This is a genomic window from Nocardia sp. NPDC050710 (assembly GCF_040654375.1).
Lineage (GTDB): Bacteria > Actinomycetota > Actinomycetes > Mycobacteriales > Mycobacteriaceae > Nocardia.
On sequence record NZ_JBFAHV010000004.1, the window covers coordinates 210086 to 267443 of the forward strand.

54 protein-coding genes are annotated in these 57358 nt (G+C 68.1%); 32 read left to right on the forward strand and 22 right to left on the reverse strand.

The window, feature by feature from the left end:
• The coding region (locus AB0H61_RS10930; protein ID WP_357301804.1) for a DEAD/DEAH box helicase at nt 1-698 on the reverse strand (698 nt) is incomplete at its 3' end.
• A 120-nt stretch (nt 699-818) separates the two neighbouring features.
• Between AB0H61_RS10930 and AB0H61_RS10935 the strand changes: the two genes are divergently transcribed.
• Nucleotides 819-1301 (forward strand): hypothetical protein, encoded by a 483-nt coding sequence (locus AB0H61_RS10935; RefSeq protein ID WP_357301806.1) that lies wholly within the window; start codon nt 819-821, stop codon nt 1299-1301.
• 58 nt (nt 1302-1359) lie between these two features.
• Here AB0H61_RS10935 and AB0H61_RS10940 read toward each other — a convergent pair whose 3' ends face one another.
• Both AB0H61_RS10940 and AB0H61_RS10945 read right to left on the reverse strand, forming a co-directional pair.
• Nucleotides 1360-2583, reverse strand: coding sequence for an RtcB family protein (locus AB0H61_RS10940; RefSeq protein WP_357301808.1), 1224 nt, complete (start codon nt 2581-2583; stop codon nt 1360-1362).
• A 91-nt stretch (nt 2584-2674) separates the two neighbouring features.
• Nucleotides 2675-3184 carry a DUF1772 domain-containing protein gene (locus AB0H61_RS10945; protein ID WP_357301810.1) on the reverse strand — a complete coding sequence of 170 codons (510 nt, stop codon included), beginning with the start codon at nt 3182-3184 and terminating at the stop codon, nt 2675-2677.
• Between the two features lie 85 nt (nt 3185-3269).
• Between AB0H61_RS10945 and AB0H61_RS10950 the strand changes: the two genes are divergently transcribed.
• A complete protein-coding gene (locus tag AB0H61_RS10950; protein WP_357301812.1) occupies nt 3270-3863 on the forward strand; it encodes a TetR/AcrR family transcriptional regulator in 594 nt (197 codons plus the stop codon).
• Here AB0H61_RS10950 and AB0H61_RS10955 read toward each other — a convergent pair whose 3' ends face one another.
• The 5 genes from AB0H61_RS10955 to AB0H61_RS10975 form a co-directional block, all read right to left on the reverse strand.
• A complete protein-coding gene (locus AB0H61_RS10955; protein WP_357301814.1) occupies nt 3864-5042 on the reverse strand; it encodes an amidohydrolase family protein in 1179 nt (392 codons plus the stop codon).
• A gap of 1 nt (nt 5043) precedes the next feature.
• Nucleotides 5044-6402 carry a glutamine synthetase family protein gene (locus tag AB0H61_RS10960; RefSeq protein ID WP_357301817.1) on the reverse strand — a complete coding sequence of 453 codons (1359 nt, stop codon included), beginning with the start codon at nt 6400-6402 and terminating at the stop codon, nt 5044-5046.
• Between the two features lie 11 nt (nt 6403-6413).
• Entirely contained in the window at nt 6414-7601 is a 1188-nt protein-coding gene (locus AB0H61_RS10965) for a glutamate ABC transporter substrate-binding protein (protein ID WP_357301820.1), read from the reverse strand.
• Complete coding sequence (gene cqsA / locus AB0H61_RS10970) at nt 7598-8803, reverse strand: alpha-hydroxyketone-type quorum-sensing autoinducer synthase (protein WP_357301823.1); 1206 nt, start codon at nt 8801-8803, stop codon at nt 7598-7600. The genes AB0H61_RS10965 and cqsA overlap by 4 nt, the downstream gene beginning before the upstream one ends.
• Before the next feature lie 154 nt (nt 8804-8957).
• The gene (locus tag AB0H61_RS10975; protein WP_357301826.1) at nt 8958-9863 is read right to left on the reverse strand and encodes a ribokinase; all 906 of its coding nucleotides are present in this window, start codon (nt 9861-9863) and stop codon (nt 8958-8960) included.
• A 118-nt stretch (nt 9864-9981) separates the two neighbouring features.
• Here AB0H61_RS10975 and AB0H61_RS10980 point away from each other — a divergent pair, with 118 nt between their 5' ends.
• The 17 genes from AB0H61_RS10980 (at nt 9982) to AB0H61_RS11060 (ending at nt 31001) form a co-directional block, all read left to right on the forward strand.
• Complete coding sequence (locus tag AB0H61_RS10980) at nt 9982-11247, forward strand: glutamate-5-semialdehyde dehydrogenase (protein ID WP_357301828.1); 1266 nt, start codon at nt 9982-9984, stop codon at nt 11245-11247.
• Nucleotides 11248-11323: 76 nt separating this feature from the next.
• The gene (locus AB0H61_RS10985; protein WP_357301831.1) at nt 11324-12208 is read left to right on the forward strand and encodes a MoxR family ATPase; all 885 of its coding nucleotides are present in this window, start codon (nt 11324-11326) and stop codon (nt 12206-12208) included.
• 3 nt (nt 12209-12211) lie between these two features.
• On the forward strand, nt 12212-13636 hold the full coding sequence (locus AB0H61_RS10990; RefSeq protein WP_357301834.1) for a VWA domain-containing protein: 1425 nt from the start codon (nt 12212-12214) through the stop codon (nt 13634-13636).
• Nucleotides 13637-13645: 9 nt separating this feature from the next.
• The gene (locus tag AB0H61_RS10995; RefSeq protein ID WP_357301837.1) at nt 13646-13987 is read left to right on the forward strand and encodes an MmcQ/YjbR family DNA-binding protein; all 342 of its coding nucleotides are present in this window, start codon (nt 13646-13648) and stop codon (nt 13985-13987) included.
• 182 nt (nt 13988-14169) lie between these two features.
• Nucleotides 14170-16026 carry an HSP90 family protein gene (locus AB0H61_RS11000; RefSeq protein ID WP_357301840.1) on the forward strand — a complete coding sequence of 619 codons (1857 nt, stop codon included), beginning with the start codon at nt 14170-14172 and terminating at the stop codon, nt 16024-16026.
• A 181-nt stretch (nt 16027-16207) separates the two neighbouring features.
• A complete protein-coding gene (locus AB0H61_RS11005) occupies nt 16208-18175 on the forward strand; it encodes a hypothetical protein (RefSeq protein ID WP_357301842.1) in 1968 nt (655 codons plus the stop codon).
• 206 nt (nt 18176-18381) lie between these two features.
• Nucleotides 18382-19092 carry an RsiV family protein gene (locus AB0H61_RS11010; RefSeq protein ID WP_357301845.1) on the forward strand — a complete coding sequence of 237 codons (711 nt, stop codon included), beginning with the start codon at nt 18382-18384 and terminating at the stop codon, nt 19090-19092.
• An 85-nt stretch (nt 19093-19177) separates the two neighbouring features.
• Nucleotides 19178-19822: a nicotinate-nucleotide adenylyltransferase gene (nadD, locus tag AB0H61_RS11015; RefSeq protein ID WP_357301848.1), complete on the forward strand. Its 645-nt coding sequence runs from the start codon at nt 19178-19180 to the stop codon at nt 19820-19822.
• Nucleotides 19819-20226: a ribosome silencing factor gene (gene rsfS, locus AB0H61_RS11020; protein ID WP_357301851.1), complete on the forward strand. Its 408-nt coding sequence runs from the start codon at nt 19819-19821 to the stop codon at nt 20224-20226. The genes nadD and rsfS overlap by 4 nt, the downstream gene beginning before the upstream one ends.
• Nucleotides 20223-20882, forward strand: coding sequence for a histidine phosphatase family protein (locus tag AB0H61_RS11025; RefSeq protein ID WP_357301854.1), 660 nt, complete (start codon nt 20223-20225; stop codon nt 20880-20882). Before rsfS ends, AB0H61_RS11025 begins: the two co-directional genes overlap by 4 nt.
• Nucleotides 20872-22257 carry a diglucosylglycerate octanoyltransferase gene (gene octT / locus AB0H61_RS11030; RefSeq protein WP_357301857.1) on the forward strand — a complete coding sequence of 462 codons (1386 nt, stop codon included), beginning with the start codon at nt 20872-20874 and terminating at the stop codon, nt 22255-22257. Before AB0H61_RS11025 ends, octT begins: the two co-directional genes overlap by 11 nt.
• A gap of 3 nt (nt 22258-22260) precedes the next feature.
• Nucleotides 22261-23103 carry a DegV family protein gene (locus AB0H61_RS11035; protein ID WP_357301860.1) on the forward strand — a complete coding sequence of 281 codons (843 nt, stop codon included), beginning with the start codon at nt 22261-22263 and terminating at the stop codon, nt 23101-23103.
• Nucleotides 23104-23193: 90 nt separating this feature from the next.
• Complete coding sequence (gene lexA / locus AB0H61_RS11040) at nt 23194-23850, forward strand: transcriptional repressor LexA (protein WP_357301862.1); 657 nt, start codon at nt 23194-23196, stop codon at nt 23848-23850.
• 974 nt (nt 23851-24824) lie between these two features.
• Entirely contained in the window at nt 24825-25520 is a 696-nt protein-coding gene (locus tag AB0H61_RS11045; RefSeq protein WP_357301865.1) for a ComEA family DNA-binding protein, read from the forward strand.
• A complete protein-coding gene (locus AB0H61_RS11050) occupies nt 25517-28375 on the forward strand; it encodes a ComEC/Rec2 family competence protein (protein ID WP_357301867.1) in 2859 nt (952 codons plus the stop codon). The genes AB0H61_RS11045 and AB0H61_RS11050 overlap by 4 nt, the downstream gene beginning before the upstream one ends.
• A gap of 10 nt (nt 28376-28385) precedes the next feature.
• Nucleotides 28386-29357, forward strand: coding sequence for a DNA polymerase III subunit delta (gene holA, locus AB0H61_RS11055; RefSeq protein ID WP_357301869.1), 972 nt, complete (start codon nt 28386-28388; stop codon nt 29355-29357).
• Nucleotides 29358-29420: 63 nt separating this feature from the next.
• On the forward strand, nt 29421-31001 hold the full coding sequence (locus AB0H61_RS11060; RefSeq protein ID WP_357301872.1) for an LCP family protein: 1581 nt from the start codon (nt 29421-29423) through the stop codon (nt 30999-31001).
• A 202-nt stretch (nt 31002-31203) separates the two neighbouring features.
• On the opposite strand, the gene AB0H61_RS11065 is transcribed toward AB0H61_RS11060, so the two are convergent.
• Complete coding sequence (locus AB0H61_RS11065) at nt 31204-31491, reverse strand: hypothetical protein (protein WP_357301874.1); 288 nt, start codon at nt 31489-31491, stop codon at nt 31204-31206.
• Nucleotides 31492-31636: 145 nt separating this feature from the next.
• Between AB0H61_RS11065 and AB0H61_RS11070 the strand changes: the two genes are divergently transcribed.
• Both AB0H61_RS11070 and AB0H61_RS11075 read left to right on the forward strand, forming a co-directional pair.
• Nucleotides 31637-31975 carry a DUF6247 family protein gene (locus tag AB0H61_RS11070; RefSeq protein WP_357301877.1) on the forward strand — a complete coding sequence of 113 codons (339 nt, stop codon included), beginning with the start codon at nt 31637-31639 and terminating at the stop codon, nt 31973-31975.
• Between the two features lie 5 nt (nt 31976-31980).
• The gene (locus AB0H61_RS11075) at nt 31981-32235 is read left to right on the forward strand and encodes a hypothetical protein (protein ID WP_357301879.1); all 255 of its coding nucleotides are present in this window, start codon (nt 31981-31983) and stop codon (nt 32233-32235) included.
• 153 nt (nt 32236-32388) lie between these two features.
• Here the strand turns inward: AB0H61_RS11075 and AB0H61_RS11080 are convergent, their stop codons facing one another.
• The 4 genes from AB0H61_RS11080 to rpsT form a co-directional block, all read right to left on the reverse strand.
• Complete coding sequence (locus tag AB0H61_RS11080) at nt 32389-32661, reverse strand: DUF2798 domain-containing protein (RefSeq protein WP_357301882.1); 273 nt, start codon at nt 32659-32661, stop codon at nt 32389-32391.
• 172 nt (nt 32662-32833) lie between these two features.
• Nucleotides 32834-33049: a hypothetical protein gene (locus tag AB0H61_RS11085; protein WP_357301885.1), complete on the reverse strand. Its 216-nt coding sequence runs from the start codon at nt 33047-33049 to the stop codon at nt 32834-32836.
• Nucleotides 33050-33143: 94 nt separating this feature from the next.
• Nucleotides 33144-33389, reverse strand: coding sequence for a hypothetical protein (locus tag AB0H61_RS11090; protein ID WP_357301888.1), 246 nt, complete (start codon nt 33387-33389; stop codon nt 33144-33146).
• A 166-nt stretch (nt 33390-33555) separates the two neighbouring features.
• Nucleotides 33556-33816, reverse strand: coding sequence for a 30S ribosomal protein S20 (gene rpsT / locus AB0H61_RS11095; RefSeq protein WP_357301890.1), 261 nt, complete (start codon nt 33814-33816; stop codon nt 33556-33558).
• Nucleotides 33817-34283: 467 nt separating this feature from the next.
• On the opposite strand from rpsT, the gene AB0H61_RS11100 reads away from it, so the two are divergent.
• The 4 genes from AB0H61_RS11100 (at nt 34284) to AB0H61_RS11115 (ending at nt 38604) form a co-directional block, all read left to right on the forward strand.
• A complete protein-coding gene (locus AB0H61_RS11100; RefSeq protein WP_357302302.1) occupies nt 34284-35849 on the forward strand; it encodes a circularly permuted type 2 ATP-grasp protein in 1566 nt (521 codons plus the stop codon).
• On the forward strand, nt 35849-36823 hold the full coding sequence (locus AB0H61_RS11105) for an alpha-E domain-containing protein (RefSeq protein ID WP_357301893.1): 975 nt from the start codon (nt 35849-35851) through the stop codon (nt 36821-36823). Before AB0H61_RS11100 ends, AB0H61_RS11105 begins: the two co-directional genes overlap by 1 nt.
• Complete coding sequence (locus AB0H61_RS11110) at nt 36820-37662, forward strand: transglutaminase family protein (RefSeq protein ID WP_357301896.1); 843 nt, start codon at nt 36820-36822, stop codon at nt 37660-37662. Before AB0H61_RS11105 ends, AB0H61_RS11110 begins: the two co-directional genes overlap by 4 nt.
• A 153-nt stretch (nt 37663-37815) precedes the next feature.
• Nucleotides 37816-38604, forward strand: coding sequence for an aquaporin (locus tag AB0H61_RS11115; protein WP_357301899.1), 789 nt, complete (start codon nt 37816-37818; stop codon nt 38602-38604).
• A 45-nt stretch (nt 38605-38649) separates the two neighbouring features.
• On the opposite strand, the gene AB0H61_RS11120 is transcribed toward AB0H61_RS11115, so the two are convergent.
• Entirely contained in the window at nt 38650-39060 is a 411-nt protein-coding gene (locus AB0H61_RS11120) for a DUF5360 family protein (protein ID WP_357301902.1), read from the reverse strand.
• 28 nt (nt 39061-39088) lie between these two features.
• Entirely contained in the window at nt 39089-39640 is a 552-nt protein-coding gene (locus AB0H61_RS11125; protein WP_357301904.1) for a type II toxin-antitoxin system PemK/MazF family toxin, read from the reverse strand.
• 211 nt (nt 39641-39851) lie between these two features.
• Between AB0H61_RS11125 and lepA the strand changes: the two genes are divergently transcribed.
• Nucleotides 39852-41714, forward strand: a complete 1863-nt coding sequence (gene lepA, locus AB0H61_RS11130) for a translation elongation factor 4 (protein WP_357301907.1) — start codon at nt 39852-39854, stop codon at nt 41712-41714.
• 108 nt (nt 41715-41822) lie between these two features.
• Nucleotides 41823-42407, forward strand: a complete 585-nt coding sequence (locus AB0H61_RS11135; protein WP_357301910.1) for a Uma2 family endonuclease — start codon at nt 41823-41825, stop codon at nt 42405-42407.
• A gap of 2 nt (nt 42408-42409) precedes the next feature.
• On the opposite strand, the gene AB0H61_RS11140 is transcribed toward AB0H61_RS11135, so the two are convergent.
• The 3 genes from AB0H61_RS11140 to AB0H61_RS11150 are packed head-to-tail and all read right to left on the reverse strand — an operon-like array spanning nt 42410 to nt 44807.
• Nucleotides 42410-43750, reverse strand: a complete 1341-nt coding sequence (locus AB0H61_RS11140) for a HAMP domain-containing sensor histidine kinase (RefSeq protein ID WP_357301913.1) — start codon at nt 43748-43750, stop codon at nt 42410-42412.
• Complete coding sequence (locus AB0H61_RS11145; protein WP_357301915.1) at nt 43747-44439, reverse strand: response regulator transcription factor; 693 nt, start codon at nt 44437-44439, stop codon at nt 43747-43749. The genes AB0H61_RS11140 and AB0H61_RS11145 overlap by 4 nt, the downstream gene beginning before the upstream one ends.
• Before the next feature lie 26 nt (nt 44440-44465).
• Nucleotides 44466-44807, reverse strand: a complete 342-nt coding sequence (locus AB0H61_RS11150; protein WP_357301918.1) for a hypothetical protein — start codon at nt 44805-44807, stop codon at nt 44466-44468.
• Nucleotides 44808-45165: 358 nt separating this feature from the next.
• On the opposite strand from AB0H61_RS11150, the gene AB0H61_RS11155 reads away from it, so the two are divergent.
• A complete protein-coding gene (locus tag AB0H61_RS11155) occupies nt 45166-47373 on the forward strand; it encodes a hypothetical protein (RefSeq protein ID WP_357301920.1) in 2208 nt (735 codons plus the stop codon).
• Nucleotides 47374-47449: 76 nt separating this feature from the next.
• Nucleotides 47450-49252, forward strand: a complete 1803-nt coding sequence (locus AB0H61_RS11160; protein WP_357301923.1) for a dynamin family protein — start codon at nt 47450-47452, stop codon at nt 49250-49252.
• Between the two features lie 23 nt (nt 49253-49275).
• On the opposite strand, the gene AB0H61_RS11165 is transcribed toward AB0H61_RS11160, so the two are convergent.
• The gene (locus AB0H61_RS11165) at nt 49276-51252 is read right to left on the reverse strand and encodes a glycoside hydrolase family 15 protein (protein ID WP_357301926.1); all 1977 of its coding nucleotides are present in this window, start codon (nt 51250-51252) and stop codon (nt 49276-49278) included.
• Between the two features lie 136 nt (nt 51253-51388).
• Between AB0H61_RS11165 and AB0H61_RS11170 the strand changes: the two genes are divergently transcribed.
• Entirely contained in the window at nt 51389-51649 is a 261-nt protein-coding gene (locus AB0H61_RS11170; protein ID WP_357301929.1) for a hypothetical protein, read from the forward strand.
• Between the two features lie 89 nt (nt 51650-51738).
• Here AB0H61_RS11170 and nrdF read toward each other — a convergent pair whose 3' ends face one another.
• The 3 genes from nrdF to bla all read right to left on the reverse strand — a co-directional run bounded on the left by nrdF (nt 51739) and on the right by bla (nt 55383).
• Nucleotides 51739-52704, reverse strand: a complete 966-nt coding sequence (gene nrdF, locus AB0H61_RS11175) for a class 1b ribonucleoside-diphosphate reductase subunit beta (RefSeq protein ID WP_357301932.1) — start codon at nt 52702-52704, stop codon at nt 51739-51741.
• A gap of 384 nt (nt 52705-53088) precedes the next feature.
• Nucleotides 53089-54168, reverse strand: coding sequence for a M48 family metallopeptidase (locus AB0H61_RS11180; protein ID WP_357301935.1), 1080 nt, complete (start codon nt 54166-54168; stop codon nt 53089-53091).
• 252 nt (nt 54169-54420) lie between these two features.
• Nucleotides 54421-55383, reverse strand: coding sequence for a class A beta-lactamase (bla, locus tag AB0H61_RS11185; RefSeq protein WP_357301938.1), 963 nt, complete (start codon nt 55381-55383; stop codon nt 54421-54423).
• A 166-nt stretch (nt 55384-55549) separates the two neighbouring features.
• On the opposite strand from bla, the gene AB0H61_RS11190 reads away from it, so the two are divergent.
• Entirely contained in the window at nt 55550-56425 is an 876-nt protein-coding gene (locus AB0H61_RS11190; RefSeq protein ID WP_357301941.1) for a LysR family transcriptional regulator, read from the forward strand.
• Nucleotides 56422-57321, forward strand: coding sequence for a serine hydrolase (locus AB0H61_RS11195; RefSeq protein WP_357301943.1), 900 nt, complete (start codon nt 56422-56424; stop codon nt 57319-57321). The genes AB0H61_RS11190 and AB0H61_RS11195 overlap by 4 nt, the downstream gene beginning before the upstream one ends.
• The last annotated feature ends 37 nt before the right edge of the window (nt 57322-57358 follow it).

Genomic DNA, 57358 nt, shown 5'->3' on the forward strand with positions numbered 1-57358 from the left:
GAGGCGGTAGCCTGCGTGACCACGGAGGGCCCCGCGTACGCCGCATCGAACTCTGTGCCGATCTGGGTGGCGACGTCGGTGACCACCCGGTCGTTGGCGGTCGCGGTGGTCGCCAGCACCGGGATGTCGGAGCCGAGGTCGGCGATCAAGGTGCGGATGCGACGGTAGTCGGGGCGGAAATCGTGGCCCCAGTCCGAGACGCAGTGCGCCTCGTCGATCACGACAAGTCCGGCGTCGGCGGCCAGTTTCGGCAGCACCTGGTCGCGGAAGTCGGGGTTGTTCAGCCGCTCCGGGCTGACCAGCAGCACGTCGACATCGCCCGCCGCGACCCGATCGTGGATCTCGTTCCACTCCGTGACATTGCCCGAATTGATGGTTGCCGCAACGACTCCGGCGCGTTCGGCGGCCGCCACCTGGTTGCGCATCAGCGCCAGCAGCGGCGAGACGATCACCGTCGGGCCTCGGCCGGCGCGGCGCAGCAGCTTGGCCGCGATGAAGTACACCGCCGACTTGCCCCACCCGGTGCGCTGCACCACCAGGGCCCGGCGGCGCCACACCACCAGCGCCTCGATCGCGGTCCACTGGTCCTCGTGCAGCCGCGCCGCGGGGCCCGCCAGTTCCCGCAGCAGTTCTTCCGCCCGTTCTCGCAGGTCGGGCGCGGCGGTATCGATCACCGGGGTCTCACTCGCCGAAGTCATGTGGTCCATCGTGCCCCACCCCACCGACAGCGGACATAAGGCCCGCGAACTCCCCGCGGGCGGGACACAATGGATATCCGGGGGATCCCGGGTACGGGTGGGACCGCAGGAGGGCGAATCATGTCGAATCAGTATCAGCCGCCCCCGAATTGGTCGCCGCCCGGTGCTCAGTTCCGCAGTAGCAGCGGATTCGGCCGAACCATGCTGGGTGCGTTGATCGGACTGGTTGTCACACCCATCGGCATCGGACTGGCCGCCCACGGCGCGGCCACTACCAGTCGCTGGGTGATCCTCGGCGACACCGCCGACCGCCTCGGCTCCACCCTGCAGATCCTCGGCGGCGCGCTGCTGCTCCTGCTGGTGGCGGTACTGGCCGCCTACTCCCCGTCGGGGACCGTGCTGGCCGGTCTGGTCTGGGGCGTCTTTCCCGGCTTCGTCTACTTCTTGTTCCCCGACGACACCTTCCGGCTCATCCAGGACCTTCCTCTGCTCGCACAGGAAACCCGGCTCGCCGTGCACGCCTGGGTGATCAACGGCAGCATCTTCGTGGTCGGGGTACTGCTGGTGGGTGCGGGCATCGCCGCGACGTTCCGGCGACGCTGAGCGCCCCTTTCCCGGCCGACGCGTGGCGCGCGGGAAGTTCCCGCGCGCCACCCGGGGATCAGCCCTTCACGCAGAGCACCTGGCGCAGGGTCGCGACGATATCGACCAGGTCGCGCTGGGCGTCGATGACCGCGTCGATATCCTTGTAGGCGGCCGGGATCTCATCGACCACGCCCGCGTCCTTACGCGACTCGACGCCCTCGGTCTGGGCGATCAGGTCGGCCACGGTGAACTGCCGCTTGGCGGCGTTGCGGCTCATGCGGCGGCCCGCGCCGTGTGACGCGGACTGGTACGAGGCCGGATTTCCCTTGCCGCGCACCACATACGAGCGGGTGCCCATCGAGCCGGGGATCAGTGCCAGATCGCCCGCGCCCGCGCGGACCGCGCCCTTGCGGGTAACCAGCATCGGTACTCCGTCGATCAACTCCTCCGCCACGTAGTTGTGGTGACAGGAGATGGGCTCGTCGAAATACACCGTCCGGTCGGCGAATTCGTCGCGGACCGCGTCGCAGACCAATTCCAGCATTACCGCGCGGTTGCGCGCCGCGTATTCCTGCGCCCAGGTCAGGTCGCGCCGGTAGGCATCCATTTCCGGTGTGCCGGAGACGAATACGGCCAGATCGCGGTCGGGCAGATCCCGGTTGTGCGGTAGCGCGCGTGCCACCGTCATATGCCGCTCGGCGAGTTCCTTGCCGATATTGCGGCTCCCGGAATGCAGCAGGATCCACACCGTATCGTGCTCGTCCAAGCACACCTCGATGAAATGGTTGCCGCCGCCGAGCGAGCCCAGCTGCTTCTTGGCCTTGCTCTCCAGCGACTGCACGCCGGGGTTCAGCATGCCGAACCCGCTCCAGAAGTGCTGCCAGCTGCTGCTACGGCGCGCGAGCTCGCCGTGCGAGGCCGCGAACCGAGCGCCCAACTTCGCCACATCGACGGGATCACGGTGCGACCGGAAGCCGACCGGGACCGCCGCCTCGATCCGGCTGCGCAGCGAATGCAGGTTGTCGGGCAAATCCGCGGCGGTGAGGTCGGTCTTGACGCTCTCCATACCGCACCCGATATCGACGCCGACGGCCGCGGGCGAGACCGCGTCGCGCATCGCGATGACCGAGCCGACCGTCGCCCCCTTGCCGAGGTGCACGTCCGGCATCACGCGGACGCCGTGCACCCACTTCAGTTGCGCGATATTCCGCAGTTGCCGCAGTGCGGACTGCTCGATCTCGTGCTCGTGGGCCCACATCAGCGTCTGCGCCCTGGTGCCGGGCAACTCGACGGGAAACATCGTCTCGATCCTTTCAATGGATAGCGTAGTCCCACGGTAGAGAGCCGATGCCGACCGCCGCATCCGAATATTGCCCGCGCGACGCGAGCGCTTATCGGGCCGGTACGGCCCCGGACTCCTCGGCCCGGCGAGACATTCCCGGCTCACCGGGAACCGATCCGACGACGGCGATCATCAAGAGGAACGCCACCAGCGCGCACCCGGTACGGGTGAAGTGGAACAGCTCCCAGTTCCGCAGGATGTCGGCGTAGTCGCTGGGCGGACCGCTGACGGCCCACTGCTTGATCTGCTGATTGATCGGCACATTGCCCAGGCGGGTGACGAGGAATGAGGTGAAGGTCAACGCGGACGCGCCACCCGCTATCCACCGTGCGCGCCCCTGCGACCGCACGGCGAGGTAGAGGGCGCTGAGCACCGCCAGGCCCATCAGGCTCTGCATCACCACGCCGTTCACCCGCATCAGCGCCGTGTGGAAGGTGAACCGAACATCGAGTGGCACTTCGCGAAACGCGTACAGCACGTTGACCGCGCCGTATCCGAAGGCCCCGGCAAGCAGGCCGGGAAACAGCAATGCCGCTGCCCGGCCGGAATTCGACAGCATGAGGATCTCCTTTTCCATCGCAACTTCGAGTTGCGATAGCATCGAGCATGCTCGGATCCGCTCGATATCGCAACAAGGAGTTGCAATGAGTTCCGCCGCACCGCCCGGACGCGGGCCGAAGGTTCGTGCCGCCGTTCTCGCCGCCACGGTCGACGAACTGAGCGAGCACGGGTATGCGGCGCTCACCGTCGAGAAGGTGGCGCGTCGCGCGGGTGTGCACAAGACCACCGTCTATCGCCGCTGGCCCGATCGCGATGTCCTTATCGCCGACGCGCTTGCCGAGAGCGTGGCCGCCGACCTTCCCATCCCCGATACGGGCGCGATCGACAGTGATCTGAGCAGCCTGGCGCGCAGCCTGGTCGTGTGGGTGAAAAGTCCGGGGGGAAGGGCGATTCTCGCGGTAATGCTGTCCGACGCCGTCGGACTTGCTCGGCCCCCCGATCAGATCCGCCACGTGTTCCGGGATCGCATCCGCGGGGCGCTTCCGGTGGTCGAGCGCGCGATCGGTCGCGGTGAGCTCCCCACGGGCACCAATGCCGCCGAACTTCTGAAAACGATGGTCGCGCCGATCTATCTGCGCGCGCTCATCACGGGCGAACCGTTGACCGAGTCCACCGCCGATTCCGCGGCCCGATTGGCGCTCACCGCGGCGCATGCCGGTCTATTCGAGTCCGAATAGTCAAGGTGTGCCAGTTATTTCGGTGGAATGTGAATGTGGGTAGATCTGTGCCGCGTTATCGGAGGCGATGGCCCGCACCAGGGCTTCGGCATCGGCGGTGGTGATCGCGTCGTCGGCGATCCACTCGTCGAGAAGGCGTCCGAGGCCACGGCGCCACAGCAGCGCGCCGAGATAGTGCAGTTCGGGAAGTCCGTAGCCGTCCGAGGAGTAGCACAGGGCGCGGAAGGGCGCGAGTTCGAGCGCTTCCGCCAGCACCGCCCCCGCCCGCAGGCCCACGTGCGGGATCGCGAGCCCGAGGTCCATGCGCACGTGTTCGAAGATATGCGCCAGATAGCTCGCGTTGCGGTGGAAGGGCCAGCAGTGCAACAGCACCACCGTCGCACCGGTATCGGCGGTGGCCCTCAGGAAGTCGGTCAGCAGTAGGGGATCGGCGCGGTGCAGCCGGAGGTCGGGATCGCCGAAGCCGACGTGGAACTGGAGTGGCAGGCCGAGTTCCGCGCCTATGCGTGCACCGAGACCGACGAGCCAACCGAGCAGGCGCGGATCGGTCAGCCGGGTCTCGGACGGAGGTTCGGCGGGCGGGGCATAGAGGAGCGGGAAGTCCAGTCCGCAGCGGTAGGCGATGATCGTCTTCAACCCGACGGCGTGCCTGGCGCGTTCGCGCAGCGCGTTCTCGATATCGGCGAAAATCGTTGCGGAGTAGCCGTTCTCCGCGATGACGTGCTCGGCCACCTGCTCGAGCCGCACCACCTCGTCGACAGTGCCGCCCGCGAGTGCGCCGAACTCGGTGAGGCGCGCACTGCGTTGCGAACCGGCCGTCAGCGCCGGATCGGTGGCCATATGCGCGGTCCGGGACCGCATTCGTTCGGCGGGATGTCCGGGCTCGGGCCCGAATCCGGTATCCACCAACCACCGGGTGACGCCGGTGCCGCGCAGTAACCGCGACGACACCTCGTGCCAGCCGAGTTCGGCACGGCGGCGAAGGTATTCGTCGGCTCCGGCGTGCGGGGGCAGGTCGAGTACCGGCGCGCAGAAGCGCCGCACGGCCGTGCCCAGTGTCGAATCGAAGGTGCCGCGCGGACCCTCGCCGAGTAACTGCTCGAACCGCGCCCGATCCAGATCGGCGGTCACCACGCCGTGGCAGTGCTGATCGGTGAGCGCGACCCCATCGGTGAGCACGCTAGAACCGCCACCGGGTCACTTCGACCAACTCCTCCGGACTCGCCTCCCGATAGTGCTCGGCCTCCGCGCGCCGCACCGTGAGCAGTGCGTCATGCAATTCCGGCCCCATCGCCCTGGCGAGCACCGCGGACTCGGCGAGCCGATCCGCCGCCTCCGCCGGGCCCATGGGCAGCCGGGAGATACCCGCCTCCGCGCCGAATGTCGCCGGGTCGCCGGTGATCTCGGGCGGCAGCCGCAGTTCCTCGGCGACTCCGGCGAGTCCGGCGGCGAGCACCGACCCGGCGATCAGATACGGATTGCCGGTCGCGTCGAAGCATTTGACCTCGGCATTGGCCGCCCATTCTTCGGTGCCCCGCACGCCGGTGACGAAACGCAGTGCGGCTTCGCGGGTTTCACGACCCCAGCACTGCCAGATGCCCGCCCACCGGGACGGTTGCAACCGGAGGAAGCTGGCCGGATTGCCAGCCCCCACCGCGACGAGCGCGGGCAGTTCGCGCAATATTCCGGCGAGGAAGGCCGCGCCGGTGTCGTGTATGCCGTAGGGCCCCGATCCGCCCGCGAACAGCGAACCCTGGTCGTTGTGTATCGAAAGATGCAGGTGCGCACCGGAACCCGCGCCGTCGGGGGTGATGCACGGTGCGAACATCGCCCGCCACCCGTAATCCGCGCTCACCTGCCGGATGGTGTGCCGCAACAACACCGCGTCATCGGCCGCGGCGACCGGATCGTTCGGCGCGATCGACAGTTCGAGTTGGGCCAGTGCGTATTCCGGGTGGAACTGGTCGACCGAGAGCCCCTGTTGTTGCAGCACCGCGACCAATTCCCGTGCGTAGTCGCCGACCTGGCCGAGCCGGATGATGCCGTAGCCGGGTCCGTCCAACGCCGGGGTGAATCCGGGCGCGTCGGCCGCCCCGAGCGCCCACTCGGTCTCGAACGCCATCGACAACCGCAGCCCCGCCTCGCGCGCCGCCTCGGCTTGACGGGCCGCGTAACCCCGCTGGCAGGCGACGAACCGGGTCCCGTCCTGGGTGTATTTATCGGCGGGCGCCCACGCCCACCCGGGCTGGCAGGCCAGCTCGGTGAGCGCGCCGAGATCCGGGATGAGCCGCAGATCGCCGTCGGGGCCGCCGAGATAGCGACCCACCGACATCAGGTCGTCGAATGTGAAGGTCTCGAAACACGGTGACACCCCGACCCCGAATCGGGCGGCGTGTGCGAGCCGCCCGATCGGCACCGTTTTCACGCGGGTGATGCCCGCATTGTCCACGAAGGACAGCGCGACCATCTCGACATCGAGCCGCCCGATCGGCGCCGCCGAGTCACCGTCGGCGGGAATACGCTCCGGCATGGTGGGCATGACCATCAACCCTACGGCTCGACGAAATCGGCGGCCAGCGCGCACAACATCCATGAGCCGCCGCGTCGCACCATGGTGCCGGTGTAGTCGATGTCCTTGAAGAACTCCGCGTACTCGGCGGGCACATTGGTGAATGTCTCGTGTGCGAGGAAGGTCGCGGAGTCCGGACCGGTCTGCGAGATGCCGATGAGGGTATTCGTGAATCCGGCGTCCTTGGCTCGGGGTCCGAGCCGCTGGTCGTACTGCGGGGTGTACCGCATGATGACCGCGCCGACGGCCTGCGCGGCCCCCGGGCAGACCAGCGCGTCGAAGGTCGACCACCGCTTGGCATTGGCCGATTCCATGAGCCGTTCTACCGCCTGGACCAGCGTGGGGTCGGCCGTGCCCGACTCCGGGTCCGGCGCGTCGAAAACCGGTGGCGCGGGTGAGGGCCGGTACCCGGACGGCGCGATATGCGCGGTCATCGCCCGTTCCCATGCACCGTCGGCGATCATCGCCCGGATAGCCTCGGTGATCCGGGCACGCAGCACGCTATCGCCTGTCCGTACGCCGACTCCGTACCGTTCCCGGGTGAACGGGCGGCCGACCACACGCAGCCGATCCGGGTGCCGTGCGGCAAAGCCGGCGAGGATCACGTCATCGGTGCTGACCGCGTCCACGGTGCCGTCCAGCAGTTCCGTCACGCAGGCCGAATAGCTCTCCCTGGTTGTCAGATTCACGCCGGTCGCGAAGTCCTCGCCGATCTTGTCCGCGGCGGTCGAGCCCGCGGCGGTGCAGATCGTCCGGCCGTCCAGTGCCTGCGGCCGATCGATGCCGGTGTCCTCGTTGCGCACCAGCAGGTCTTGGCCCGCGACGAGATACGGGCCCGCGAAGGACACCTGCTGTGGGTGCGCGGTGATCGAATACGACGCGACCACGAAATCGACAGCGCCCTCGGCCAAGAGGGTCTCGCGACGGCTCGGCGGCGCCTCCTTCCAGATGATCCGGCTGGAGTCGGCGCCGAGGTGCTCGGCGATATAGATCGCGGTATCGACATCGAAGCCGCGGGGCACACCGTCCTCGCCCATGACCGACAGTCCGGGTTGGTCGTAGTCGATGCCGATGACGAATGTCGGTGTCGGATCGCCGGTAGCGGGCGTGCACGCCGTGATCGGCGCCAGTGCCGCCGCCAGTGCGATGCCCAGCAGTGGGCGCCTCACCGGTTCGAATCGACCGTCGGTATCGGGGCGGAGTCGGCGCGCGGGGCTCCGGGCATCGGCGGCAGCACACCGAAGGTATCGCGAACCTCTGTGCAGGCCTGAATGATTCGATCGACCTGTGAATCGGTGAGTGCCGCGTGCATGGCGAAGCGGATGAGCGTGCGATTGCGCGGGGTGACGGGTGGGCAGAGGATCGTGCCGAAGATGCCGCGCGCCTCGAGGAAGTCGCGGATCGCGATGGCGCGCAGTTCCGATCCTCCCGGCAGCGCCATGATGTGCCCGGCGGCGGCGCAGGACTCGAATCCCAAGGCGCTCAACGCACCGCGCACCCGTGCGGAGATCTGACGGAGCCGGTCGCGCCGCGAGTCCTCGGCGCGGACGACCGCCAGGGTGGCGGCCAGTCCGGCGATTTCGTGCGGCAGCGGGCTCGCGGAGAAGACCGCCGGATAGGCCTCCATCTTGAAGTAGTCGACGAAGTCGACCCCGTTCACTGCGACGAATCCGGCCCGGCCCACGAAGGCCTTGGACAGGCTGGCGGTGCGGAACGGGATCCGTTCGGCCAAGCCGAGGGCGACCACCATACCCGCGCCGTGCGGGCCCTCGGTGCCGATCGCGCGGGATTCGTCGACGACCAGCAGGCTGCCGGTTTGTTCTGCGACATCACACATTTGGGCCAGCGGAGAGCGACTTCCGGTGGTGCTGTATATCGAATCGACCGCGATGATGCCGGGACCGTAGGTGCGGATCTCCTCGCGGAGGTGGCCGGGAAAATTGTGCCGGAACGGATGTATCGGTGCGCCTGCCATTTTGGCGCCGTGCCACAGCGACATATGCGCGATGCTGTCGATATACACCGGCGTGCGTGGATCGGCGATGGTCTGTAGTAGTCCGGTATTGGCTTCCCACCCGGATTGACAGAGTACGCCCGCGGGGGCCCGCACATATTCAGCTAATGCCTGTTCCATCGCGATCTGTGGTTCGTCCGACGATGCGCCCGCGTCGGCCAGGAGTGCGATGCACAGCGCCTCCGTGATCCGGGCATCGCCCGCGATGGCTAGATAGTCGTCGTGGTTCAGCAGTACGTCATCGGGTCCTGGGCGACGACCGTGGAGAATGTGCCGTCCGCCCCACTCCTCGACCATTCGGCCGTACTGGAAGCGATCGACGCGAAACTGTACCCGCTCCGCGACAGTGGGAATCACGCTGAACTCCCTTCACTGGAAATAGCTACTCGAGAGCACACATCGGATGTGATTGAACCACCGTGCGTCCCGGTACGCGGCCGCTTCGGCCGAAGAAAACGCCGTAATGTGTGAAATGGACGAGCGATCCGAGGAAATTCCGCCGGGGGTCCGACTATCGGATGTCCGAGCCGAGGCGCGGCGCCCAGTCGGCGAGCATGGCGTCGATCGCCGCCGCCGTCGGTATCGAGGCGCTGGCGCCCAGTCTGGTGGTGGCCAGGGCGCCGGCGGCGCAGGCCCAAGTCAGCGCCGCTTCGGGGCCGCGTTGCCAGGCGGCGGCGAGGGCGCCGGTGAAACTGTCGCCCGCGCCGGTGGTGTCGACCACCCGGACCCGCGGACTGGGACAGGAGAGCCCACGGCCGTCCGGTCCCCGGTAGTCGGCGCCCGCCGCGCCGCGGGTGGTGATCACATGCGGCACGCGTGTCAGTGCCGCGCCCAATTCATCCGCTTCGCCCGAATTGACCACGGCCACATCGACATCCGCCCACAGCTCGGCGGGCAGATCGGCCACGGGGGAGGGATTGAGCAGCACGGTGGTCCGGTGCGACCTGGCATGCGCGGCCGCGGCGGCCACGGTATCGATCGGAATCTCCAACTGGCACACCAGGATATCGGCGGCCGCGATGACCGCGAGATCCGCCGCGGTGAGCTCGGTCAACCCGGCGTTCGCGCCGCCGGCCACGATGATGCTGTTCTCGCCGCCGGTATCGACCACGATGGTGGCGATGCCACTGGGGCCTGCGATCACGCGCAGCCGATCGACGCGGACCCCGGAATCGGTCAGCACCCGGCGCAGTTCGGGGGCGAATACGTCGTCGCCGACAGCGCCGACAAAGGTGACATCGGCCCCCGCCCGGCGTGCCGCGATCGCCTGATTGGCGCCTTTGCCGCCCGGCACCATGGCGAATCCGGTGCCGAGCACGGTCTCGCCCGGCTGCGGCCTGCGCTCGGTCGTGGTGACCAGGTCCATATTGATGCTGCCCAGCACGGCAATCGCGGGCACGTCGCGGTCGGCGGTCATGCTCGCCGACGCTAGTCGCCCGCGGGTTCGCGCCGAAGCCGCACACGCCACCATCGCGGGGGCGCGAGAAGGTGCAGCGGTGGAACCGGTGGCAGGCGGCATCAGTAGGCTGTTAGCCATGACGGCAGGAACGACGACTGAGCTCGATACCCGCGAGGTGGTGCACGACGCCGCGCGAAAGGCTCGCGTCGCGTCCAGGGCGCTCGCCCAGCTGACCACCGCGCAGAAGAACGACGCGCTGCACGCCGCCGCGGACGCGCTGCTGGCCGCGGCCGACACCGTACTCGCGGCCAACGCCGAGGACATCGCCGTCGCGCAGGCGGCGGGCACCGAGGAGTCGCTGCTGGATCGGCTGCGGCTGACCAAGGCGCGCATCGACGGCATCGCCTCCGGGCTGCGCCAGGTGGCCGGTCTGCCGGATCCCGTCGGCGTGGTGGTGCGCGGGTCCACGCTGCCGAACGGTCTGGAGATCCGGCAGGTCCGGGTGCCGCTCGGGGTGGTCGGCATGGTGTACGAGGCCCGGCCGAACGTCACCGTCGACGCCTTCGGCCTGGCGCTGAAGTCGGGTAATGCCGCACTGCTTCGCGGTTCCTCCTCGGCCGCGCACTCCAATGCCGCGCTGGTCGCGGTGCTGCGGGAAGCGCTTGTCGCACAGGGCATCCCGGCCGACGCGGTACAGCTGCTGCCGAGCGCGGACCGCTCCAGCGTGACCCACCTGATCCAGGCTCGCGGCCTGGTCGACGTGGTGATCCCACGCGGCGGCGCCGGGCTGATCAACGCCGTGGTGCGCGATGCGCAGGTGCCCACCATCGAGACCGGGACCGGCAACTGCCACGTTTACGTGCACGCCGCCGCCGATCTGGAGATGGCCGAGCAGATCCTCATCAATGCCAAGACCCGCAGGCCCAGCGTCTGCAATGCCGCCGAAACGGTGCTGATCGACGACGCTATCGCCACCGTCGCGGTGCCCCGGCTGATCGAGGCGCTGGAGCGGCACGGCGTCACCGTGCACGGTGATCTGCCCGGGCTGGTACCCGCCAACGACCAGGACTGGGGCGAGGAGTACCTCACCCTCGATATCGCCCTCAAGGTCGTCGCCGACCTGGACGCCGCCGTCGAGCACATCAATACCTGGGGTACCGGACATACCGAGGCCATCGTCACCGGCGAGCTGGCCGCGGCGCGCGAGTTCACCAGCCGGGTCGACGCCGCGGCCGTCATGGTGAACGCCTCCACCGCCTTCACCGACGGTGAGCAGTTCGGCTTCGGCGCCGAGATCGGCATCTCCACCCAGAAGCTGCACGCCCGCGGCCCGATGGCGCTGCCGGAACTGACCTCGACCAAATGGATCGTGTGGGGCGACGGGCAGATTCGCCCGGTGTGAGCGGAGAGACCCGGCGCCTGCCGGGTGATGGACCGGGAATTCGTCTTCCCAACTTGTTCGAACGGAAGGACACCACGTGGCTGCGCAGGACACCGCGACCCAGGAGCCGATCTTCACCTCGGTCGACGATGTGATCGAGCGGCTGGCCACCACCGGCTACCTCGCCGACAAGGGCACCGCCACGTCGGTGTTCCTCGCCGACCGGCTGGGCAAACCACTGCTCATCGAGGGTCCGGCGGGCGTCGGTAAGACCGAGCTGGCCCGCGCGGTGGCACAGACCGCGGGCGCGGAACTGGTGCGGCTGCAGTGCTACGAGGGTGTGGACGAGGCGCGTGCGCTCTACGAGTGGAACCACGCCAAGCAGATCCTGCGCATCCAGGCCTCCAGCGAAAACGACTGGGAAGAGACCAAGTCCGACGTTTTCACCGAGGAGTTCCTGCTCTCCCGGCCGCTGCTGACCGCCATCCGCCGCGCCGATCCCACCGTGCTGCTGATCGATGAGACCGATAAGGCCGATGTCGAGATCGAGGGCCTACTGCTGGAGGTGCTCAGCGATTTCGCGGTCACCGTCCCGGAACTCGGCACCATCACCGCCAGTCGCAAGCCGTTCGTGGTGCTTACCTCCAATGCCACCAGGGAATTGTCCGAGGCGCTCAAGCGCCGGTGCCTGTACCTGCACCTCGACTTCCCCGACGAGGAATTGGAACGGCGCATCCTGGCGAGTCGGGTGCCGGAGCTGTCCGCGGCGGTCGCGGCCCAGCTGGTGCGCATCGTGCACGTGCTGCGCGGCATGCAACTGAAGAAGCTGCCTTCGGTCGCGGAGTCCATCGACTGGGGACGCACCCTGCTCGCGCTCGGCATGAAGGATCTGGACGACAGTACCGTTCGCGCCACACTCGGGGTGGTGCTCAAACATCAGAGCGATCACCAGCGCGCGCTGGCCGAGTTGAAGCTGGCCTGAGCCATGATTGCGGGATCGGGCCCGGAGGTCGCCGCACAGGACGCGCCGCACGGGCTGCCCGGCCACCTCGTCGGATTCGTGGAGGCGCTGCGGGCGCGCGGCATCCCGGTGGGCCCCTCGGAGACCGTTGATGCGGGCCGGGTGGTCACCGTGCTCGATCTGATGGATCGAGAGGTGCTGCGCGAGGGTCTGGCCTGCGCGCTGCTGCGGCGGACCACCCACCGCGCGACCTTCGACGGGCTGTTCGATCTGTGGTTCCCGGTCGCGATCGGTGCGCGCGGTGGCGCGTTCGACGAGGTCGAGATGCCGCGCACACCGAGCGGTGAGGTCGACATCCAGGCGTTGCGTGAACTGCTCGCCGAACTCCTGGCCCAGGACGGCGCCGAGCAGCAGCTCGAGCAGTTGGCCGCCCAGCTGGTCGAACAACTCGGGCAGTACGAGTCCGCGCGCGGACCCTCCTTTTCGGCGTATCAGGCGCTCAAGGAGGTGCAGCCGCATACGCTGCTCGCCAAGATCCTGGCCGGGCTCTCCGTCGGGCCGGATACCAGCGAATTCGATACCGAGATCGCGCGCCGCGCCGCGCGCGGGCGCATCGATGGCTTCCGCGCCACGGTCGAGGCGGAGACCCGCAGGCGGGTGGCCGAACGAATCGGTCGCGAGCGCGTCGCCGGGTACGGGGTGGCGCGGCAGGCCGAGGACGTGGACTTCCTGCGCGCCTCCGAACGGGAACTCGCCGATCTGCGCCGCAGCAGCCAGCGCCTGGCCCGCATCCTGGCCTCGCGACTCGCGGTCCGGCGCAGGCACTCCCGGCGCGGTGAGATCGATTTGCGCAAAACGCTGCGCAAGTCCATGTCGACCGGCGGGGTGCCGATCGACCTGGTGAACCGCAAGCCGCGCCCCGGCCGCCCGGAATTGGTACTGCTGTGCGATATTTCCGGGTCCGTCGCCGGTTTCAGCAATTTCACACTGCTGCTGGTGAGTGCTTTGCGCGAACAGTTCTCGCGGGTCCGGATTTTCGCCTTCGTGGACCGGACCGACGAGGTGACGCGATTCTTCGATCCGCACACCCAGCTGGATAAGGCGATGACCCGGATCTTCACCGAATCGGAGGTCATCGGCTATGACGGACACTCCGACTACGGCAGCGCGCTGTCCAGCTTCGCCCGGGATTTTCCCGACGCCGTCACCAGCCGCAGTTCGCTGCTGATCCTGGGCGATGCCCGCACCAACTACCGTGATCCGGACCTGCCGACATTGCGAGAACTGGTCGGTGTCGCCAAGCACGCGCACTGGCTCAACCCGGAGCCGCAGTCCCAGTGGGGCTCGGGCGATTCCGCCGCCGATCGGTATCGGCAGGTGATCGAGATGCACGAATGCCGGTCGGCCAGACAGCTGACCGAGGTGGTGTCCCGGCTGCTGCCGGTGTGAGGAGCGACCATGGACGATGCGGAGCTGCTGCGGTACTGCCTGGCGAAACCCGGTGCCTGGCAAGACGAACCGTGGGAGGGCGATATCGTCGCCAAGGTCGGCGACAAGATCTTCGCCTTCCTCGGCGACGGCTCCGTAGGCCTGAAATGCGGGGTGAACCGCGCCGAGGCCGACGAACTCGTACTCGTCTACCCGGATGACGTGGCGGCCTCGGCTTATATCGGCCGCTACGGCTGGAACACCGTGCGACTCGGCGGCAAGGTACCCGCCGACGAACTGTGCGAACTGGTGGACCTGTCCTACGACGCCATTGTCGCCAAGTTGCCGAAGTCCAAGCGTCCCGAGGCCTGACCCGCCGGGGGTGACCCAGTCGCGCGGGGTGGCTGCGCGCCGCGACAGCCACCGGCGGGGGCGTACGGGTTCGGATAGCCGGGCCGATGCCCGGGGGAATCGGGCGACCCTGGGAACTTTCGGGCGGCACCGAAAGCGTTCGTTAAGCGAATCGTTGGGCGGGCTCACCAGGATCGACATTCATGGTGCAGAGAACGCCGGAGGGCACGGGGCCCGGTGACGGCGGTACGGTGGCGGAGAGTTATTCGTTTCAGGTGGACCTGCGGGGGATCGTCGATCTGCTGTCGCACCACCTCTACTCCAGTCCGCGGGTGTATATCCGCGAGTTGTTGCAGAACGCGGTCGATGCGGTCACCGCGCGTCAGCAGCGGGAACCGGACGCGCCGAGCGGGATTCGGATCGTGCTGGACGGGTTCGGGCTGCGGATCTCCGATCCGGGCATCGGGTTGACCGAGGCGGACGTCCACCAGTTCCTGGCCACCATCGGCCGGTCGTCGAAGCGTGACGATATCGAGGGGGCGCGCCGCGAATTCCTCGGGCAGTTCGGGATCGGGCTGCTGGCCTGTTTCACCGTGGCCGAGACCATCCGGGTGGTCACCCGCTCGGCCGCCGATCCGGACGCGGCGCCGGTCGAATGGGTGGCCGCCGCCGACGGTACCTACGCGCTGCGCACGCTCGATCCGGCCGCGCACCCCGGACCGGGAACGACGGTGCACCTCGCGCCCCGCCCCGGTGCGGCGTCGTGGTTCGCCGCGGACCGGGTGCACGAACTGGTCCGCGATGTCGGATCCCTGCTGCCGTACGAGGTGACGATCCAGTCGGACGGCCGGGTGGTACGAGCCACCGACGGGGTGCCGGTGTGGCGCCGCGAGTTCGGATCGGCCGCACAACGCCGGGCCGCACTCTTCGAATTCGGTGCCGAGACATTGGGTTTCGCGGCGATCGACGTGATCGATCTGGACACCGAACCGGCCGGTGTCGGCGGTGTCGCGTATGTGCTCGCGCAGCCGGGGAATCCGGCGGAGGGCGGTGCGCACCGGGTGTATCTCAAAGGCATGCTGCTGGGCGACGCGGTGCGCGGACTGCTGCCGGAGTGGGCGTTCTTCGTCCGCTGCGTGGTCGATACCGACAGTCTGCGCCCGACCGCCTCGCGGGAGGGCCTCTACGAGGACGAGCGCCTGGCCATCGTCCGCGACGCACTCGGCGACCGGATCCGCGACTGGCTCACCGAGATCGCTGCCGAACAGCCCGAGCGGCTGGCCGCATTCCTTTCGGTGCACGCGCTCGGCGTCAAGGCGATGGCCAGGCATTCGCCGGAACTGCTGCGGATCATGCTGCCGCATCTGCTCTTCGAGACAACCGACGGTCGCGTCCCGCTCACCGAATTCGCGCGCAACCACCCCGAGATCCGGGTGACCGCGACGGTGGAGGAGTTCCGCCAGGTGGCGGCCACCGCCGCGGCGCAGGGCATCGGCGTCGTCAACGGCGGCTACACCTACGACGCCGAATTGGTCGCGCAGTTGCCCCTGCTCTTGCCCGAGGTGACGGTGCGCGAACTGGATTCCGATGCCCTCACGGCCGCGCTGGATCCGGTCGACCCGGCCGACGAGCTGGCATTGGCCCCGGTACTGGCCACCGCCCGCGCCACGCTGGACCCGCTGTCCTGCGACGTGATTCTGCGTGCCTTCCATCCGGTGTCGGTGCCCGCGCTCTACTTGGACAGTCGCGGCGCACGCAACGAGCGCACCCGCGCCCAGACCGCCCAGGACGCGGACGAACTCTGGACCGAGATCCTGGGCGCGCTCGAGGCCGCCACGCCCCGGGCACAGCTGGTGCTCAACTATCACAGCCCGGTGGTGCGCAGGCTCGGGCGGATCACCGACCGGGCCTTCCTGAAGACCGCGGTCGAATCGCTGTACGGGCAGGCGCTGTTGCTGACCCACCGCCCATTGCGTCCCGCGGATACCGCGCTGCTCAATCGGGCCTTCGGTGAATTCCTCAGCTGGGCAACGCGACATGCCGCCGGGGATGAGGGGTGAGCGCGCGGGCGGCGCGGCCGAGCTGTGTGAGCCGGTCCGGGACGGGCGCTCGACTATGGGCGCCGCGTCATCCGGTCGGTGCGGTACCGGCCGACGCGAGTGGGGCAGGGACGCGAACGGTGCGTCGGGGGCAGATGACCGCGGGGTGCGGGAATCCCCGTGGGACGCAGGAGGGGTGAGGGTGGAGACTACGGAAATCCAGGCGGCGCTGGCGCAGAGTCGCTCGCTGCCGCACGGCCGCGCGCGCACGCAGCGCTTGGAGACATTGGCCGCGGCCGCGAGGGCGGGGCAGGATCGCGCGCTGGAAGGCGGTGTGCTGCTGGAACTGGCCAAGTCGTATGCCAATGCGGGCGAACGGGATCTGGCGCCGGTCGCCTACGGCAGGCTGCTACAGCTCTATGACGAGTTCCCGGCCGAACTCGGGCCGATGACGCATTCGGTGCACTGGTACCTGAAATGGATGACCTGGGGGCTGATCGAAAACCCCGCGGTCCCTTTGCCCACCATCCACCGCTGGCTCGACGAGCTCGAAAACCGCTATCGGCAGCGCGGATACAGCGCCCGTCCGGTTCTCGGGCTGCGCGCGGACCTGGCGCGGGAACTCGGTGCGGACGCGAACGCGGCGCGCCTGGTGGCGGCCGCGTTGGCCGCGCCGCGCGACAGTATGTCCGACTGCGACGCCTGTGAACGTGACGGCTGGGGTACCACGGCCGCGGCCGCTGGTGACGACGAGGCCGCGCTCGACTACTGGCAACCGGTGCTCGACGGTGAGCGCAGCTGCGCCGAGGAGCCGCATCGGGTGCTGTCGAAGGCACTGCTGCCACTGGTGCGCAGCGGTCGCACCGCCGCCGCGCGCAGCGCCCATCTCACCGGATACCCGCTGGTTCGTCATACCGAGGATCTGCGTGACGCGGTGGCGCGGCACCTCGAATTCTGCGCGTTGACCGGGAACGAGGCACGTGGCCTCGAGCTGCTGACCGAACACCTCGGCTGGCTCACCGATCCGGGCGCCGATGCGGCCCTGCGGCTCTCGTTCGCGGTCGGGGTCAGCGTGCTCCTCGATCGGTTGAGCGTTCTCGGCCTCGGCGCGCTGCCGCTCGGCACGGGCACGGTCGGTTCGGTGCGAGCGGATCTCGGCGCGGAAATAGAGGCGCTCGTCGCTCGCTACGACGCCCGCAACGGCAGCACGGTGATGAGCGCCCGGGTCGCCGCACGACTGGCGCAGCGGCCGCTGCTCGACCAGCTGCCGCTCGGAGTGCGCGGTAGTCTGCCCGAACCCGCGCGGATCCCGAGTCCGGCCGGTCCATCGGCGCGGACCGAGACGCAGCCCGATCCGGAGGCCGTCGACGACCGCGCGAGTGAGGCGCTGCGGCTCGCGGACCTGGCCGCCGCCCACCTGCTGGACGACCCGGGGCAGGCCGAAGAGCATCTGCGCCGGGCACTCGCGATCGGCGCGCGGGTCCTGCCCGCCGAACATCTGGCCCGGCTGAGCTCACAGCTGGTCATGGTGATCTCGGGGCAGCCCGGACGCGAGCTCGCACTCGCGGAGGTCGCGCTGGACGCCGCCGCCCGCTGGGATCCGATCTCCGAAGCGGACGCGGTGCACCTGACCTTCGTCGCGGCCCGGGCCTACCACCGGGCCGGGCGGCACGGCGAGGCGGCGGCGCTGTTCGAGCAGCCCATCGAGGCGGGGGTCTTGCCCTACCCCGATAACGAAATGGCCGTGCTGCGTGGGCAATACGGGAAATCCCTGAAGCTGCTCGGCAGGCACCGAGAGGCGGCTGTGCAGTTCGTCGAGGGTGCGCGCCTGGCGGACGGCGCACCGGGCAGTACGGAATTGCAGGCCGATCTCGCCTGGTCGGCGGCATCGGCGCTGGACGCATGCGGTGCGGATGATCAAGCGCGCGTGTCCTATCTGCGGGCGGCGCAGCTCTGGGGCGACCTCGGCCGGATCGGTCCGCGGGCACGTTGCCTGCGGTCCGCGGCCTGGCTGCAGTATTGGGGCGAATCGCCGAATGCCGACGCGGGGATCGCCGCGCTGGGTGAACTGATCGCGGAATTGGAACAGCTGGACGAATCCCCCGAGGCGGCCAACGAATTGGCGCATACCCGTAGACAACTCGCCGATATGCAGGAGCGCGACGACTAGCGGCTCAGTCGGAACAGAACCGAATGCCCCGTCCGAAAGACGGGGCATTCGTGTGTGTTCCGGCTGTTGCGCCGCACCACCCTCGGCTCGATAACAAGGTATTCGGCCTGCACCGTTGACATTTCGTTGGATTGCCGTTGGTCGTACCCCACACCGTGAACGTGACACCGGGATCGCCCCGGTGTCGCCGACCCTGGAGTCCGAAGATGAAGAAATTTGCCGCCGCGCTCGCCGTCGCCGGTGTGATGACCGTGGCCATGACGGCCTGCGCCGCGACGGTCGAGTCCGGCGCGGCCGCCGCCCCCGCCCCGCAGATCCCCGCCCCGGGCGGCTACACGGCGACCACGGTGCGGCTCGAAGGCCGCAACTTCACCATCGATATCCCACAGGTGACGGGCGGCGCGGCCGGTGCACGCGCCGACTTCAACGATGGGATGCGTGCCCTCGCTGCGGTGTGGAGCGCGCAGGTGCAGGTGGATGATCAGACCAAACTGGCCCCGGGGCCCGGTCAGGTCACCTACTTCGGCACCCGGGTGCTGAGCGGACTGCTGGTGGTCAGCGCCGACGGCGGCGGCGCGCACCCGTACAACCTCTATGCCACCCACGTGACCAACGCCGACACCGGACGCGAGATCACCCTGCGCGACCTGTTCGCGGACCTGCCGCGGGGGCTGAGCATCCTGGCCGACGCCGCGGCGGTCCAGGTGCCCGGGACCAACGCGGGCGATTACTACTCCAAGAGCGGTATCGAGGCGAACGAGTACAACTACCAGAACTGGCTGGCCACCCCGGGCGGAATGGAGATCCACTTCGGCGAGCTGGCCGCGCACGCGGCAGGCGATATCGTCATCACCGTCCCGTGGTCCACGCTGGCAGCGGTGCTGCGGCCCGGTATGCGGGAGGTCGTCGGCAGCTGACCGCGTCGCGTGGTAGAAGCGCGATGGACTTCGTGACGCCCGCCGGGCGTCGGGGCGGTGCGGTCGCGAGCTAGGCTCGACACTCATGCAAGAGACAGGGCGGTCCGGCCGCAAGCTGGGTGTGATGGGTGGCACATTCGATCCCATTCACCACGGTCACCTGGTCGCCGCCAGCGAGGTCGCCAACCGCTTCGAGCTGGACGAAGTGATTTTCGTCCCGACCGGGCAGCCGTGGCAGAAGGCCGACAAACAGGTCAGCCCGGCCGAGGATCGCTATCTGATGACGGTCATCGCGACCGCCTCCAACCCGCGTTTCTCGGTCAGCCGGGCCGATATCGACCGGGGCAAGGTCACCTACACCGTCGACACCCTGCGGGAGATGCGGGCCCAGCATCCGGACGCCGAGCTGTACTTCATCACCGGAGCGGACGCACTGGCCAACATCCTGACATGGCAGGATTGGGCCGAACTGTTCGAACTGGCCAAGTTCGTCGGGGTGAGCCGACCGGGGTACGAGCTGAACACCGATCATCTCCGGGAACATCTGCGTGATCTTCCCGGAGATGCGGTGACCATGATCGAAATCCCGGCGCTGGCGATCTCGTCGAGCGAATGCCGTCGCCGCGCCGCCGAGAACCGGCCGGTGTGGTACCTCGTCCCGGATGGCGTGGTGCAGTACATATCGAAGCGGCACCTGTATGTGCCCGCAGAGCGGAAGGTAGCTGAATGACGGCATCTGTCGAGTCGGTCGAGATCGCGCAGGTCGCCGCGCGCGCGGCGGACGAGAAGCTGGCTTCCGATGTGGTGGTGCTCGATGTGTCCGAGCAACTGGTGATCACCGACTGCTTCGTGATCGCCTCCGCGCCGAACGAGCGGCAGGTCAACGCCATCGTCGACAATGTCGAGGAGAAGCTGCGCGAGGCCGGGCACAAGCCGGTGCGTCGTGAGGGCACCAGGGAGGGGCGCTGGGCCCTGCTCGATTACGTCGACGTGGTCGTGCACATCCAGCACAATGACGAGCGCAATTTCTATGCGCTGGAACGGCTCTGGAAGGATTGCCCGGTGGTGCCGGTGGATGGCATCGGTGACCCGCGCGCGAAGGCCGACGGGGGCGCGGAGGGTATCGCGGAGTGAGTAGACATGCCGGCGTGCGCACGCTGATCCTGCTGCGCCACGGGCAGACCGAATGGAACGCCACCGACCGGATGCAGGGGCAGATCAACACCGATCTCACCGAACTCGGCCGTCGGCAGGCCAAAGAGGCGGCGCGCGAACTGGTCTCGCGCAATGCCATCGCCATCGTCTCCTCCGATCTCAAGCGCGCCCATGACACCGCGCTGGCGCTGGCCGATCACACCGCGGTCCCGGTGGTGCTGGATCCGCGCCTGCGCGAAACCCACCTCGGCGACTGGGAAGGCCTGACCCACCTGGAGGTCGACGCCGACTACCCCGGCGCGCGGGTGGCCTGGCGGCTCGACGCGCACTACCGCCCCCCGAACGGGGAGAGCAAACTCGAGGTCGGCGCGCGCTCGCTGCCGGTGGTCCGGGAGTTGTTCACCGAGCGACAGGATTGGCCAGGCCGGACTATCATCCTGGTGGCGCACGGCGGGCTGATCGCCGCCCTGACGGCCGCGCTGCTCGACCTGCCGCCGCAGAATTGGCCCGCCCTCGGAGGGCTGGCCAATACCAGTTGGGTGCAGTTGAGCAGCCACGGTCCAGGTATCGAACAGCCCGGGTGGCGCCTCGATGTGTGGAACGCAGCGGCGAAGGTAGCTCCCGATGTCCTCTGAAGAGCCGATCCGGTCGGTGCCGGACGAATTGTTCCAGCAGGTTACGGCCAAGCCGGAACGACAACTGCCGGATGCCCTGTTCGGTCCGGCGCCCGCGCCGCGGACCGAAGAACCGGTGCGGTCGGTGCCCGACGAAATGTTCAAGCAGGTGACCGCGAAGCCCGAGCGGCATCTGCCGGACGCGCTGTTCGGCGGCCCGCCCGCGCCCATGCGGCCCGCGGAGCCGGAGGAGCCGGAAGCCGATCCGCCCGATGCCGCCGCGCGGGTTGCCGAGAAGTCCGATGGTGCGGCGTCGTCCGAGACCGTCACCGAATGGACCGAGAGTGCGGTCGCGACGACCGCCGATTCCGCCGATCTCGCGGCGGTCGAGGTCGAGGCCGAATCCGATGATGTGGCGGACACCGATCCGGTCGTGGGCACGTCGGTCAGCGGTTCCGAAACCGCGACCGCAGATCCCGAACGCGCGGCCGCCGATCCGGTCGAATCGGATGCCGAAACGATGGGCGAGGTCGGCGGCGAAACCGATATCGTTCCCGCCGATTCCGCTGTCGTCGCCGAGTCTGCGGAGGCTGTGACAGCCGCCACCGTGGTGGCGGAGTCCGCGAGCGCTGTTGATGCCGAGGCGACTCCGGCCGAATACGAGAAGACCGCGATGGCGGCCGAGGACACCAAACGGCCGGTGCTGCTGGTGGTCGCCGATTCCCTATCCTATTTCGGGCCGAAGGGCGGACTACCCGCCGATGATCCCAGGATCTGGCCGAATCTGGTTGCCGCTGAACTGGATTGGGATGTCGAACTGGTCGGCCGGATCGGCTGGACCTGTCGCGACGCCTATTGGGCGTTGATCGGCGACCCACGGGTGTGGGCGGCGGTGCCGAACGCCGGTGCGGTGGTTTTCGCGGTGGGCGGCATGGACACCCTGCCCTCGCCGCTGCCGACCGCGCTGCGCGAACTCATCCGCTACGTGCGTCCGCCGCGAGTGCGGCGGGTCGTCCGCGCCACCTACAACTGGCTGCAGCCGAAACTGTCGAAGCTCGGCCGTCCGGTGGCGCTGCCGCCGAAGGTCAGTGTCGACTATCTCGAGCAGTCGCGGGAGGCGTTGGCGCAGCTGCGGCCGGATCTGCCGTTCGTCGGGGTGCTGCCGTCGGTGCACGACTGTGCCGCCTACGGGCGGGTGCATCGTGGTCGTCCGCGCGCGGTCAAGGCGCTGCAGGCGTGGTCAGCGCGCACCTCGGTACCGCTGGTCGATCTCGGGGAAGCGGTGCGCGACAACATCTTCTCCGGCGATGCCAACCCGGACGGCATCCACTGGGGCTGGGCCGGGCATACCGCGGTGGCCAATGCGATGGTGAAAACCCTGCAGGAGGTTCGGTAGTCCGTGGCCGTTGTGGTCGTCACCGATTCGTCCGCCAGCCTCCCTCCCGAACTCACCGACGAGCTGGATATCGCCGTCGTACCGCTGCACGTCCTGGTCGGGGACCGGGCGGTGCGGGAGGGAGTCGACCCGATCGAGATCGACTACACCGCCGACACCGTGACCACCTCGGCCGCCTCGCCCGGTGAACTGCGCGAGATCTACGAGCAGGCGCTGGCGCACAGCGGGGGCGACGGTGTTGTCGCCGTGCATATCTCACGGCAGCTATCGGGCACCTGGGAGGCGGGCAGGCAGGCCGTACGCGATATGGACGCCGGCGACAAGGTGCGCCTGGTCGACTCGCTCGGCGCGGGCTTGGCAACCGGCCTGCCCACGCTCGCGGCCGCCCGGCGTGCCGGGGCAGGTGCGGCGCTCGACATCGTCTACGACGCCGCCGTCGCCGCAGCCAGCCGGGCCCGTACGTTCATCCTGGTCAACCGCACCGAACAATTGCGCCGCGGCGGCCGGTTGAGCAGTGCGGCCGCGTTTTTCGGCAGCGAGCTGGTGACCAAACCGCTGCTGCAGATCGTGGAAGGGCGCCTCGAACTGCGCGAGAAGGTCCGGACCAGGTCCAAGGCGTACGCGAAACTCGTAGCCGCGGCGGTGGATGCGGCGGGGGATGACGGTGCCGCGGTGGCGGTCCAGCATCTGGGCGCTCCGGACGCGGCCGAGACCGTGGCGGGGCAGTTGCGTGATCTGGTGCCCGGGATTCGGGAACTCATCGTCGCCGAGTTCGGTCCGGCATTGGGGGTGCACCTCGGTGTGGGTGCGGTCGGCGTACTCGTGGTGCCCGGCGGCTGCGCGTAGACCGGCTGTGGCCGCGACCGGTTTTCGCGTTCGGGCGTGGCGCGGGGGGATGGCACGGCGATCGGGGCGGCGACCTCTAGCATTCCCCGGGTGACCGGATACGACCACGCCTTCGAGCATCTCGACACCTCGACGTTGCCGCCGCGTCAGCAGCGCATCCTCGCCACCATCCGGGACTGGGTGGTGCGGCACGGGTACGCGCCGAATACGCGCGAAATCGGCGACGCGGTCGGGCTGCGCTCGGCGTCGTCGGTGTCGAAACATCTGAAGAGCCTGGAGGAACGGGGTTTCCTGCGCCGCAGTGGATCCATGTCGCGTCCGATCGACGTCCGCATGTTCCTGCAGGCGTCCACGCCGCGCGAGGAGTCCGGCGACTCGGTGGCCGTGCCGGTCCTCGGCGATATCGCCGCGGGCACCCCCATCCTGGCCGAGGAACACGTCGACGACAGCATGACCCTGCCGCGCGAACTCGTGGGCCGCGGTACGGTTTTCGGCCTGCGGGTGCGCGGTGATTCGATGATCGACGCCGCCATCTGCGACGGCGATATCGTGGTCGTCCGCAAACAGCATGAGGCGCATTCCGGTGAGATCGTCGCCGCCATGATCGACGGCGAAGCCACCGTCAAGGTCTACCGCCGCCGCAACGGCCACATCTTCCTGGAACCCCGCAACCCCGCCTATGACGTCATCGATGGCGACCAGGCCATTGTGCTCGGCAAAGTCGTCTCGGTCATGCGCCGAGTCTGACCTTCGACCGGTGGTTGTCCACAGCCGCGGGGTTATCCACAGACCTGGAGAATCGCAAGGTCGCTCGGGAGATCGAGTCGGGGTCCGCGCCTACCGTCGCCTCCATGTCACGACACGACGAGCGCGAGCGCATCCGGCAACGCCTGGGCGCACTGACGGCCCGGGTCGGCGCGAGCCGAACGGCCGGAGTCGGCCTACCCGATCCGACCGGCGCGGTCCTCGCCGTCGGCGCGAGTATCCGTCGGTCTGATCCGCCGCCACCGGCACGTGCCACCGAGGCACAGCGCGTCCATCGACCTGCCGGTGGCGAATCGCTTCTGTCGGTGCGCCGGTCGGCGGCGACCGGCGCACCACGGGCCGACGGGCCCGCGCGGACGGACGATCGGTCGCTTTCGCGGCGGCCGCGATCCGACTCGCCGCTGTCGGTCGCCACTACCCGTGAACTCGACGAACTCGTCCGTGCGGCACCGGACTACCGTGCGCCGCGCGATGGCGGAGATGACTCGACTCGATGGTGGCGCGCCGACGGCCCTCGGCCGGATCCGGCTTCGTCGGCTGAAGAGTCCGAGGAGTTCGCCGGCGGTACTCGCGCGCCATCGCCGCAGCAGGGCGGTGGCCGCGCTGCGCCGGAGTCGGATTCGGGGAGTTGGGATCTCGACGAGCTGCCGGGGGCGTCGGATGTGGTGGGTGACCGGTCCGGCGAAGTGACCGGTGCCCCGAGACCGGACGTCTTGCGATCCGGCACCGGACTCCGCGACGTCGGAGCATCGGCTGGGCCCGAATCCGGGGGTGTCCGGGGGGCCTGGGCTCCCATCGGCGTCGAGTCGAGCGCCGTGGCTGTCGATCATGAGGGAGACGGCGAGGTGCGGTCGCCACGGTGGTTGGACGGGCCGGAGCCTGGCCCGGGATGGCGGGAAAGACTGGTACCGGCTCGGTTTCGAGGGACGCGGGTGGATCCCGGGCGGCGCGGTGTGGTGACGCTTGTCGTGGTCGGACTGATCGCGATGGCGGTGGCGATGGTGGTGGTGCTCCGTGAGCGGCCGGTGGCCCATCCGGTGCCGCCGGTACCCGCGGTACGTACGACCACACCACCGGCCGTGGCGCGCGGCGTCGCCGCGCAGCCGGGCGAGACGAGTGCACCGGCCGCGCCCGGCGCGCTTCCGGCGGCGGTGCCCGGAACCGACGGTGCGGCCGGTGAACTCGTCGTCAGCGTGGTCGGACTGGTACACAAGATCGGGCTCGTCCGACTGCCCGCGGGATCGCGCGTGGCCGATGCGGTCGCGGCGGCGGGCGGTGCCCGCGAGGGCGCGGACCTCACCGGCCTCAATCTGGCCCAGCGCCTCACCGACGGCGATCAGGTGCTGGTCGCCCCCGCCTCCCCGAGCCCCGGGCCGCCCCAACTCGGCAGCGCCACCATCGGCGCCACCGGCCGCGCATCCAGCACCGCGAAACCCGATTCCGGTGCGATAAGCCCGAACTCGCGCGTGAACCTCAACACCGCCACCGAATCCGATCTCGACGCCCTCCCCGGCGTCGGCCCGGTCACCGCCCGAGCCATCATCACCTGGCGCACCGCCAACGGCCGATTCACCGATCTCGAGCAACTCGGTGAAATCGACGGCATCGGCCCCACCCGCCTCGCCCGCCTGCGCAATCTGGTGACGGTGTGAACCCGGCAGAACCGCAGGCCCCGGGTGCGTCGCTGTCACCCGCGAAGTTCGGCCATGTGGTCGCGAAGGTGTTCGCGCGGTTCGGGCGGATGTCTCGTCGGGGCGAGGCCTTGCGCGGTGGGGGCGGCGATGGGAGGGGTGTCGCCGGGCCCGTGCAGGTGCGTTATCGGGTTGCGAAGGGTGCCGCGTGGTTCGGACTGGAGGCTCGTCGGAGAGGTGCTCTGCGCGGCGGCGAGGAGGATCGGCGGGTCGAGTCCGATGCGGTCGAACCCGATGTGCTCGATGCGCGCTTGCTACCGGCGGCGGTGTGTTGCTGGGGTGCGACGATTGTCGTGTTGACCACCGGGTGGGTGACGGGGTTGGTGGTTGCGGCGGGCCTGGTGCTGGCGGCGGTCGGGGTGGGGGTATTCGTTCGTACGGTCGGGGACCGGTGGCGGACGGTGGCGCTGGTGGTGTTGGCGGCGGTGTTGCTCGGGGCGGGGTTCGCGGTGGCCGCGGCATGGCGGGAGCAGCGGGTATCGGTACATCCATTGCGGAATGCGGTGGGGACTTCGGTGTGGGTGGTCGTGACGCCCGGCGACGATCCGAAAGTACTGCGGTCCAGTGGTTTCGGTGGTGAACGGCGCTGGACGGTACGGGCGGGTCTGCGAGAGTCCCGCCGTGGGGACCTGACGGTGCGGGCCGGTGGCGGTGTGGTGATTCTGGCGGAGGGGCCGGAGTGGGGCGGGGTGCTGCCCGGTCAGCCGATCGAATTCAGGGCGCGGGTGGAACACCCTTGGCACCGCGACCTCACCATCGTGTCCCTGCGCGCTCTGGGACCACCGCGCCCCGCCGGAGCGCTGCCCTGGTGGCAGCGGGTGGCGAGTTCGGTGCGTCGGGATCTGGCGGGTGCGGCGACCACGGCGCTGCCCGAAGGCGCGGCAGGACTGCTGCCCGCGCTGGTCGTGGGTGATACCTCGGCCCTACCCGATTCGGTACGCAAGGACTTCGAACATGCTGGGCTGCAGCATCTTTGCGTCGTCAGCGGGGCGAATTTCACCATCCTGCTCTCGGTGGTGCTGTTCACGACCCGAATGCTGACCCTCGGTCCGCGCCTGGCCGCCACGGTCGCGGCCGCGGCGCTGCTCATGTTCATCGTGATCGCCCGCCCCGATCCGAGTGTGCTGCGCGCCGGCGCCATGGGTGCGATCACGCTGCTGGCCTTGGTCACCGGACGGCGCAAGCAGGCGCTGCCCGCGCTGTGTGCCGCCGTCATCGGGCTGCTGGCGCTGTGGCCAGAACTCGCGGTGAGCGCGGGCTTCGCGCTCTCGACCGTGGCGACGGCCGGACTGATCCTCTTGGCGCCGAGTTGGGCGGACTGGCTGCGCGCCCGCGGCTGGTCGCGGCTGCCCGCCGAAATCGTGGCGGTATCGGCGGGCGCCTTCGTCGTCACCGTCCCGATCATGGTGGCGCTGACCGGACGTGTGAGCATCGTCGCGGTTCTCGCGAATATCCTTGTCGCACCGGTCATCGCGCCCATCACGGTGATCGGCGCACTCGGCGCGGCGACCTCATGTGTCTGGCCGCCGCTGGCCGCGATGGTTCTGCACTGCGCCGCACCGCCACTGTGGTGGTTACTCGCGGTCGCCGAGCGCGCCGCGGACTTCCCCGGCGCCACGATGTCCGTGCCCGGCGGAGCCATGGGCGGCCTCCTCACCGCCGCTTTCGTCGCTCTTACAGTGTGCGCCCTGCGGTCCGCGGCGGTGCGAATGCTCATGGCCGCGGTCATTGTCGGCTCTGCTGCCGTGCTCATCCCTGCCCGGATCTGGCATCCGGGCTGGCCCCCGGAGGGCTGGATCCTGGCCGCCTGCGATGTCGGTCAAGGTGACGGTCTCGCACTCTCACTCGGCGATGGCGTTGCGATAGTGATCGATGTCGGCCCCGATCCCCGCGTCATCCGTACCTGCCTGAACCGACTGCGCATCAAGCGAATAGCCCTCCTCGTCCTCACCCATCCGCACGCCGACCACATCGGGGGCCTGACCGGCGCCGTCGACGGCCGCACGGTCGCGGCTCTGGCTGTCGCCCCGCACGAGTTGGACGGCGGATCCGGCTCGGGGTCGATCGGAGGTGTTGCGCACCCGGAACCACTCGCGAAGGATCCCCACGGACCCGCACCCGGAGGCCGCGTCTCGACGGGGGATCCGCGGGGTCCGGCCGACGGTCCGGCGCAGATCGCCGCCATCGCCTCCCGGTCCGCGATTCCGGTCCTCGAATTGTCCGCGGGCCACCTATTGCACTTCGGCACTATCGAATTGGAGGTACTCGCACCCGCCGCCGCACCAAACCGACGCTCCCTTTCCATCGACGATGCCAACGACAGATCACTGGTGATCGCCGCGACCACACCGGCGGGCCGCATCCTGCTGACCGGCGATATCGAAGCACCGGCCCAGCACCTCCTACTGAGTCGGGGAGCCGCTCTGCGATCGGACATCCTGAAAGTCCCACACCACGGATCACGAACCACCACAAAGGAATTCCTGTCAGCGGTGCACCCCCGCCTCGCCCTCGTGACCGTCGGCGCCGACAACACCTTCGGTCACCCCCACCCCGAGATCCTCGCCGACCTGCATACCCTCGGCGCCACGGTGGCGAGAACCGACCGCGACGGCGACCTCCTGGTTATCGGCCCCGCCTCGCGCCTGCATCTGGTGACCTCCGGGCCCTCCAGAACTCGTCGGCGGTTCTCGAAGCCGGATTCACGGATTGCTCGAACGGCCGGACCCCGAGCGCGGAGTGTTCGGCCGATGACTGATCCGTGCCCTGGGGCGAGGTTGAGAGGTGTGCCGGGAGCTGTCGGTGGGAGACCGTAGGATTCCCGTCGTGACTGAACGTCCCTCGGCGGTCCAGCTGGTGCTCGGTGATGAAGAGCTGTTGATCGAGCGTGCGATCGGGGGGATTGTCGAGCGGGTGCGGGCGGCGGCGCCGGATGGGGATGCGGTGCCGGTGGACCGGCTGCGGGCGGGGGATGCGAGTACCGCGGAGCTGGCGGAGTTGCTGAGCCCTTCGCTGTTCGCGGAGGATCGGGTGATCGTGCTGGAGTCCGCGGCGGAGGCGGGGAAGGACGCGGTCGCGGTGATCACCGAGGCGGCGACGGATCCGCCGGATGGTGTGGTGCTGGTGGTGCTGCATTCCGGGGGTGGCCGGGCCAAGGCGCTGGCGCCCGCGTTGCAGAAGGCCGGTGCGGTCACGCACGATTGCGCCAAGTTGACGAAGGCGGCCGAGCGGATGGAGTTCGTGCGCGCCGAGTTCCGTACGGCGGGGGTGCGGGTGTCCGGCGAGGTGGTGCAGGTCGTGCTGGAGACGGTCGGTTCGGATCTGCGTGAGCTGGCCGCGGCCTGCTCACAGCTGGCTTCCGACACCGGCGGCAAGATCGATGTGGCCGCCGTGCGGCGCTACTACTCCGGCAAGGCCGAGGTCAGCGGTTTCGATGTGGCGGAACTCGCGGTGGCGGGGGATCGGCCCGCCGCGATGGAGGCGCTGCGCTGGGCCAACGACCGTGGCGTCCCGCATGTTCTGCTCGCGGACGCGCTCGCCGATTCGGTGCACACCATCGCCCGGGTGGGTTCGGCCGGTCGTGGTGATCCGTTCAAATTGGCGCAGCAGCTGGGCATGCCGCCGTGGAAGGTGAAGAAGGCGCAGGCGCAGGCCCGTGGCTGGACCCCGGCAACCATCGGTTCCGCGCTGCAGGTGGTCGCGGCGCTGAACGCCGATGTGAAGGGCGGTGCGGCCGATGCGAGCTACGCACTGGAACATGCCCTGACCAGGATTCTCGACCTGCACGGGGCGGGCTGACCGGAATCCCGGTCATATCAGCAAACTCTCAGCTAACCAGGCCGTGTCAGACTGGAAGTCGGCATGGATGAGCAGACAGCCCCGATTCCTCGAATCGATGACGCCGAGCGTGCCGACGGGCGGCCCGCTCGGTCGTGGCACGCCCGTGGTGCGCACCGGCCGACCCCACCACCCCGGCGGCGCGTCGGTCACGCGGTGGCGAAGGCGTTCGCGGGTGGGTTGTCGGCGATCGTGCTGGTGGGGACCGCGGTGGGCTGGGCGACCGAAAGCAGCTTCGACAACGGCTTCATCCGATCCCATGCACTCGGTGCGGACACCCCCCGCTCGCTGGACGGCGATCTGAACATCCTGTTGATCGGCCTGGACACCCGCAAGGATCAGGACGGCAACGATCTGCCGAAGGAGATCCTCGATCAGCTGCATGCCGGCGACAGCGATCAGGGCGGATACAACGCGAACACGCTGATCCTGGTGCATATCCCGGCAGATATGAAGAAGATCACCGCGGTCTCCATTCCGCGCGACGACTATGTCGCCGTATCCGGAATCCCCGGCTACACGAAGGTGAAGATCAAGGAGACCTACGGCCTGAAGAAGGCTGCGGTGCAGGACCAACTGATCGCCAAGGGCGTGACCGACCAGAAGAAGCTCGAACGCGCCGGACGCGAGGCAGGTCGTGCTTCGGTCGTCCAAGCCGTGCGCAACCTGACCGGGGTGCCGATCGACCGATTCGCCGAGGTGACCCTCTCCGGGTTCTATGACCTGTCGAAGGCCCTCGGCGGCGTCGAGGTGTGCCTGAAACATCCGGTGCGCGATATCGAGTACTCCGGCGCCGATTTCCCGGCGGGCCGCCAGCGCCTCGATCCCGCGCAATCGCTGGCCTTCGTCCGTCAGCGCCACGGCCTGGAGAACGGCGACCTCGATCGCACCCACCGCCAGCAGGCCTTCCTCACCTCGGTCGCGCTGGATCTGCGTAAGGCGGGCACCTTCACCGACGTCGGCAAGCTGTCGTCGCTGATGGACGTCGCGCATCGCAATGTCGTGCTCTCCGACGGCTGGAACGTCACCGACTTCCTGCGCACCGTCGGATCGGCCGCGGGGCCGTCCGTCGAATTCCGCACCCTGCCGGTGCTGCGCTACGACGTGATCAACGGCCAGGACGTGAACATTGTCGACCCGGTCGCCATTCGCCGCGAGGTGCGCGCCGCTTTCGGCGAGGAGGAGCCGCCCACCACCTCGCCGGCCCGGCCGACCAGCACCGTCGACATTGTCAACGGGAGCGATGCGATCGGTTCCGCCGCAACGCTGTCCACCGCGCTGGTGGCCCGCGGCTATCCGAAGGGCACGATCGGCACTGCCACCGCCGCGGACGGTTCGGTCACCACCGTCTACTACGGTGCTGGGACCGAGGCCGACGCCCACCAGCTGGCCTATACACTCGGCGGCCTGCCGGTGGCGCGATCGTCCACCGTGCCGGCGGGACGAATCAAGGTCGTCCTCGGCAGCGATTTCACGATGCCCACCGCGCTGACCTCGACCACGACCTCGACCCCCAAGGCCACCGAATCCGCTCGTCCGACACCGAATGCCGGTACTCCGATGGACGCCACCATCAGCGGCGACAGCGTCCCCTGCGTGAATTGAGCGGACCCGGCCTCGGGTGCGTCCATACACCGCGGCCGTGAGCCTGCTGGGCAAACCTTCAGCTCCGGCAGATCTACAGCGTCGTAGTGAGTCGCGCGACGCCCGAACCGGACAGCCCGGCCGATCCGGCCGGGCGCCCGGTCGCCACCAGCAGCAGATCGCCCACCACACCGCGGATTTCGTCCGGCCCGGTGCCCGCGGATCACTCGGCGTCGATCGCCGTCAGCCGCATCCCGCGGAAGCGCTTTCGCGCACCGTAGAAGAGGCTGCCCAGCACATGGTCGAGCGCGGCGACCACCTGTGGTGTGGGGATCCGGAGATCTCGGCCCAACGGCCGGGCAATATCCTGGCCGTGAATCATGGTGTCGGCCAGCGGATCCATCGGTCCGGCACCGGGGGCCCTGTGGTGCGTATCCGCCGAATCCCGCAGCTGAGCGATGAGTTCGCCCGGTGTACCGTCCCGCTCGCCGCGTGCCAGCTCCGCGGTCATCCGCCTAGACGATGTGCTGTCGGGGAGAGTCTCCGGGGACGCTCTGGTTCTGCGGCCCCCAGCATGCGGTGACCTGCGACGCCGTCGACGAGGGATTGCATGACGAACCTGATGTCAGGGCGGGTGGTCGGGTTATGGTGTTGGCATGGCATCACCCGAGCTGTCCAGGTCATCGACGTCTCCTGCATTGGTGGCTGCCTCGACTCCCCGGGCTATCCGCGACGCGCTGGTCGGTGACGAGCGGTCGGAGTTCGAGCGCCGCTACAGCGAGGAGATGTCAGCGGCGGCGGTGTCGCTGGACCTCACCGGTGTGCTGGCAGTGCTTGCGACCTTCCGCGAGATCGCCGAAACCACCCACCGGCACGGCCCCGAGGCTCATCTCCGGATGCTCGAGCAGGTCGCGGCTCTCCAGCAGGGTGGTGAGGTAGCCACGATCGGCGCGGCTGAGCATCGCGCGGAGATCAACGCCAAACTCGGCCACTAGCCCTGGTGTATCGCTACGAGATCGTCGCCGACGCGCGGGCGCAGGTCGACGGTCTACCTGCCGAGGCGTTGGTCGACTTCGCCGAACTCATCTCATTTCTCGAACTTACGCCGTGGGAGGGCCCGCCGTACCGGGACGACAATCCCGACAGCGCCATGCGACGGATCGTTTTCGGCCAGGCCGGTGCGGGCCTGGTCGTGTACGTCGTACTGGAGCCGGACCGCCGGGTGGTCGTAGTCAGTGTCACTTGGATCGGCTGACGCCCCAGCGGAGGCCGGAGCCTTGATAGCCCCGCAGGCGCGGGAGCGCCGGTCACGAATGTCGTCGCGGTGCCGGTCCAGCGTCCACGTGAGCAATGTGATCGGTTCCGCCGCAACGCCGTCCACCGCCCTGGTGGCCTGCGGCTACCCGCCTCACGCCTGTTCCGGCGCCCGCACGAGCGCCGCTGTCGCACGCCGGACCAGCGGGAGCACCAGCAGAAGTGTGGGGAAGGCGATGGGCCAGGACACGGCCCAGGATCGCAGCCACAGTCCGATATCGATCCCGTCGCTCATCAGCGTGCTGATCGCCGAGACGATGCAGGTCATCAGGATCGACAGCAGCATCGGCAGGACGACGGTCGCATGCCGGGCGGGCAGCTTGGGAGTCCCGAAGATGGTGCGGGCATTGGCGTTCGCGGAATTCATCGTGAGTGCTCCGTAAGGTCGTCACCGGCAGCGATCCCGCCGGGCCGGGGGATCGGTGCGTTGATTGACGTTGAACGCTTACGGCGAGGAGGTCGCGGAATCGAGCATAGGTTCGCCCGGTCCGGCGAAGCAAGCCCCCTATCGGTGTGACGTGCCTCGCCGACGCGGAATCTCAGTGCGGCCCTTCGACCTTCAGATCGCCGAAGGTGACGCTGCGCGTCATCAGCCGGGCCAGGAAGTCGTGCGGGAAACCGAGGTCGACGGCGCTGGCTTGATCCAGCCGTGCCAGCTGCGCCGCGTCGAAGGACACCTCGAGCGCGCCGAGATTGTCCTCCAACTGCGTGGCGGTGCCGATGCCGTTGCCGGACCCCGACCAGCGGATCATCATCTACCGCGCGGCGGACCCGACTCCCAGACGGCGCTGGATCGGCTCGCGGCCGACCCCGAGGCGCCGTAGCCGCGATTATTCAGCGGCGCTGCGATTATTCAGCGGCGCTGAGCAGTAGTTCCTCGTCATCGTCGACATCCTCGTACCGGCCGTCCCACTCCTCGTATGCGGGCACGTCTTCGTCGCGGGTGACGATCCACTCCAGCGAGTAGCCGCCGTCCTCGTCCGGGACCATGACATTCTCGATCTTCAGCCCGAACCCCAACACCTCGGCGGCCCGGATCACCTCCGGCAGATCCTCGGCTCTGACCACAGTCTGATTCGCGTACACGGTAACCATGCGCGGAATCGTAGCCGCCTGCCCCGACATCCCGGCTACTACCGGGTGAACTCACCGGCAGTTCGATGCATCGCCCCAGCTGGCGGACATAGTAAAACCGCCGTGGTCATCGAGGCCACGGCGGTTGCGCCCAGAACGGGTGGTATCGGTATCCGATACCGGAAGATCAGATCTTGTTGAGGGCCAGCGCGAGGGCCGACTTCTTGTTGGCGGCCTGGTTGGCGTGGATGACACCCTTCGAGGCGGCCTTGTCCAGCTTGCGGCTGGCGAACTGCAGGCGCTCGCTGGCGGTTTCCTTGTCGCCGGCGGCGGCAGCTTCGCGGAAGCTACGGATCGCGGTGCGCAGCGCGGACTTGACCGACTGGTTGCGCTTGCGCGCCGCCTCGTTGGTACGGATCCGCTTCATCTGGGACTTGATGTTGGCCACGCCTGTTTCCTCGTGTTCCTGTCGCTGAGTGGTCTGTGCTGGGCAGAGTGTTTCTGACTAAGCCTGCGCGTGCGACACACCCGGAGTGATCCGGTAACGCAACGCCGAAGATCGAGGGTACCAGCCGCCGGGTGGCAGACGAAATCGACGCCATCGCGACGGCGTGTGCGACACGCCCGGGTCGGCGGTACCGATCGACCGCTGCGGGGCGACCGACCGGTCTGTCAACCGGACTTTCGGTGTGCCGCGTCCGAGTGATGCAAGAAATTTACCTGTGTCTCACACGGCAAAGCCGCTGCATGTTGCACGATTTTTGCATGACCTTCCCTTCCCCGCCGCGTTCGGGCCGATCCACCGCACCGAACCCGAACGGGTCGAACGGGCGGGCGAACGGCAACGGCAGAGCAACGACACCCGGATTGTTCGAGGGCTACAAACCGGGCCGCTTCGCCGCCGCGTTCGACGAGATGTTCGACAGCTCCGGGCGGGTCCGCCAGCCGTACCGGGGCATCTTCGCTGCACTGGCGCCCATCGACGTGGCGGATCTGGAACGCCGCTCGGACGCACTGGACCGCGCGTTCATCGACCAGGGCATCACCTTCTCGCTATCCGGGCAGGAGCGGCCGTTCCCCCTGGACCTGGTGCCGCGGGTGATCGCGGCGGCGGAGTGGAACAAGCTCGAGCGCGGCATCAAGCAGCGGGTGGTGGCGCTGGAACTGTTCCTCGCCGACGTGTACGGCGAGCAGAACATCCTGCGCGACGAGGTCATCCCCAAACGCCTCGTCACCTCGTGCCAGCATTTCCACCGCGCGGCGGCAGGCCTGGTGCCGCCGAACGGTGTCCGCATCCACGTCGCGGGGATCGACCTGATCCGCGACGAACGCGGTTACTTCCGGGTACTCGAGGACAACCTGCGCTCCCCGTCCGGGGTCTCCTATGTCATGGAGAACCGTCGCACCATGGCCCGGGTCTTCCCGGACCTGTTCTCCTCGCACCGGGTGCGCGCGGTCGGCGACTATCCGTCCTATTTGTTGCGGGCGCTGCGGGCCTCGGCCGCACCGAATGAGGCCGACCCGACCGTGGTGGTGCTGACTCCCGGCGTCTACAACTCGGCCTATTTCGAGCATTCGCTGCTGGCCCGGCAGATGGGCGTGGAATTGGTGGAGGGGCGCGACCTGTTCTGCCGGGACAACTTCGTCTATATGCGCACCACCGAGGGTGAGCGCCAGGTCGACGTGATCTACCGCCGCATCGACGACACCTTCCTGGACCCGATGCACTTCCGTCCCGATTCGGTGCTCGGCGTCGCGGGCATCCTGAACGCGGCACGCGCGGGCAATGTGGTGATCTCCAGCGCCGTCGGCAATGGCGTCGGCGACGACAAGCTCATCTACGCCTACGTGCCGACGATCATCGAGTACTACCTGAACGAAAAACCGGTATTGCCGAATGTCGACACCTACCGGTGCTGGCTGGACGACGAACGCGCCGAGGTGCTGGACCGGATCGATGAACTGGTGATCAAGCCGGTGGAGGGATCCGGCGGATACGGCATCGTCATCGGACCGGACGCCTCCCCGCGGGAGCTGGATGCGGTACGTCGCAAGGTCAAGGCCGATCCGCGCGGCTGGATCGCGCAACCGGTGGTGCAGTTGTCCACGGTGCCGACGAAGATCGGCAATGAACTGGTGCCGCGCCATGTGGATCTGCGTCCGTTCGCGGTGAACGACGGCGACGACATCTGGGTGCTGCCGGGCGGATTGACGCGGGTCGCGCTGCCGGAGGGTTCGCTGGTGGTCAACTCCAGTCAGGGCGGCGGCAGTAAGGACACCTGGGTGCTGACCGGCCGGACCTCGGCCGAGGATCGCGAACTGGCGGGGGCGGAACTGGTCAGCGATCCGCCGCAAGCGGATTCGTTCGAACTGGGCCGCGAGCTCACCGCCATCCAGGCGAATCAGCAACAGCGACAACAGCAGCAGGAACAGCGCGGTGATGCGCCGCGGCAGCTCGCGCCGAATGCCGAGGTGCGCTGATGTTGGCCCGAAACGCCGAATCCCTGTACTGGATCGGCCGTTACGTCGAACGGGCCGACGACACCGCCCGTATTCTCGATGTCGCGGTGCACCAGCTGCTCGAGGATGCCACCGTCGATCCGGACCGTACGTCCAGGGTGCTGTTGCGCGTTCTCGGTATCGAACCACCCGACGGCGTACTGGACGTCTGGTCCGTCACCGACCTGGTCGCGTTCAGCCACGAACACGGCGGTTCGATCATCGACTCGATCGCCAATGCTCGTGAAAACGCGAGGGGTGCGCGCGAAGTCACCTCCAGTGAGATGTGGGAATGCCTGAACGCCACCTATATCGGGCTGGCGGTCGCGGAGAAGGCGGCGCGCAGTCTCGGCCCGCACGAGTTCTTCCACTACATCAAGGATCGCGCGGCCATGTTCGCCGGGCTGTCCGATTCGACGCTCAGCCGCGACGACGGCTACCGCTTCCTCCTGCTCGGCCGCGCCATCGAACGCGTGGATATGACCGTGCGTCTGCTGCTTTCGCGCGCGGGGGATCGCACATCCTCACCCGCCTGGGTGACCGTGTTGCGCTCGGCGGGCGCCCACGATACCTATTTACGCACCCACCGTGGCGCCCTGGATGCCAATCTGGTCGCCGAATTCATTCTGCTGGATCGGCTTTTCCCGCGCTCGGTCTTCCATTCGGTGCGGGTCGCCGAAACCTGTCTCGCCGAACTGGATCAGCGCCCGAGTAGCCGGGTCGGAGCCAGGCACGAGGCGCAGCGGCTGCTCGGCCGTGCCCGCAGCGAACTCGAATTCCTGCCGCCCGGTGTACTTCTGGAGGATTTGCAGAACCGGCTGCTCTCGCTGCAGAAGACCTGCCGCGAGGTGAGTGAGGCGATCGCCCTGCAGTACTTCCACGCGGCCCCGTGGGTGGCCTGGACCGATCTGCGCAGCAGTCATGACCATCACGCGCAGGTGGAGGGCGAGCTATGAGTTGGCGGATTCGGGTGGTGCACACCACCGGTTATGTTTACGACGCACCGGTCACCCGGTCGTTCAATGAGGCCAGACTTACCCCGCGTGCTGACAGTAGACAGAACGTGATCCTCAATCGGGTCGAGACAGTGCCCTCTACCCGGTCCTATCGCTATACCGACTATTGGGGCACCGCGGTGACGGCCTTCGACTTGCATGCCCCGCATACCGAATTGGAGGTCACCGGCGCCTCGGTGGTGGAGACCGAGCCGTTCGCCGCGCCCGCCGAGGAGCTGTCCTGGGAGCAGCTGCACGACAAGCGGCTCGCCGACCGCTTCGACGAAATGCTCACGCCCACCCCCTACGTGCCGCGCGACCGCAAGCTCGCCGGGGTCGCCAGGCAACTGGCCAGGGGTGTGCCGCCCGCGAAGGCCGTGGTGCGCGCGGCCGAGTGGGTGCACCAGGAGATGACCTACATCGCGGGCACCACCTCGGTGCACACCTCGGCGGTGCAGGCCTTCGCCGAACGGCAGGGCGTCTGCCAGGACTACGCACATCTGACGCTGGCGCTCCTGCGCAGCATGGGAATTCCCAGTCGCTATGTCTCCGGATATCTGCATCCGCATCCGGCCGCGGAGATCGGCGCCACGGTGGCGGGCCAGTCGCATGCGTGGATCGAGGCGTGGACCGGACAGTGGTGGGGTTACGACCCGACCAACAACATCGCCATCAACGAACAGCACGTATCGGTCGGTGTCGGACGTGATTACGCCGATGTGCCGCCGCTGAAGGGAGTCTTTTCCGGTGGTGGCTCGACAGACCTCGAGGTCATTGTCGAAATCACGAGGCTGGCGTAGCGTGTTGCGCCCCTCGGTCGCCTCATCGGACTCGTAGCCTCTGTAACGGTACCCAGAAAATCGCTGCGGCCCGGCAGGGTCCGATCTCGAAGGGACTGTTGATGACTACTACAGAAGGCTTCCCCGCGTATGCGGGGATGACCCGGTGACACGATGTCTCCCACCGCTCAAGAAGTTGTCGAAGAAGTTTCCGAAGACGGACCCGTTTCCGATGCCAAGAAGTGGGGAGCCGAGGCCCTCGGCACCTTCATCCTGGTGATGGGTGGCGTCGGTACGGCGGTGCTGGCCGGTGACCGGGTCGGCGCACTCGGTGTGGCGCTCGCCTTCGGTTTCACCCTGATGTTCCTGGTCTATGCGATCGGCCCGATTTCGGGCTGTCACGTCAACCCCGCGGTGACGCTCGGCCAGTTGCTACTCGGCCGGCTCTCGGCCGTCAATGCGGCCGGGTATGTGGTCGCACAGCTGATCGGCGCGTTCCTGTCCGGACTTGTGCTGTTCGCCGTCGCGAAGAATCTGCCGTCCTACGACCGCAAGGTCGACGGTCTCGGCGCGAACGGCTGGGGTGCGCACAGCCCCTCGGCCAAGACCGGCCCGCTCGGCGAGGTCGTGGTGCAGAACGGGTACGGCATGGCCGCGATGATCATCATCGAGGTGATGCTGACCGCGCTGCTGGTGTTCGTGGTGCTGGCCTCCACCGACCAGCTCTCCGATATTCCGCTGGCCGGTCTGTCCATCGGTGTCACCCTCGCGGTCATCCACCTGATCTCCATCCCGGTGGACAACACCTCCGTCAACCCGGCCCGCAGCCTCGGCGTCGCCTTCTACCAGGTGGGCGCGGGCGGGCAGGTCTGGGCGTTCGTGGTGTTCCCGCTGATCGGCGGCGCGCTGGGCGCCCTGGTGTACGGCCTGCTCTTCGGCCGTGCCCGCGACATGATCAGCTGACGGTCACCGATTCGAAGGCCACCCGTCGCGGGTGGCCTTCGGTCGTTACCGGGGCTGGACGACCGCCGACTCCTCGGCGGGGCAGCTGAGCGCGACCAGCGCCGGAATCGGGAACAGCAGCAGGAACAGGTTGGGCACCCACCACATCACGCTGAAATCGCCGCGCAGCGTCCAGAAGGCGATCGCCTGAAGTCCGGCGGTACTGGTCAGCGCCAGCGAGATGGTCATCAGCGTCCGCCACCCCGGTGCGCGGCGCAGACTGGCCAAACCGGTGAGGCTGGCGGCCACGTCGAGCAACACGAACGAATAGTTCCAGTCGCTCAGGATCGGATTCGTGTAGTCCTTGTACGCCCATTCCGGCGGAATGACATGGGCGAAGGCAATCGCCCAGTACAGCAGGAATCCGATATCGGTGATCAGCATCGCGACCTTGGTCGGACCGAGCACGCGGTTCATGATTCGATCGCCCCCGGCTCGATTGTCCTCAGCTCCAGTGGTATTCGATGACGAGCCGGTGTGCGACCAAGTCGAAGGTCTTGCGGGCCAGGATCGCGCCCTCGCGGCGGATGCCCGCCTCCGGTACGTCGAGCACCCGGTCCAGCCGGACCCAGCTCGGCCTGCCATCGTGATCCCAGCTCCCGCTGCCGATGCCGACCCAGTTGTGGTCATGGGCGCGTTCGGGATTCGAGGACAGCATCAGGCCGAGCAGGGTGCGCCGGTCGCGCCCCACGACGAGCACCGGCCGGTCCTTGCCATTGCCGGGGTCTTCCTCGTACGGCACCCAGGTCCAGACGATCTCGCCCGGATCCGCGCGGCCGTCCAGATGCGGGCAGTAGACGATCTGGCGGGCGCGCTCGGCGGTGGGGACGGGCGACGAGGCGGCCGGGCGCACCGAAACGGCCGGGCCGCGGCGCGCCGTCAACGTACCGACCAGCTTCTCGACCAGTCTGGGTCCCTGCTGCTTGACGATCTTGGGGCCCTGCTCTTTGGCGATAAGGCCGAGCTGCTTGCCGATCGTGTTCCAGGTTCGGGCCATCCTTGGAGGATAACGGCGCGGTGACGACTTCTCATCCGAGCCGCAATTCGCCTGGTGAGGCCAGAGATTTGCGCGATTCCCGGTCGCGGGTGGTGACCTGCGGGCACGGCGTTCGCGGTGGTCGCGGTGACTGTGACCTGCGCAACGGCGATACCGCTGGCGGCCACCACCCGGTGCGCATGGGACGATAGACGGCAGTTTGCCGATACCCATGAGGAGTGGAGTGCCCGCCAGCTTCGCCGATACGACGTTCACCGACCCGTCCCGGATCCGGAACTTCTGCATCATCGCGCATATCGATCACGGCAAGTCGACGTTGGCCGATCGGATGTTGCAGCTCACCGGTGTGGTCGAGGCGCGGGCGATGCGCGCCCAGTACCTGGACCGGATGGATATCGAGCGCGAGCGCGGCATCACCATCAAGGCGCAGAACGTGCGGCTGCCGTGGCAGGTCGACGGCACCGACTATGTAATGCACCTGATCGACACCCCGGGGCACGTCGACTTCACCTACGAGGTGTCGCGCGCGCTGGAGGCCTGCGAGGGTGCGGTCCTGCTGGTCGACGCCGCACAGGGGATCGAGGCGCAGACCCTGGCCAATCTGTACCTGGCGATGGAGAAGGACCTCACCATCATCCCGGTGCTGAACAAGATCGACCTGCCCGCCGCCGATCCGGACCGTTACGCGGCCGAGCTGGCGCGGTTGGTCGGTTGTGAGCCGGAGGAGGTGCTGCGGGTCTCGGGTAAGACCGGTGTCGGCGTGCCCGAACTGCTCGACCAGGTGATCGCGCAGGTACCCGCGCCGGTCGGCGATTCCGACGCTCCGGCACGCGCCATGATCTTCGACTCGGTCTACGACACCTATCGCGGCGTCGTCACCTACGTCCGCGTGGTGGACGGCAAACTCACCCCGCGCGAGAAGATCAAGATGATGTCCACCGGCGCCACCCACGAGCTGCTGGAGATCGGCATCGTCTCGCCGGAGCCCAAACCCACCCAGGGTCTCGGCGTCGGCGAGGTCGGCTACCTGATCACCGGCGTGAAGGACGTGCGCCAGTCGAAGGTCGGCGATACCGTCACTGCCGCGCGTAACGGCGCCACCGAACCGCTCACCGGCTACCGCGAACCGCGGCCGATGGTCTACTCGGGCCTCTACCCGGTCGACGGTTCCGACTACCCGGACCTGCGTGACGCCCTGGAGAAGCTCCAGCTCAACGACGCCGCCCTGACCTACACCCCGGAAACCTCGGTGGCACTGGGCTTCGGCTTCCGGTGCGGCTTCCTCGGCCTGCTGCATATGGAGATCACCCGGGAGCGGTTGCAGCGCGAATTCGACCTGGACCTGATCTCGACCGCGCCGAATGTGGTGTACCGGGTGGAGATGGAGGACGGCGCCGAACACGTCGTCACCAACCCCTCGTATTGGCCGGAAGGCAAGACCCGCAACGTCTTCGAGCCGATCGTGAAATGCACCATCATCTCGCCGAGTGAATTCATCGGCTCGATCATGGAGCTGTGCCAGTCCCGGCGCGGCGAACTCGGCGGCATGGACTACCTCTCGGAGACCCGTGTCGAACTGCGCTACACCATGCCGATGGCGGAGATCATCTTCGACTTCTTCGACTCGCTGAAGTCGCGCACCCGCGGCTACGCCAGCCTCGATTACGAGGAGGCGGGCGAGCAGGAATCGCAGTTGGTCAAGGTGGACATCCTGTTGCAGGGTGAGGCGGTGGACGCGTTCTCGGCCATCGTGCACAAGGACGCCGCCCAGGCCTACGGCCACAAGATGACCACCAAACTGCGCGAACTCATCCCGCGTCAGCAGTTCGAGGTGCCCATCCAGGCCGCCATCGGCTCGAAAATCATTGCCCGCGAGAATATCCGCGCCATCCGCAAGGACGTCCTCGCCAAGTGCTACGGCGGTGACATCAGCCGTAAGCGCAAACTGCTGGAGAAGCAGAAGGAGGGCAAGAAGCGTATGAAGACCATCGGTCGCGTCGACGTCCCCCAGGAAGCCTTCGTCGCCGCCCTCTCCTCCGACGCCGCCTCCGACAAACCGAAGGAAAAGAAGTAGGTTCGCCGCTCCGGCGGTGATCGGCGAACCGCGCGATAATGGCGTCATAGGTGGTGACTATGAGGCAGGATGCATTGTCGAACGCTGCGAAACCGAGCTGGAGGGGCGATGACTGCGGTGGATGAGGATCTGATCCTCACGACCGAGTTCGAGTCGATCGCCCGTGCGGTCGATCGCGAGACCGTGGGTGTGCAGCTCGAACTGATCGGTGGACGACTGGGGGTCAAGCGCGTGCCGGATGGCGACCACGGCCGGATCCTCAACTGGCTGTTACTGCTGCTGATGCCGCTGAACCCGGGGCTGTTCCTGCATGTCATCGGGCAGGGATTGGCCGTTGGACCTTACCGAAAGGGCCGAGCACGTCCAGACGGCATTCTGGCGCCCCTCGACGCATTTGTGGGGACGGGTGAGTGGGCCTCGCCGGAGGCGGTTGTGATGACAGTGGAAGTCACATCGCATGATTCGGACACCAACCAGCGGGATCGGGTCGATAAACCAGTTGCCTACGCGCAAGCCGGGATTCCGATCTATCTGCTCATTGATCGTGAGTTCGGCAAGGTTGTGGTGCACAGCCAGCCCGATGGGGACGGCTACCAGGACGTCCATAGCTATGCCTTCGGGCGTGCTGTGACGCTTCCGGAGCCGGTTGGCATCACGTTCGAAACCGAGCCGATCACAGATTGGATCGACTGACTTCAGTCGGATTTCTGCGTTGAGATCCGGACGCGGAGCTGGGTGCCGCCGAGCGGGCTGTGGTCGAGTTCGGCAGTGCCGGAGTGGAGTTCGGCTTGCTGATGGACCAGGGCCAGGCCCAGGCCGGAGCCGGGGGAGCCGGGGCCTTTGACGAAGCGGTCGAAAGCGGTGGGGCGGAGGGTTTCGGGGATGCCGGTGCCGTTGTCGTCGATGCGGATTTCGACGCCGCTCTCGGTGTCGCCCTGTGTCGAGCCATCGGGATCCGGATGCGCGGCGACGGTAATGGTGTCCGCGTGACCGTGCTGTACGGCGTTGGTGACCGCGTTGGTGACGATCAGCATCAGGCCACCCGGTAGTCCGGTAACCGTGACGGGAGCGCACGCGGTGAGTTCGATCCGGACGCCGGGATGCCTGCGTCGCGCGTCCTGTACGGCGCGGTCGAGGGTTTCGCAGAGGTCGAAGGGTTCGAAGGCGGTGGGGTCGGTGAGTTCGCCGACGGCCAGGCGCTCCAGGTCGGTGAGGGTGTGTTCGATCTGATCCTCGGTGAGCAATGCGTCGGACAGAATGGTGCGGCGCTGCTCGGCGGGTAGGACCTTGGTCGCGAGCACCTGGAGGTCGGTGCGCAGAGCGGTGAGCGGGGTGCGCAATTCGTGGGCGCAGACGGCGGCGAAGTCACGGGCGCTCGCCAGGGCGCGGCTGGTTTCGCTGTGCGCCACTTCCAGGCGGGTCAGCATGCGGGTGATGGCGTCGGAGAGTTCCTCGGCTTCGCGGGCGCCGCGACCGGAAAGCGGGGGCAGTCCCTCGAGGGTGTCGATACCGTGCGTGGCGGTGGCCAGGCGACGGAGCGGGCGTGCGGCATAACCGGCGAGCAACCAGCCGAGCGCGGCGGCCGACACCACCGCGGCCACCGCGACCGACAGGCCGATCAGCTGGCTGCGGTGGATGGCCGAGTCGACGGCGGTGCGATCCGGTCTGAGTATCACCGCCAAGCCGGGGGCGCCCGCGACGGGGGCGACGGCGTCGTCGGCGATCCGCACCACATGCGCCGGAACATCCGGAACCATATCCCCCGGAGCATCCGGAAAGGGCACCGCCGCAACCATTCCCGAGTGCAGCACCCGCGGCATGCCGTCCGGCCGTTGGCCCGGAACGGGCTCGGCGGGCGCGATATCCGCCGGCTGCGCGACCCGGACACCCATGGTCGACACCGTCTTGTCCAGCTGCCGCGAACTCGCCGTGCCGAGCAATGCGAAGTAGGCGATGCCGAGCACCACCGCGACCAGCGCCGCGACCCCGCCCGATACGAACGCGACCCGAGTCCGCAGCGACAACGACGTGCTCACGGTTGCTCCCGCAGGACGAATCCGACCCCGCGCACGGTATGCAACACCCGCGGGACTCCGTTCGCCTCCAACTTCCGCCGCAGATAGGAGACGAATACGTCGACCACATTGGTGTCGGTGGTGAAGTCGTAACCCCATACCGCGGAGAGGATCTGCTCGCGAGTGAGCACGATCCCGGCGTTATCGGCCAGCACCGCGAGTACGTCGAATTCGCGCTTGGTGAGTTCGACCGGTCTGCCATTGGCCGAGACCCGCCGTCCGCCGCGGTCGAGCCGCACCTGTCCGACCCGGAACGCCTGTACCGGCGGTTGGGTGGCCAGTGGTCTGCGCCGCAGCAGCGCGCGCAGCCGGGCGACCAGCTCGCCGAGGTCGAACGGTTTGGTGAGGTAATCGTCGGCCCCACGCTCGAGGCAGGCGATGCGGTCGCTCACCGCGGTGCGGGCGCTGAGCACACAGATGGGAATGTCATTGCCCATGGCGCGCAGTGCGGTGACCACGCCCGCCCCGTCCAGGTCGGGCATATTCACGTCGAGCACCATCGCGTCCGGGGCGGCCGAGCCGACCATGGCGAGGGCCTCGCCGCCGCCGCCGGCGGTGACCACCTCGAATTCCGAGAGCTCGAGCCCGCGTCGCAGTGACGCGAGAACTCGAGTCTCATCGTCCACGACCAAGATGCGCTGTCGGGTCATGGGGCCACCATAGGGCGGGTGACCGTTCAGCTGCCGCTGCTGCCGGTCGCGGCCGGTTGGGCGGGCCGCACCGTGACGAGCCCGTGCTCGCCGAGCGGCGGGCAGCCGGGGAGGACGGTGCCCGGTGCGATGCGCTCGATGCGCACGTGTGGTCCGGGTACGTCCGGCAGCGGTACGGCGGGATGGGCGTCGATGCCGGGCCCGGGAATGACGCAGACCACCGTCGGGCCACCGGGTCCGGCCGGTGCGGGAGCGAAGGGTTGGGCCGACGCGGCGCCCGCGACGATCGCGGTCGCGGCGCCCGCGAGGGCGGTTCCGGTCAGCACGGCCGCGATCCGGGTTCGGTTGCGTCCGAAGAGTGCCGTCATGGTGTTTCTCCTCCATCGGGTTGCGCCGCCGCCGGGGTGGTGCGGCGCGACCGACGATAGGGAGCAGATCTTCAGTGCCCCTTGAGCAATCGTTAGAGATCTCTTAGTCTTCGACGACATGATCTCGGGCACTTTTGTGGGCGGTGTTCGATCAGGGGGATCGGGGCAGATGAGAGCCCATATCTGACAGGATGCCCAGTTGGGACCACCCGTGAAAAAGGGGCTTCCGTTCCGCTTTGCTGGATGGCAAGGTTGCCCGAGGATGTGACAGCTGGGTTTTCCGGAAATATCGTTAGGTGATCTTCACTCGGTCGGCCCGGCGCGGTGAGGATGCTGGAATCCGAGATGTGGAGCTTGCATGACGCGTGACCTGCCCTTCGACGACGATGACGCCGAGGCGACCGAGCCGTCGGGGGATACTGCCTATCGCGTCGCCACCGGTGTCGCACGTGTTGCCAGGGCCGGTGCCTATGTCACCGGCGGCGCGCTGATCGCCTCCAACGGCGGGGGTAACCCCGACCATCCGGGTGGTCAGCGACTGGACAGCTGGCACACCGGCTGGTCGGGCAATAACGACCCCGATTCCGACGTGCCGAGTCCGGTGGTGACCTTCCCGGACCCGGAACCGAACTACGTGCCGCTCGCGCCACAGCGTCCCGCCGCTGTCGCACACAAGGACACCTTCCACGCGGTGCAACTGCCCGACGCGCCGAACGACGATGTCCCGGTGGGCATTCGGGTCGGGACGCCGCCCGAGGATACCGGCACCGGCTTCGGCACCGACGACGTCCCCGGGGCGCCCAGCTTCCTCGACCATGCCCCGAGCGCGTACAGCGCCTCGACGCAGCAGTGGTCCGGAACTCCCGGTGCGCAACAGCCGGACTGGTTGACCGGCAACGAGAGCGAACAGGCCCGCGTCGAATCCTCGAACGCGTCCGGACACGGATTCGGCCCCGGTTTCGATTTGCCCGACGGTGCGAGCTTCCTCAGCCCCGGCTCGAACCCGTTCTTCCCCCGGCCAGCGGCGGGCGAGGCGAACGACGGTGAGCTCGCCGAGCTCGCGGACGAGAACGCGAGCAGGGTCGGATTCGGGCAGTCCGGCTTCGGAAATTCTGGCTTCGGGCATTCGGGCGTCGGCCAGGTCGACAGCGCCGACGCCGCCGAGCTCTTCGACAGCTTCAACGGCATCGGCGATGGTGATGGCTTCGGTGTCTACCTCGGTGTCGACGCGAGTTTCGAGTTGCAGACCGAGCTCGGGATCGACTTCGGCATCGGTCCGAACGGTGCGTACCTGACCACCGAGATGAAGGTGGAGGCCTCGGCCGAACTGTCGATCAAGACGGCCGCGGGCAGCAATGTCGGCGATCAGCTCGACAGTCTCTCCGACTGGCTCGACGGTAAGAACAGCTCGAGCGGCACCGGCCGCTCCACCACGGACCAGAGCGGAACCGGCACCGGCGCAACGGGACTCGTCGGCGGCTCGGGTGCCGCACCCGGTGCGGTGGCGCCCCAGCCCGCTCCCGCGGCCGTGGCGGCCGCCCCGGCGCCGATCGCGGTGTCATCGGCTCCGGCGCCGATCGCGGTGGCGCCCCAGCCCGCTCCCGCGCCGGTCGCGGCTGCCGCGCCTGCCGCCGTCGCGGCGCCGGTGGTGGCGACACCGCTACAGACCACGATCCAGCCCGAGGCGGCCACCTCGCCGATCGCGAATGTGCTTGCGGCGCCGACGGGTCCGTCGCCGCTGACCGCGCCCGCCGCCGCGGTGCCGGTGCTGTTCGAGCAGCCGGTGAAGCCCATCCCGACCACCCCGGTGATCGCGACACCCATCGATACGGGAACCTCGCCCGGGGTGCCGACGCCGGTGACGAAGATCCCGACCACCATCACCAACACCATTCCGACCCCGACCCTGCCGGGTCAGACCACGCCCGACGCGGGCACGGGCACCATCCCCGGATCGGTGATCCCGAAAACGCCCGGCGTGGACATCAAGCCGAAGCCGGATATCGATATCGACATCACGGGTACCAAGCTGCCCGGTGCGTCGGTCACGACCCAGCCGACCCGTCCGGCTCCGCAACCGGCCACCCCGGACAACGATGTGACCACCCCGGGCACCATCGGTGGCGGCGCGAGCACCGGGGCCGGGACCTCGCACCAGGCTCCGCCCACCCGGCCGACGGTCGACGCGCCGACGGTGGAGGTGCCGACGGTATCGGTGCCCGTTCAGCCCTCCATCACCCACAGCGTGCCCACCGTGGATATCGATGTGCCGACGGTGGACGTGCCGACGGTGGAGGTGCCGACCCCGGCCCACACGGCGCCCAACCCGGCGCCGATGACTCCGATGAAACCGCCTATCGTGGGTCCGAACGGGCGACCGATCAGTGACCAGCTGGATCCGTCGCACGGCCTCGCGACCCACCCGGCCGCCGCGCACGTCGTTCCGGATGCCGACCACTCGGTGCTCGCCTTCACCGGAGGCAGCCTGTCGACTGGACTGATGCCCGACGCGGGCATGCCCGGTGCGGATCCGTCGCACGGCATCACGGACTTCCACCTGCTCTAGTGGACCGCGGTGCGAAGGGAGGACGCACCATCCGGTGTCGTCTTCGAGGAGTAATGAACGAGAGTTAGGAGGAGGGTTGTCTGCCGCAGCCGGGCTGGAGTCCGCGACGGTGAAACACCCGGACGTGATGGCGCCGCTCATCCGGATTCTGGATGAACTGCGGGAGATGGCCCGATCCGCGGGTCGCGACGACCTGAGCGGGCGCCTGAGTATGGTTCGGGCCCGGGTGGGTGACCCGCGGGTGCGTCTGGTGGTCGTGGGTGAGCCGAAGAACGGCATGAGCACCCTGGTGAACAGTCTGGTCGGGGCGCAGGTCAGCGCCACGGACAGCCCGCTGAGCGTTCCCGTCATCGTCGAATACGGCCCGCAGCCCACCGCGACCTTGGTGAAGTCGGTCGGCGGCGGCCGCACCGAGCGCCAATCGGTGGATCCGCTCGATCCGGGCCCGGCGCTGCGCGCGGACGGCGTGATCCGAGCCGAGTTCACCGAGCCGAGCCCGCTGCTCGCCGACGGCATCGTGGTGATGGACGCCCCTGGCGCGCCCGCCGACGAGCACATCAAGTGGTCGATGATCGCGGCCGCGGACGCCGTGCTCTATGTCGTGGACGCGGGCGGTGAGCTCGGCGCCGAGCAGCTCGGCTATCTGGAGCGTGTCCAGCAGCTGTGCCCGACCGTGATCTGTGTGCTGAACAAGATCGATATGCACCCGCAGTGGGCGCATGTGCAGCAGCGCAATCGGGATCTGCTCGATGCGGCCGGACTCGGTTTCGCGGTGGCGCCGGTCTCCGCGTTGCTGCATCGGCAGGCCGGTATGGCCGGAAACTATCAGCGCGACATCGAATCCGGGATGCCGCAGCTGATCGACCACCTGCGCGACTACGTGGTGGCCCGCGCCGACTCGGTGGCCGTGAACGCCGCGGTGCGCGATATCCGGCTGGTCAGCGATCACCTGGCCATGACGCTGCACAGTGAGGCCGAGGCGCTGCGTGATCCGCGCCGCAGGGCGCAGATCACCGAACAGCTCGCCGCCGCCCGTGACCAGGCCGAGCAGCTGCGCCAGCGCACCGCCAACTGGCAGGTCACCCTGGTCGACGGCAGTACCGAACTGATGGCCGATATCGAGCACGACCTGCGCCACCGGTTGCGCAACCTGGTGCGCGACGCCGAGGCCGAGATTACGCAGACCGATCCGGCCCGTGGCTGGAAGGATTTCGGCACCGACCTGGACGCGCGGATCTGCGAGGCGGTGGAAGAGAACTTCGTGATGGCGCACTACCGCTCGGTGGAGCTGTGCGAACAGGTCGCCTCGAAGTTCCCGGCCGACAACCGCACCCCGCCGCTGCCCGATCTGCGCCTGGAGAATCCGGGCGAGGTGCTCGAACCGGTCGCCTCTCTGGAACCACTGGAGAGCGCGAAAGCCAGTGTGACCCAGCAGTTCCTATCCGGTCTGCGGGGTTCCTACGGCGGCATCCTGATGGTCGGTCTGGCCACCAGTCTGCTCGGCATGTCGCTGGTGAACTGGTATTCGGCGGGCGCCGGTGTGCTGCTCGGCGTGAACGCGCTGTGGGATGACCGCAAGAACCGCAAGCTACGCCGCCGCGCCGAGGCCAAGGTCGCGGTCGCCCGGCTGATGGACGATGTGATCTTCCAGGTGAGCAAGGAATCGCGGAATCGGCTGCGCGCCATGCAGCGTACGTTGCGCGACCACTTCACCGATATCGCCACCGAGACGCTGCGCACCGCCGATGACGCGTTGCGCGCCGCCGAGGAGGCCTACGGGAAGTACGGCGACCGCCGCGAGGAGCGGATCGCCGAACTCGACGCCCAGCTGGGTAGGGTGCGCGGGGTCCGGGATCGCGCCGGACAACTGGTCGGCTGACCCCTCGTCGGCGAAACCGGTTGTCAGCCGGGCTTATGCGCCGGTTGGAAGTTACCGGCGGGCCGCGATTCCTCGGCCCGGATCACGTGGGTGACCGCGTTGATCAACGCGAGGTGGGTGAATGCCTGCGGGAAGTTGCCGAGGTGGCGGCCGCTGCGCGGATCGATCTCCTCGGCGTAGAGCCGCAACGGGCTGGCGTAGCCGAGCAGCCGTTCGCACAGGTGCCGGGCCCGCTGCACCTCGCCGATCTCCACCAGTGCGGAGACCAGCCAGAACGAGCAGATGGTGAAAGCGCCTTCGGTGCCGGGCAAACCGTCGTCGGTGGTTTCGGTGCGATAGCGCAGTACAAGGCCGTTCTCGGTGAGCCGGTCGGCGATGGAGAGCACGGTCGCGCGCACGCGGTGGTCATCGGGCGGCAGGAATCGGGTGAGCACCACCAGCAGCAGTGAGGCGTCGAGGGTGTCGCCGCCGTAGGTCTGGGTGAAGACGCCGTTCGCGTTGACGCCGTGGGTCAGGATATCGTCCTTGATTTCCTCGGCGATGGTGTACCACTCGGTGGCGCGCTGGAATTGGCCGTGCAGTTCGGCGAGTTTCGCACCGCGGTCCAGCGCCACCCAGCACATCACCTTCGAGGAGGTGAAATGCTGCGGCTCGCCGCGCACCTCCCAGATCCCGCGGTCGGGCTGCTGCCAGTGCGTCATCGCCGCGTGTACTTGACGTTCCAGTAGCGGCCAGAGTGTTTCCGGAACCTGCTGGCGGGACTTGACGTGCAGGAACACCGCGTCGAGCATGGTGCCCCAGATGTCGTGCTGATCCTGGTTGTACGCGCCGTTGCCGATCCGTACCGGCTGCGCGCCGTCGTATCCCCTGAGGTGCGGGAGTTCGGATTCGGTGATGTCGCGCTCCCCGCCGATGCCGTAGAGCACCTGGAGCGGAACGGGTTCGCCGTCCGGGCCGGTGGTGGCGTCGTTGAGGAATGCGAAGAAGTCGTCGGCCTCGCGGTCGAGTCCGAGCGTGTACAGACCCCACAGGGCGAAGCTGGAATCACGCACCCAGGTGTAGCGATAGTCCCAGTTGCGTTGGCCGCCCGGTGTTTCCGGCAGTGATGTGGTGGCCGCGGCCATCAGTGCGCCGGTCGGCTTATAGGTCAGTCCCTTCAAGGTGAGCGCGCTGCGCTGTAAGTAGTTGCGCCACGGATGGTCCGGGAACTTGCCGAGGGTGATCCATTGGCGCCAGCATTCGGTGGTGGCCCACATCTTCTGCGCGGCCTCCTCGAAGGTCCTCGGCGCGGGCAGCTCCGACCAGGTGAGCGCCACGAAGAGCTCGTCGCCCTCCTCCATGCGGGTGCGGGCGCGGGCCTCACGCCCCTCCAGACCGAGCCGCAGGTCGGTGGTGAGCACCAGGGTCGGGCCGATCGTCGGATCGGTGGTGCGGACCGCCGTCGCCTCCTCGTAGACCTTGCCGGTGTACTCCCAGCGGGCCGTGGCGCGGTGGTAGTCGAAGGCGGGTTCGCAGCTCATCTCGAGCTCGACGGTGCCATTCACACACTTCACGGTCCGCAGCAGTATGTGTTCGGCGTCCCAATCCATCGGGGTGCGTCGGTGGGTCTTGCTGCGTTGCTCGATGTTGTGCCAGGGGCCGAGCACCAGTGCGTCGCGCACGATCAGCCAGCCGGTCGGGGTCTGCCAGGTCGTCTCCAGGATCATCCCGCCGGGCAGGTAGCGCCGGGCCGCGGGCACGTTGACGCCGTACGGGCCGATCCGGAAGTGGCCGCCGCTGCGGTCCAGCATCGCGCCGAAGACGCTGGGGGAGTCGGGGCGGGGTACGCACATCCATTCGACCGCGCCGTTGCTGGCGATCAGGCAGCTGGTTTCGCAGTCGGACAGGAATGCGTAATCGTCGATCGAAGGGAAGGCGCTGCCGTGCCGTGACTGCGTCAGTTCGCTGATTATCGGCAGATCCTCGGGCTCGTCGATTGTCAGATCATCGGTGGACGCCATACTTCATCTTGGGTTGCCAGCGGCCGATCGTCCAGCGCACGCCGCCACCCCGGCATCGGGTCGCCCGTGAGCACGGCAAACAGGCCGCCACCCGGCGCGTGTCCGAATCCTCAGGTTCGCCGACTAGGCTGGTCCCGTGCATCGCATTGCAGGTTGGTGGGACGGCTTCGAGCTCTGGGTTGCGGGACTGCCGTTCATCCCGCAGTTCCTGGTGGTTCTGGTCGGTATGGTGCCGATCAGCTTCGCCATCGCAGTCGCGTTGGATCGTGCCTTGCGCACGATCATGCAGCTGCTCGGTCGGGACCGGGCCGAGGCGGCGGCCATCGCGGCCGCGGAACGGGCCATGCTGGCTCCCGCCGTCGAGACCCGTGAGCCCGCGCAGAGCGGAGCGCGCTGATGCCCCGTTCGCGCGTTCAGCTCGCCCTGATCGCCCTGCTCGTGCTCATCGTCGTCGCCTGGTTGATCACGAGCCGGTAGGTCCACCCTTCAGAAGTCCCAGTCGGCGTCCTCGGTCGGCTGTTGTTTGCCGATGACATATGAGCTGCCGGAGCCGGAGAAGAAGTCGTGGACTTCCGCGGTGCCCGGATCCAGCGCGGCGATGATCGCCGCGTCCACGTGGCATTCCTCGGGTGGGAAGGCCGGGTCGTATCCGAGATTGGTGAGCGCCCGGTTGGCGTTGAACCGCATGAACGGTAGGACCTCGGCGGTCCAGCCGACTTCGTCGTAGAGGTCGTGGGCGTAGTCGATCTCGTTGGCGTACAGCGCGTTCAGCAGCTCATAGGTGTAGTCACGGTGATCGCGGCGAGCCGCCTCGGACCGTTCGGCCAGTCGGCGTTGGCATTTGTAGCCGATGTAGAAGCCGTGCACCGCCTCATCTCTGATGATGAGCCGGATGAGATCGGCTGTGCTGGTGAGTTTTCCGTAGGAAGACCAGCGCATCGGCAGGTAGAACCCGGAGTAGAACAGGAACGACTCCAGCATTACCGAGGCGGACTTGCGTTTGAGCGCGTCATCACCGCGGTAGTAGTCCACGATGATCTGGGCCTTGTTCTGCAGGTGCGGGTTTCGTTCCGACCAGTCGAATGCGTCATCGATCTGACGGGTCGAGCACAGCGTGGAGAAGATCGAACTGTAGCTCTTGGCGTGCACCGATTCCATGAAGGCGATATTGGTCAGGACGGCTCGCTCGTGCGGGGTTATCGCATCCGCGATCATCGCGACGGCCCCGACGGTCGCCTGCGCCGTGTCGAGCAGCGTCAGCCCGGTGAAAACCCGCGTCGTCAGCTGCTGCTCGACCGGCGAGAGCAAACCCCAGGTCGGCAGGTCATTGGACAGCGCCACCTTCTCCGGCAGCCAAAAGTTCCGGCTGAGCCGGTCCCAGACCTCGGCGTCCTTCGGGTCGGGTACGTGGTTCCAGTCGATAGCGTGGACGTGGTCGACGAGCTTGCTCATATTCGGCTCCGCTGTCACCACCAGCCTACGGCTGTTCTGGATCGAGCACCTCGGCGGCAAGCAAGGTTCCCTTGGTTGAACAAGTAGTTCACTCGGTCCCGCGCTCCGCAACGCAGCGATCCTCTCGGCGACGGCGGTGCGGTTGATCACCTGTCCCACAGAATCCAAGCGGAGCAACGCTCCGTTGTTCGTGGCCAGTCGGGTGTCAGCGCCAACGCTTTGACACTGCCCGATTGATGTAGTTGCTGCTCCCACAACGCCCGATAGAACACTCAGCCAGTCCACCAGGCATGAATTATCTCCACCAGCACTTTACTTCCCGCTCTCGACACCATCGCCCTCGACAACCCGAATTCTCCTGCTGTGGAACGCAACTGGCGGCAATCATCCACCCTGCCCAGACCTGCTGGAGGTAGTCCCTCCGCGCCAGTCGTCGAAGCGCTTGCCGATCTTGGAGACGGTTTCGCCGACCTCGTGGCCGACGGTGCTCACCGCGGAGCCCAGGTCGCGGCCGAGGGTGCGGACGGTACGGATCAGCGGATCCTCGGACTGGTCGAAGTTCTGCTTGTAAGTGCGCGCGGCGGTTCTGACCTCCTCGCTGATCCTGGTGTTCTTGTCGTACTCGCGGCGCGGGTAGTCGCCGCCCAGGACGCGGTCGTACTCTCCGGACTGGATCCAGCGCCGCAGTTCGGCGGCGCGCAGCACCGAGAACGGGTGCGATTGCAGCTCCAGATTCAGCAGTTTGAGCACGCCGTCGCGCAGGTCGCCGGAGCGCTCGTAATCGTCGGCTTGGGCCAGGAAGGCGCCGTGGTTCATTTCCTTGACCCAGGTGCCACCCGCCGTCTTCATATGCACCCGCACCGAGGCCTCGACATCCTGCCCGCAGAGCAACCCGGCCCGGTCGCCGGAGAGTTCGGATTTGCGGCTCCACTCCATCAGCGCGGCCACGATCGCGCGCAAGGCCCAGCCACCCACCGGCATCCAGCCGATGGAGGCCGAGATGCGCAGCAGATGCATCAGCATGGTCCGGTAGACCGCGTGCCCGGACAGCGCGTGCCCGAGCTCGTGGCCGATCACGAAACGCAGTTCCTCGGTGTCCATCAGGTCGATCAGCCCGGTGGTGAGCACGATGAACGGGGTGTCCATGCCGATGGTGAAGGCGTTCACATGCGGGCTCTGCAGCACGAACATCTCGGGTGTGGTGCGGGCGTCGAGGATCTCCACGCAGTCCGCACGCAGCTGATGTAGCGAGCGGAACTGGCGTTCGTCGACCCGCACCGCCGTCGCCAGGTACAGCAGGCGGTGCTGGCGTTCCTGAAGCAGGCCGGAGAGCGTGCGCAGGATCGCATCGAAACCGCTCAGTGACCGCAGCGTCACCAGCGCCGTGCGATCGGCCGGATGCTCCCACGCACGCGTGCTGATACCGGGCAACCGCGTGCGAATCCGGGCCGGGCTGTTGTTCATAGGATTACTCCCCCCTCATCTGTCCATCGGATACGAGCCGAATGCTCCGCTCCAGTCTGCCTGTTTTGTTTCGTGCGCGGTCCGGCGTGCGCACGACGCCTTCGCCGATGCCGCCGCGCTCGTGGGGAAACCATCTACCTGTCCGCGGGATCCGGGACGCCGGGCGCGATAGATCAAGGCGGAGCGCCTTTTCCGTCGGTCGAGGCGATCGCGAACTCGTGCACCGCCGCCTTCGCGGACGAACTCGCCGACTTATCGTCCGCCGGACGGATATCCGAGCGCCTCCACCGCGACCCGGGTCGCGGCGGCGAGTAGCGCATTGTCGGGCTCGGCGTGCTGCTCGGATTTGGTGGACAACACCGCGATCACGAGGGGGGCGCGGCCGGGCGGCCACGCGATGGCGACATCCAGGGCGGAGCCGTAGGCGGGGGATCCGGTTTTGTCGCCGACGGTCCAGTCGGCGGGAAGTCCGGCGCGGATCCGTTTACCCCCGGTGGTGTTGGCGATGAGCCACGACTTCAGTTGGGCGCGTTCGGGTTCGGCGAGGGTATCACCGACGACGAGGGCACGGTAGTCGGCGGCTAAGGCGGCGGGGGTGGTGGTGTCGCGTTCGTCGCCGGGGATAGCGGTATTCAGTTCTGTCTCCCACCGGTCCAGGCGTGAGGTCGAGTCGCCGAGAGAACGCAGGAAGGCGGTGAAGCCCGCGGGCCCGTCGAGTAGTTTCAGCAGCTGGTTGCCCGCGGTGTTGTCGGACAGGGTGATGGCGGCGTCGCACAGCGCGGCGACGGTCATGCCGCTGTCGACATGCTTTTCGGTTTCCGGCGAATTCGCGACGAGGTCGGTCGCGGGGTAATGGATCACCTGGTCGAAATAGCCCGACGACAGTGCGTGGTCGCGCAGGAGGGCCCCGCATGCCAGACCTTTGAAGGTGGAGGCCATCGGGAATCGCTCGCCGTCACGGTAGGTGACGTTGCGACCGTTGCCGGTGTCGATCGCGTACACCCCCAGCCGCGCACCGGCTTTCGTCTCCAGCTCGGCGAAGGACGAGGTCGCCGCGACCGGTGCGGAGATGCTGCCTGTCGTGGACGGAGTCGCCGTCGAGTCGGTGCCGGACCCGCATGCGGTGCCGAGCGTCAGCGCGGACACCGCGAGTGCGGCGGCGACGATTCGGCGTCGGCCGAGCGGGACGAGGTGGGCGAATACTGAGTAGGTCACCGCCGCACAACACCATCGACTCCATGGGCGAGGCCAATATCGCACCCGGGTGCGGACGAGTCGACCCGGCTATCGTCGCAGGTCGGCATGCGTGGTTCGGCCCGGATACGAGCCGGGGCTCGCCGGGCGCCGCGGTATATCGCGGCACGGTTGGTTCAATGGCCGCATGGATCTGATCCGCCACCTCCGCTTCTTCGTCGCCGTCGCGGACGAGAGGCATTTCGGCAGGGCGGCGGCCGCACTGGAGATGACCCAGCCGCCGCTGTCACAGGGACTGCGGCGGCTCGAACAGCATCTCGGCGTCGATCTCATCCACCGCACCCGGCAGGGCGCCGTACTCACCTCGGCGGGACTGGCGCTGCTACCGCGTGCCCGCCTCCTCGTCGACGACGCACAGCGGCTGCTCGCCGAGTCCCAGCGCATCGCGCATTCCCATGGCGCGGTGCAGTGGGGCGCGACCGCTGCGCTGCCCGATCGGATGGTCACGGCCTGCGTGACCGCATTGCGCACGACGGTCGGCAAGGGCGCGGCGGTATCCACGACGGTGGGCGCGACCGTCGACCTCGTCGCCGATGTGCGCGCCGGTCTGTGCGATGTGGCGGTGATCGAACATCCCGCTCTCGTCGACGGCGTCGAGGCCGGGCCGGTGGTGAAGGTGCCGCGATGGCTGGTGGTGCCATCGGATCACCGCATCGCGGTGGCCGAACGCCCCACCTTCCCGATGCTCGCCGGACTCGCGTTCGTCCACCCACCGCGCGCGGCCAACCCACCGGCCTTCGACACCGTGGTGGACCTGCTGCGCGAGCGCGGCCTGGATGTGCCGACCGTGAGTGCCCGCGACGACCGTGCCCTGCTCGCCGCGGTGGCCGCCGGTGCGAGCTTCGGGCTCACCGCCACACCGCCGAGCCCCACACCGGGTGTGACGTGGCTGCGCATGGCGCCCCAGGCGATCGCCCTGCGTGTGCGGGTGGTGCGTCGTCCGGGGGCCGACACCCACGCCGACGCGGTGGATCGGGTGCTGTATCGGGAGCGGCTGCGGTGAGCGCGGTCGAGGACCGGATCCGCGCCGTCTTCGCGGACGCGGGATGTTCCGGCTGGCTGCACGCCCGCCGATGCGACGGCACCGGCACCGAGATCTCTGTTGACGGCCGCGCGCGGGTGGTCATCGCGTCGGTATACAAATTGCCGCTGTTCGTCGCATTCTGCCGGGCTGTCGACGCCGGCCGGATCGATCCCGCGGCCCGGCTGACGATCACACCCTCGGACTGCACGCCGGGCCCGACCGGCATCGCGGTCATGTGCGACCCGGTGACCATGAGCCGTCGCGACCTGTCGATATCAATGATGACCGTCTCCGACAACGCCGCGGCGGATGTGGTGCTCGGCGAGGTCGGTCTCGGCGCCGTCGAGGAACTGCTCGCCGATCTCGGCCTCACCGAGACCAGGGTGCTCGGCGGCACCGCCGATCAGCACCGCGGGCTGGTCCGCGATACCGACACCCACACCACCGCCGAGGCGTTCGCGGCACTGGCCGATAACGACGAGGCGTGGTCGGTGTCGGCCTATGACCCGTCGTATGCGAGTGCGACCACGCCGGAGGAGATGACCCGCTTCCTCGACGCGGTATGGACCGGCGCCGTGCTGTCGGCCGAGCAGACCGAATTCGTCCGGACCGTCATGCGTAAACAGGCCTGGCAGCATCGCATCGCCTCGGCCTTCCCGCACAGCGGGGTGTCGGTCGCGGGGAAGACCGGCACGATCGGGGTGATCCGCAATGAGGTCGCGGTGGTGGAGTTCCCCGGGGAGTATCCGGTCGCTGTGGCGGTCTTCACTCGCGCGGCGCGCGCCGACCCGATGCTGCCGGTCGTCGATGCCGCGATCGGCGAGGCCGCCCGCATCGCCGTCACCGAGTTGCGCCGTCCGCTGCTCGGGGCCTGACCGCGGGGCGCACAGTCTCCCAGGTCATGGGACGAAA

Excerpts from the sequence above, each read along its gene's own strand:
- AB0H61_RS10935 (WP_357301806.1), top strand. The coding sequence starts at position 819 with ATGTCGAATCAGTATCAGCCGCCCCCGAATTGGTCGCCGCCCGGTGCT.
- AB0H61_RS10940 (WP_357301808.1), bottom strand. The coding sequence starts at position 2,583 with ATGTTTCCCGTCGAGTTGCCCGGCACCAGGGCGCAGACGCTGATGTGG.
- AB0H61_RS10945 (WP_357301810.1), bottom strand. The coding sequence starts at position 3,184 with ATGCTGTCGAATTCCGGCCGGGCAGCGGCATTGCTGTTTCCCGGCCTG.
- AB0H61_RS10950 (WP_357301812.1), top strand. The coding sequence starts at position 3,270 with ATGAGTTCCGCCGCACCGCCCGGACGCGGGCCGAAGGTTCGTGCCGCC.
- AB0H61_RS10960 (WP_357301817.1), bottom strand. The coding sequence starts at position 6,402 with ATGCCCACCATGCCGGAGCGTATTCCCGCCGACGGTGACTCGGCGGCG.
- AB0H61_RS10975 (WP_357301826.1), bottom strand. The coding sequence starts at position 9,863 with ATGACCGCCGACCGCGACGTGCCCGCGATTGCCGTGCTGGGCAGCATC.
- AB0H61_RS10980 (WP_357301828.1), top strand. The coding sequence starts at position 9,982 with ATGACGGCAGGAACGACGACTGAGCTCGATACCCGCGAGGTGGTGCAC.
- AB0H61_RS10990 (WP_357301834.1), top strand. The coding sequence starts at position 12,212 with ATGATTGCGGGATCGGGCCCGGAGGTCGCCGCACAGGACGCGCCGCAC.
- AB0H61_RS10995 (WP_357301837.1), top strand. The coding sequence starts at position 13,646 with ATGGACGATGCGGAGCTGCTGCGGTACTGCCTGGCGAAACCCGGTGCC.
- AB0H61_RS11000 (WP_357301840.1), top strand. The coding sequence starts at position 14,170 with ATGGTGCAGAGAACGCCGGAGGGCACGGGGCCCGGTGACGGCGGTACG.
- AB0H61_RS11010 (WP_357301845.1), top strand. The coding sequence starts at position 18,382 with ATGAAGAAATTTGCCGCCGCGCTCGCCGTCGCCGGTGTGATGACCGTG.
- nadD (WP_357301848.1), top strand. The coding sequence starts at position 19,178 with ATGCAAGAGACAGGGCGGTCCGGCCGCAAGCTGGGTGTGATGGGTGGC.
- rsfS (WP_357301851.1), top strand. The coding sequence starts at position 19,819 with ATGACGGCATCTGTCGAGTCGGTCGAGATCGCGCAGGTCGCCGCGCGC.
- octT (WP_357301857.1), top strand. The coding sequence starts at position 20,872 with ATGTCCTCTGAAGAGCCGATCCGGTCGGTGCCGGACGAATTGTTCCAG.
- AB0H61_RS11060 (WP_357301872.1), top strand. The coding sequence starts at position 29,421 with ATGGATGAGCAGACAGCCCCGATTCCTCGAATCGATGACGCCGAGCGT.
- AB0H61_RS11065 (WP_357301874.1), bottom strand. The coding sequence starts at position 31,491 with ATGACCGCGGAGCTGGCACGCGGCGAGCGGGACGGTACACCGGGCGAA.
- AB0H61_RS11070 (WP_357301877.1), top strand. The coding sequence starts at position 31,637 with ATGGCATCACCCGAGCTGTCCAGGTCATCGACGTCTCCTGCATTGGTG.
- AB0H61_RS11080 (WP_357301882.1), bottom strand. The coding sequence starts at position 32,661 with ATGAATTCCGCGAACGCCAATGCCCGCACCATCTTCGGGACTCCCAAG.
- AB0H61_RS11085 (WP_357301885.1), bottom strand. The coding sequence starts at position 33,049 with ATGATGATCCGCTGGTCGGGGTCCGGCAACGGCATCGGCACCGCCACG.
- AB0H61_RS11090 (WP_357301888.1), bottom strand. The coding sequence starts at position 33,389 with ATGGTTACCGTGTACGCGAATCAGACTGTGGTCAGAGCCGAGGATCTG.
- AB0H61_RS11100 (WP_357302302.1), top strand. The coding sequence starts at position 34,284 with ATGTTCGACAGCTCCGGGCGGGTCCGCCAGCCGTACCGGGGCATCTTC.
- AB0H61_RS11105 (WP_357301893.1), top strand. The coding sequence starts at position 35,849 with ATGTTGGCCCGAAACGCCGAATCCCTGTACTGGATCGGCCGTTACGTC.
- AB0H61_RS11110 (WP_357301896.1), top strand. The coding sequence starts at position 36,820 with ATGAGTTGGCGGATTCGGGTGGTGCACACCACCGGTTATGTTTACGAC.
- AB0H61_RS11115 (WP_357301899.1), top strand. The coding sequence starts at position 37,816 with ATGTCTCCCACCGCTCAAGAAGTTGTCGAAGAAGTTTCCGAAGACGGA.
- AB0H61_RS11120 (WP_357301902.1), bottom strand. The coding sequence starts at position 39,060 with ATGAACCGCGTGCTCGGTCCGACCAAGGTCGCGATGCTGATCACCGAT.
- AB0H61_RS11125 (WP_357301904.1), bottom strand. The coding sequence starts at position 39,640 with ATGGCCCGAACCTGGAACACGATCGGCAAGCAGCTCGGCCTTATCGCC.
- lepA (WP_357301907.1), top strand. The coding sequence starts at position 39,852 with ATGAGGAGTGGAGTGCCCGCCAGCTTCGCCGATACGACGTTCACCGAC.
- AB0H61_RS11135 (WP_357301910.1), top strand. The coding sequence starts at position 41,823 with ATGACTGCGGTGGATGAGGATCTGATCCTCACGACCGAGTTCGAGTCG.
- AB0H61_RS11145 (WP_357301915.1), bottom strand. The coding sequence starts at position 44,439 with ATGACCCGACAGCGCATCTTGGTCGTGGACGATGAGACTCGAGTTCTC.
- AB0H61_RS11150 (WP_357301918.1), bottom strand. The coding sequence starts at position 44,807 with ATGACGGCACTCTTCGGACGCAACCGAACCCGGATCGCGGCCGTGCTG.
- AB0H61_RS11155 (WP_357301920.1), top strand. The coding sequence starts at position 45,166 with ATGACGCGTGACCTGCCCTTCGACGACGATGACGCCGAGGCGACCGAG.
- AB0H61_RS11165 (WP_357301926.1), bottom strand. The coding sequence starts at position 51,252 with ATGGCGTCCACCGATGATCTGACAATCGACGAGCCCGAGGATCTGCCG.
- nrdF (WP_357301932.1), bottom strand. The coding sequence starts at position 52,704 with ATGAGCAAGCTCGTCGACCACGTCCACGCTATCGACTGGAACCACGTA.
- AB0H61_RS11180 (WP_357301935.1), bottom strand. The coding sequence starts at position 54,168 with ATGAACAACAGCCCGGCCCGGATTCGCACGCGGTTGCCCGGTATCAGC.
- AB0H61_RS11190 (WP_357301941.1), top strand. The coding sequence starts at position 55,550 with ATGGATCTGATCCGCCACCTCCGCTTCTTCGTCGCCGTCGCGGACGAG.